General features: G+C 41.8%; 48 protein-coding genes and 1 tRNA gene (1 of these 49 running past the window's edge). 13 read left to right on the top strand and 36 right to left on the bottom strand.

Annotation, left to right across the window (positions count from 1 at the left end):
- The 4 genes from H5181_RS01760 to H5181_RS01745 all read right to left on the bottom strand — a co-directional run.
- Window positions 1-1,600 carry the 5' portion of a long-chain fatty acid--CoA ligase gene (locus H5181_RS01760; RefSeq protein ID WP_182750049.1) on the bottom strand. It extends 194 nt beyond the left edge of the window, so the window shows 1,600 of its 1,794 coding nt (coding positions 1-1,600); the start codon lies at window positions 1,598-1,600; its stop codon lies off the left edge, out of view.
- Between the two features lie 126 nt (window positions 1,601-1,726).
- Window positions 1,727-3,016, bottom strand: coding sequence for an ABC transporter permease (locus H5181_RS01755; protein ID WP_182750048.1), 1,290 nt, complete (start codon window positions 3,014-3,016; stop codon window positions 1,727-1,729).
- Window positions 3,013-3,882, bottom strand: coding sequence for an ABC transporter ATP-binding protein (locus H5181_RS01750; protein WP_182750047.1), 870 nt, complete (start codon window positions 3,880-3,882; stop codon window positions 3,013-3,015). Before H5181_RS01750 ends, H5181_RS01755 begins: the two co-directional genes overlap by 4 nt.
- A 45-nt stretch (window positions 3,883-3,927) precedes the next feature.
- A complete protein-coding gene (locus H5181_RS01745; RefSeq protein WP_011639383.1) occupies window positions 3,928-4,305 on the bottom strand; it encodes a GntR family transcriptional regulator in 378 nt (125 codons plus the stop codon).
- A 94-nt stretch (window positions 4,306-4,399) separates the two neighbouring features.
- On the opposite strand from H5181_RS01745, the gene H5181_RS01740 reads away from it, so the two are divergent.
- The 4 genes from H5181_RS01740 (at window position 4,400) to H5181_RS01725 (ending at window position 8,244) form a co-directional block, all read left to right on the top strand.
- Window positions 4,400-5,998, top strand: coding sequence for an alpha/beta hydrolase (locus H5181_RS01740; RefSeq protein ID WP_182750046.1), 1,599 nt, complete (start codon window positions 4,400-4,402; stop codon window positions 5,996-5,998).
- A gap of 2 nt (window positions 5,999-6,000) precedes the next feature.
- Window positions 6,001-6,735, top strand: a complete 735-nt coding sequence (locus H5181_RS01735; RefSeq protein WP_011639385.1) for an ATP-binding cassette domain-containing protein — start codon at window positions 6,001-6,003, stop codon at window positions 6,733-6,735.
- Complete coding sequence (locus H5181_RS01730) at window positions 6,735-7,868, top strand: ABC transporter permease (RefSeq protein WP_182750045.1); 1,134 nt, start codon at window positions 6,735-6,737, stop codon at window positions 7,866-7,868. The genes H5181_RS01735 and H5181_RS01730 overlap by 1 nt, the downstream gene beginning before the upstream one ends.
- Before the next feature lie 151 nt (window positions 7,869-8,019).
- Window positions 8,020-8,244: a hypothetical protein gene (locus H5181_RS01725; RefSeq protein WP_011639387.1), complete on the top strand. Its 225-nt coding sequence runs from the start codon at window positions 8,020-8,022 to the stop codon at window positions 8,242-8,244.
- 52 nt (window positions 8,245-8,296) lie between these two features.
- On the opposite strand, the gene H5181_RS01720 is transcribed toward H5181_RS01725, so the two are convergent.
- Both H5181_RS01720 and mog read right to left on the bottom strand, forming a co-directional pair.
- Window positions 8,297-9,859: a diguanylate cyclase gene (locus tag H5181_RS01720; RefSeq protein WP_182750044.1), complete on the bottom strand. Its 1,563-nt coding sequence runs from the start codon at window positions 9,857-9,859 to the stop codon at window positions 8,297-8,299.
- 220 nt (window positions 9,860-10,079) lie between these two features.
- Window positions 10,080-10,613: a molybdopterin adenylyltransferase gene (gene mog / locus H5181_RS01715; RefSeq protein ID WP_011639389.1), complete on the bottom strand. Its 534-nt coding sequence runs from the start codon at window positions 10,611-10,613 to the stop codon at window positions 10,080-10,082.
- A 358-nt stretch (window positions 10,614-10,971) separates the two neighbouring features.
- Here mog and H5181_RS20865 point away from each other — a divergent pair, with 358 nt between their 5' ends.
- Window positions 10,972-11,427, top strand: coding sequence for a methylation site containing protein (locus H5181_RS20865; protein ID WP_310734261.1), 456 nt, complete (start codon window positions 10,972-10,974; stop codon window positions 11,425-11,427).
- Between the two features lie 113 nt (window positions 11,428-11,540).
- Here the strand turns inward: H5181_RS20865 and H5181_RS01705 are convergent, their stop codons facing one another.
- Complete coding sequence (locus H5181_RS01705; RefSeq protein WP_182750043.1) at window positions 11,541-12,176, bottom strand: TetR/AcrR family transcriptional regulator; 636 nt, start codon at window positions 12,174-12,176, stop codon at window positions 11,541-11,543.
- Window positions 12,177-12,587: 411 nt separating this feature from the next.
- On the opposite strand from H5181_RS01705, the gene H5181_RS01700 reads away from it, so the two are divergent.
- Both H5181_RS01700 and H5181_RS01695 read left to right on the top strand, forming a co-directional pair.
- Window positions 12,588-13,820, top strand: coding sequence for an efflux RND transporter periplasmic adaptor subunit (locus H5181_RS01700; protein WP_123882361.1), 1,233 nt, complete (start codon window positions 12,588-12,590; stop codon window positions 13,818-13,820).
- Window positions 13,821-13,829: 9 nt separating this feature from the next.
- A complete protein-coding gene (locus tag H5181_RS01695; RefSeq protein WP_243638293.1) occupies window positions 13,830-16,994 on the top strand; it encodes an efflux RND transporter permease subunit in 3,165 nt (1,054 codons plus the stop codon).
- A gap of 90 nt (window positions 16,995-17,084) precedes the next feature.
- Here H5181_RS01695 and H5181_RS01690 read toward each other — a convergent pair whose 3' ends face one another.
- From H5181_RS01690 to H5181_RS01680, 3 genes are all read right to left on the bottom strand, one after another.
- On the bottom strand, window positions 17,085-18,044 hold the full coding sequence (locus H5181_RS01690; RefSeq protein WP_182750042.1) for a carbohydrate kinase: 960 nt from the start codon (window positions 18,042-18,044) through the stop codon (window positions 17,085-17,087).
- Between the two features lie 133 nt (window positions 18,045-18,177).
- Window positions 18,178-20,574, bottom strand: a complete 2,397-nt coding sequence (locus H5181_RS01685; RefSeq protein ID WP_182750041.1) for a TonB-dependent siderophore receptor — start codon at window positions 20,572-20,574, stop codon at window positions 18,178-18,180.
- 268 nt (window positions 20,575-20,842) lie between these two features.
- A complete protein-coding gene (locus H5181_RS01680; protein ID WP_182750040.1) occupies window positions 20,843-22,063 on the bottom strand; it encodes a sugar MFS transporter in 1,221 nt (406 codons plus the stop codon).
- A gap of 188 nt (window positions 22,064-22,251) precedes the next feature.
- On the opposite strand from H5181_RS01680, the gene gtfA reads away from it, so the two are divergent.
- Window positions 22,252-23,733 (top strand): sucrose phosphorylase, encoded by a 1,482-nt coding sequence (gene gtfA, locus H5181_RS01675; RefSeq protein WP_182750039.1) that lies wholly within the window; start codon window positions 22,252-22,254, stop codon window positions 23,731-23,733.
- A 130-nt stretch (window positions 23,734-23,863) separates the two neighbouring features.
- On the opposite strand, the gene H5181_RS01670 is transcribed toward gtfA, so the two are convergent.
- The 6 genes from H5181_RS01670 to H5181_RS01645 form a co-directional block, all read right to left on the bottom strand.
- The gene (locus H5181_RS01670) at window positions 23,864-24,895 is read right to left on the bottom strand and encodes a LacI family DNA-binding transcriptional regulator (RefSeq protein WP_011639398.1); all 1,032 of its coding nucleotides are present in this window, start codon (window positions 24,893-24,895) and stop codon (window positions 23,864-23,866) included.
- Window positions 24,896-25,035: 140 nt separating this feature from the next.
- Window positions 25,036-25,626 carry a C40 family peptidase gene (locus tag H5181_RS01665; protein ID WP_011639399.1) on the bottom strand — a complete coding sequence of 197 codons (591 nt, stop codon included), beginning with the start codon at window positions 25,624-25,626 and terminating at the stop codon, window positions 25,036-25,038.
- 60 nt (window positions 25,627-25,686) lie between these two features.
- Window positions 25,687-26,271 carry a TetR/AcrR family transcriptional regulator gene (locus H5181_RS01660; RefSeq protein ID WP_182750038.1) on the bottom strand — a complete coding sequence of 195 codons (585 nt, stop codon included), beginning with the start codon at window positions 26,269-26,271 and terminating at the stop codon, window positions 25,687-25,689.
- Window positions 26,272-26,654: 383 nt separating this feature from the next.
- A complete protein-coding gene (locus tag H5181_RS01655; RefSeq protein ID WP_123778202.1) occupies window positions 26,655-26,915 on the bottom strand; it encodes a hypothetical protein in 261 nt (86 codons plus the stop codon).
- Window positions 26,916-27,007: 92 nt separating this feature from the next.
- A complete protein-coding gene (locus H5181_RS01650) occupies window positions 27,008-27,559 on the bottom strand; it encodes a BON domain-containing protein (RefSeq protein ID WP_182750037.1) in 552 nt (183 codons plus the stop codon).
- Between the two features lie 390 nt (window positions 27,560-27,949).
- Window positions 27,950-28,426, bottom strand: a complete 477-nt coding sequence (locus H5181_RS01645) for a glutamyl-tRNA reductase (RefSeq protein ID WP_182750036.1) — start codon at window positions 28,424-28,426, stop codon at window positions 27,950-27,952.
- Between the two features lie 270 nt (window positions 28,427-28,696).
- On the opposite strand from H5181_RS01645, the gene H5181_RS01640 reads away from it, so the two are divergent.
- A complete protein-coding gene (locus tag H5181_RS01640; protein ID WP_182750035.1) occupies window positions 28,697-30,064 on the top strand; it encodes a sigma-54-dependent Fis family transcriptional regulator in 1,368 nt (455 codons plus the stop codon).
- Window positions 30,065-30,084: 20 nt separating this feature from the next.
- On the opposite strand, the gene H5181_RS01635 is transcribed toward H5181_RS01640, so the two are convergent.
- From H5181_RS01635 to H5181_RS01555, 17 genes are all read right to left on the bottom strand, one after another.
- Entirely contained in the window at window positions 30,085-31,737 is a 1,653-nt protein-coding gene (locus H5181_RS01635; RefSeq protein WP_182750034.1) for a diacylglycerol kinase family protein, read from the bottom strand.
- A 214-nt stretch (window positions 31,738-31,951) separates the two neighbouring features.
- Complete coding sequence (locus H5181_RS01630) at window positions 31,952-32,146, bottom strand: hypothetical protein (RefSeq protein ID WP_011639406.1); 195 nt, start codon at window positions 32,144-32,146, stop codon at window positions 31,952-31,954.
- A gap of 79 nt (window positions 32,147-32,225) precedes the next feature.
- On the bottom strand, window positions 32,226-32,402 hold the full coding sequence (locus H5181_RS01625; protein WP_101088664.1) for a DUF1328 family protein: 177 nt from the start codon (window positions 32,400-32,402) through the stop codon (window positions 32,226-32,228).
- Window positions 32,403-32,729: 327 nt separating this feature from the next.
- Window positions 32,730-33,947, bottom strand: a complete 1,218-nt coding sequence (gene arsJ / locus H5181_RS01620) for an organoarsenical effux MFS transporter ArsJ (protein WP_182750033.1) — start codon at window positions 33,945-33,947, stop codon at window positions 32,730-32,732.
- Window positions 33,948-33,952: 5 nt separating this feature from the next.
- Window positions 33,953-34,963 carry an ArsJ-associated glyceraldehyde-3-phosphate dehydrogenase gene (locus H5181_RS01615; RefSeq protein ID WP_182750032.1) on the bottom strand — a complete coding sequence of 337 codons (1,011 nt, stop codon included), beginning with the start codon at window positions 34,961-34,963 and terminating at the stop codon, window positions 33,953-33,955.
- A gap of 136 nt (window positions 34,964-35,099) precedes the next feature.
- Window positions 35,100-36,119 carry an ACR3 family arsenite efflux transporter gene (gene arsB, locus H5181_RS01610; protein WP_011639410.1) on the bottom strand — a complete coding sequence of 340 codons (1,020 nt, stop codon included), beginning with the start codon at window positions 36,117-36,119 and terminating at the stop codon, window positions 35,100-35,102.
- Window positions 36,120-36,196: 77 nt separating this feature from the next.
- Window positions 36,197-37,009: a metalloregulator ArsR/SmtB family transcription factor gene (locus H5181_RS01605; RefSeq protein WP_123778210.1), complete on the bottom strand. Its 813-nt coding sequence runs from the start codon at window positions 37,007-37,009 to the stop codon at window positions 36,197-36,199.
- 215 nt (window positions 37,010-37,224) lie between these two features.
- The gene (locus H5181_RS01600; protein ID WP_182750031.1) at window positions 37,225-39,315 is read right to left on the bottom strand and encodes an EAL domain-containing protein; all 2,091 of its coding nucleotides are present in this window, start codon (window positions 39,313-39,315) and stop codon (window positions 37,225-37,227) included.
- Window positions 39,315-41,663 (bottom strand): ATP-binding protein, encoded by a 2,349-nt coding sequence (locus tag H5181_RS01595; protein ID WP_182750030.1) that lies wholly within the window; start codon window positions 41,661-41,663, stop codon window positions 39,315-39,317. The genes H5181_RS01600 and H5181_RS01595 overlap by 1 nt, the downstream gene beginning before the upstream one ends.
- A complete protein-coding gene (locus H5181_RS01590; RefSeq protein WP_123882324.1) occupies window positions 41,660-42,199 on the bottom strand; it encodes a YfiR family protein in 540 nt (179 codons plus the stop codon). Before H5181_RS01590 ends, H5181_RS01595 begins: the two co-directional genes overlap by 4 nt.
- A gap of 10 nt (window positions 42,200-42,209) precedes the next feature.
- Window positions 42,210-44,252 (bottom strand): TonB-dependent siderophore receptor, encoded by a 2,043-nt coding sequence (locus H5181_RS01585; protein WP_182750029.1) that lies wholly within the window; start codon window positions 44,250-44,252, stop codon window positions 42,210-42,212.
- A 350-nt stretch (window positions 44,253-44,602) separates the two neighbouring features.
- Window positions 44,603-45,139 (bottom strand): YfiR family protein, encoded by a 537-nt coding sequence (locus tag H5181_RS01580; protein ID WP_182750028.1) that lies wholly within the window; start codon window positions 45,137-45,139, stop codon window positions 44,603-44,605.
- A gap of 10 nt (window positions 45,140-45,149) precedes the next feature.
- Complete coding sequence (locus tag H5181_RS01575) at window positions 45,150-47,192, bottom strand: TonB-dependent siderophore receptor (protein ID WP_182750027.1); 2,043 nt, start codon at window positions 47,190-47,192, stop codon at window positions 45,150-45,152.
- 346 nt (window positions 47,193-47,538) lie between these two features.
- Entirely contained in the window at window positions 47,539-48,720 is a 1,182-nt protein-coding gene (locus H5181_RS01570; RefSeq protein WP_182750026.1) for an NAD(P)/FAD-dependent oxidoreductase, read from the bottom strand.
- Between the two features lie 124 nt (window positions 48,721-48,844).
- On the bottom strand, window positions 48,845-49,861 hold the full coding sequence (gpsA, locus tag H5181_RS01565) for an NAD(P)H-dependent glycerol-3-phosphate dehydrogenase (RefSeq protein WP_011639423.1): 1,017 nt from the start codon (window positions 49,859-49,861) through the stop codon (window positions 48,845-48,847).
- 3 nt (window positions 49,862-49,864) lie between these two features.
- On the bottom strand, window positions 49,865-50,338 hold the full coding sequence (gene secB / locus H5181_RS01560; RefSeq protein WP_011639424.1) for a protein-export chaperone SecB: 474 nt from the start codon (window positions 50,336-50,338) through the stop codon (window positions 49,865-49,867).
- Between the two features lie 206 nt (window positions 50,339-50,544).
- Window positions 50,545-50,979 carry a rhodanese-like domain-containing protein gene (locus tag H5181_RS01555; protein ID WP_011639425.1) on the bottom strand — a complete coding sequence of 145 codons (435 nt, stop codon included), beginning with the start codon at window positions 50,977-50,979 and terminating at the stop codon, window positions 50,545-50,547.
- A 251-nt stretch (window positions 50,980-51,230) separates the two neighbouring features.
- Here H5181_RS01555 and gpmM point away from each other — a divergent pair, with 251 nt between their 5' ends.
- The 3 genes from gpmM to H5181_RS01540 all read left to right on the top strand — a co-directional run bounded on the left by gpmM (window position 51,231) and on the right by H5181_RS01540 (window position 54,866).
- Complete coding sequence (gpmM, locus tag H5181_RS01550) at window positions 51,231-52,772, top strand: 2,3-bisphosphoglycerate-independent phosphoglycerate mutase (RefSeq protein ID WP_182750025.1); 1,542 nt, start codon at window positions 51,231-51,233, stop codon at window positions 52,770-52,772.
- 10 nt (window positions 52,773-52,782) lie between these two features.
- A complete protein-coding gene (locus tag H5181_RS01545) occupies window positions 52,783-53,916 on the top strand; it encodes a murein hydrolase activator EnvC (protein WP_102036886.1) in 1,134 nt (377 codons plus the stop codon).
- Window positions 53,917-54,107: 191 nt separating this feature from the next.
- Complete coding sequence (locus tag H5181_RS01540; protein ID WP_404948479.1) at window positions 54,108-54,866, top strand: divergent polysaccharide deacetylase family protein; 759 nt, start codon at window positions 54,108-54,110, stop codon at window positions 54,864-54,866.
- On the opposite strand, the gene H5181_RS01535 is transcribed toward H5181_RS01540, so the two are convergent.
- Complete coding sequence (locus H5181_RS01535) at window positions 54,841-55,296, bottom strand: Rrf2 family transcriptional regulator (RefSeq protein ID WP_059746021.1); 456 nt, start codon at window positions 55,294-55,296, stop codon at window positions 54,841-54,843. The two genes, H5181_RS01540 and H5181_RS01535, sit on opposite strands and share 26 nt — an antisense overlap.
- A gap of 35 nt (window positions 55,297-55,331) precedes the next feature.
- The gene (locus H5181_RS01530) at window positions 55,332-55,583 is read right to left on the bottom strand and encodes a YkgJ family cysteine cluster protein (RefSeq protein WP_011639430.1); all 252 of its coding nucleotides are present in this window, start codon (window positions 55,581-55,583) and stop codon (window positions 55,332-55,334) included.
- Window positions 55,584-55,825: 242 nt separating this feature from the next.
- Between H5181_RS01530 and rihA the strand changes: the two genes are divergently transcribed.
- Window positions 55,826-56,758 (top strand): pyrimidine-specific ribonucleoside hydrolase RihA, encoded by a 933-nt coding sequence (rihA, locus tag H5181_RS01525; RefSeq protein WP_059746020.1) that lies wholly within the window; start codon window positions 55,826-55,828, stop codon window positions 56,756-56,758.
- A gap of 811 nt (window positions 56,759-57,569) precedes the next feature.
- Here rihA and H5181_RS01520 read toward each other — a convergent pair.
- Window positions 57,570-57,646 (bottom strand) — tRNA-Asp (locus H5181_RS01520).
- Between the last annotated feature and the right edge of the window lie 25 nt (window positions 57,647-57,671).

Below are 57,671 nucleotides of genomic sequence, written 5' to 3'. Positions count from 1 at the left end.
CTTGTGAGTGACGTAACAACTCAATTGGGTTTTCAACATGTATGCCTTGCGCTTTAGCCCAAGTATTTAATGCTTCAAATGCTGGCACAATTAGGGCTGATACATAATTGCGCGCATCGGCAACAATGGCGACTTGTTCGATAAACGGGCAACAAGCCACCTTACCTTCAACCCGCTGTGGTGCGATGTATTTACCGTTTGAAGTTTTCATTAACTCTTTAATGCGATCGGTAATATACAAGTTACCTTGCTCATCGATACGCCCAGCATCACCGGTTTTTAACCAACCGTCTTCAAAGGCGTCGGCGGTATCTTGGGGGCGATTGTAATAACCGCGCATCACAGTGTCGCCACGCACTAAGATTTCATCGTCTTTGCCAAGCTTGATTTGCATAGCGTCTAGTGGTTTACCGTTTGAACCTGGTACACGATTATCTAAAGTATTACAGGTTACCGTGGCGCAGGTTTCTGTCATTCCATAACCACACAACACAGGTACACTTATACTGTGAAAAAAGCTGGCCACATTAATATCGAGTGCGGCACCGCCCACGGGCATGAACTTTAACCGTCCACCCAACACTTGCTGTAACTTGCTGTAAACTAGCTTGTTAGCCAGCTTCCACTGTGTACTTAACCACAAACTTCCTGAAGCACGACCTTGGCTAACTTCAAATTGGCGTTTACCTACTCGCATCGCCCAAGCAAATAATGTTTGCCTCACTTTAGGCGCTTGGCCGACTTTATCGTGCACAGCGCTGTAAATTTTTTCTAAAAATCGCGGCACAGCACACAAGGTATGTGGTTTAACCGCAATAAGGGCTTCTTTAATTCGATTAGTGTCGCTTAAATACACATTGTGGCCGCCGCGACATAATACATACATGCTCCAACCACGCTCGAATACATGGCTAAGCGGTAAAAAGGCCAGCGACACATCACCCGCAGTAAATGGCAACTCACTGTCATGCTGTTTAATCATCGAGGCAAAATTACGGTAGTCGAGCATTACACCTTTAGGATTGCCGGTGGTGCCAGAGGTATAAATAAGCGTAAATAAGTCGTCTAAATTGCTATTGGCTAGTCTAGTATTGAGCTCATTGGTAATCAGCGGATTAAATTGCGCCGCTAATACTTGATCAAAATACACATGATTATCGGCATTAAGGGTAACGTTAGCATCAAAGACTACAATGTGTTGCACGCACTCAGCTTGGGCTGCCACTGTGCAAGCCATGTCGTATTGCTGTTGGTTACCAGCAAAAATTAATTTAGCTTGAGAGTCGTTAACAATGAATACCGCTTGCTCTATGGTGCTGGTTGGATACACCGGTACCACAACATTACGAGCCTTAAGGGCACCAATATCTGCACAGGTCCACTGTGGACAGTTTTGCGCTAAAATCACCACTTTGTCTTGCACTTGTAAGCCAAACTCAATTAACAACTGTGCGACTGAGTCTGTAACCGTATCAAATGCGCCCCACGTTACGGTATGCCAAGGTGCAGGCATATCAAAGCCTTCAAGGGCAATGCTATTGCCTAATGACTGACCTTGCTGTTGCAGGAGTCGAACTACGTGGTATTGATCTAATGACATATGATAGTGGCCTTTTAGCTTACAAGTGTTCCGCTTTTTACATTCTACCTGAAGTCGCCAAAAACCATAAGAGCTTTTGCTCTATTTTTGAGCTTACGGTCACGTTTGTCAGTTATGCTCGATGATTTACGGGGCCAAAACGCCATGTTGCCACAAACGTTTTTTACCCCAAATTAATGCGCCAACACCAACAATAATTAGCGGCACATCAATAAGCAACCATACCCATAAGCTGTCACCGTCTCGCACTGCAGCAAAGCTCAACGACACCAATATCGAATGGAGTAACACTATTAGCATTGCGGCTGTGGCTTGCAGGCTATTACGGCTTGCCGAACCCATTCCCAGCATAATCGCACAGCCCCAAAAAGTGCTTAGACCTAAATGCAGTACAAATAATCCGCCATATTGCGGGTCAATCAAGCTATTGGTAAAACCTAGCACGCTGACCATAGCCACTAGCACAGCGATGAAACGATACTGGCTGCGGTAAAATGCATCGCACAATCCACTCAAGCCGCTATAACAAGGCAATAAAAACAGCGTTTCTGCCGCGCGCCAACGCTGAATTCGGCTCCAATGAACAATGGCACAACTGATCACGGTAAATTGCACCAATAAAAATAATGCTGGTACATCAATATCAAATAGCCACGACAGCAGTATTAAACCAAGGGTGATCAACGGTAAACAAAGCAGCATCATAGTTAACACCGGGCCGATAAAAAAGTTCATCGGATGAAACAACCGCTCAACACGAGTAATCCAGGTGAATCCTTTTATGCTCGGCAGCCACATCCAGCCCATTTGCACGGCGTTGAGGTACACCACGCGCGCCTCGTTATTCCAGCTAAGTTGACGACATAAATGGATCACCCAAGACAATAGCCCAGCAACCAGTATTAACATCGTCCACGTCGGTATCGTGAGTGCGAACTTATCTGAAAATGGCACTGTTATGAATAATAAAAACGATAAATGAAAACTGTTACTGCGCCATAAACAGGCCCATACAAACAGCAAACTGACCACAATGGCTAGCAGTAGTCTGGGGATGACATCGTAAGCAGCAAAACCAATACAGACTAATAGCTGTATCAATAACATACCCACTGCGATGGACGCCGCCTGTATGAGTACGTGCTTTTGATAATTTGGTATTAGACCGGTCATCTCGGTTGCTACTAAGCGATTAAACTGCCAAGAAATTGCCGCCCCCGTAGACAGTGTTGACATGGAAAAAACGAGGCTAACAACCTCAGTTTTACCCGTGATAAAACACAAAAAACCCAACATTAGGCCTAATCCTGCGGCACCAATAAAACCGACACTGCCTAAGTCATATAACCATAACCGCAGCATGCCACGGTAAGGTTTACGCCATGCTGAAAGTTGACTGTTTTGCAACGACTTCATCGATGCAGCTCCATAAATAACTGTTCTAGGTTGAGTGATTTTTCACTCTGCACACCCGCAATATTCGATGGGTTACCTTGAGTATCCACCAGCACACTTTGTCCGGTTTGGCTCAATATTTTATAATGTGACGGTAACTGAGCGTTTTCGGCTAAGTTGAGTAATTTAACCTCTTCACGCAAGGCGTCGATTTCTTTAAACAGTATCAGTTGGCCTTTTTTAATTAAGGCAACATGACTGGCAACACGTTCTAAATCTGAGGTGATATGCGATGAAAATAACACTGCAGAACCTGAATCGAGCGCGAGATCGAACAAGTCGCTCATAAACTGACGACGGGCGATAGGGTCTAGACTGGCAACGGGTTCGTCGAGTAATAATAAGGTTGGCCGATACGCCATGGCCATTATCAATGCTAATGACTGACGTTGACCCACTGAAAGTTTCTGTACTGCTTGCGTAACATCTAAATCAAAACGTTTAAGCCAATCTTGCTCTAGTGTCATATCCCAGTTTGGATAGAAGCTGCGGTGCAATTCTAACGCTTTATCTATGGTAAAGCCTTCATAACCAAAAGGCTGTTGGGGTACGTAACCAATTCGTTCTTTTGCTTGAATAGATAAAGCGGTAGGCGATTCGCCAAGGGTTGAAATGTCGCCTTGTTCGATGCCCACAATGCCTAATGCACAACGCATTAACGTCGATTTACCCGCACCATTTTGGCCTAATAACCCGACCACCATACCTGGATAGAGTGTCATCGATAGATCGACCAACACCGCATGACCTGCTGCAGATTTGTGCTTTGCAACAAAGGTTTTGTTCACATGATTAAAGCGTAAAACGGGCTGTTGTTCGGATTCCATTTTCGACTTCCTAGATAATGTCCTTAAAAATTAGCTCAACTGTGGCTATTCTTTATTCCAAAATTGTTCCAACAATACTTGTAACTGGTCATAATCGACCCCTAGCTGCCGTGCTTGTTCAACTAATGCAGTTAATTGTGGTGCCAACAAACTGCTGCCAGAGTCATTATTGGCCGCGGTTCTGGCAGCCACGCGTGACGGCTGACCACGACGGCGCTCAACCCAACCTTGGTCGACTAGTTGCTGCATGGCACGTGATACCGTCATCGGGTTTACCGCTAAATGTTCGGCAAGTTGGCGCACCGAAGGCAGAACATCTTCAGGGTGCAATTGCCCACCGACAATTAAGCGCACGATTTGATCGTGCAACTGTCGATAGATGGGTTCACCACTGCTGGGGTTGACATTTATTAATTCTAACATTAGCCTTTAGCAACTGTATTAATTCATTGATACACTCATACACTAAGTGCTAAGGTATCATAATCGTCATGAAATGCAAAAAGGAAACGTTCCGATGATCAACAGGAAGTTTATCAACACAGTCTTAGCCAAGCGGTCAACCCGCTCTGGGTTATGCCAATCGGCAACACGTACTAGCCGATGGCTCGCGGTCGCTATTGCAATTTTACTCGCCAACAATAGTCATGCCGACACATCGCAAACCAATGTGGCAGCACCCGCTAAAACCAGTGCTTGTTACTTAGACGGTTTAGACGAGCAATTACAGTGCGGTAAAATAACTGTGCTGGAAAACCCTCAGCTACCTGACGGTAAACAAATCGACATTCATTTTGCTATTTTGCCAGCCATTAAAAACACTCACCCAAATGAAGCATTACTGGCAATCGCAGGCGGACCAGGCCAGTCAGCCATTGAAAATGCCGCTTTCTTTAATCGCATGTTGACCAAAGTTCGCCAGCAGCGCGATATTTTACTTATTGATCAACGTGGTACCGGTAAATCGAACATTTTATCTTGCGACGATGACACCACTGAATTACTCAGTATGAATGATGACGATCTCGATATCATTGCCATGACAGAAAAATGCCTAGGTCAAATTGATGCCGATGTAAGCCAATATGGTAGTAATACCGCGTTAACTGACTTCGAAGCAGTACGCGAATATTTGGGCTACCAAAAACTGCATTTATACGGTATTTCCTACGGAACACGTATGGCACAGCTTTATATGCGCCATTACCCAGAAGCCTTATTAACAGTGACACTGGATGGCGTGGTGCCGATGCAACAAAGTGTCGTGGCGATTGGTGACTCTATAGAACGTGGTTTAAATGTGTTATGGCGCGACTGTAAAAGTACTCCTGCTTGCCAGCAACAATTTCCAGACTTGGCTGACGAATATAATAAAGTCGACCAACTGCTCGCCACCGCTCCGATAAGCCAACAAGTACGTGACCCACAAACAGATGAACTCAGCGAGTTTTTACTCACCCGCGGCAAGTTTAGCGGCGCTATTAGAATGGCGATGTACATGGCAAACATCCGTGCACTTATCCCGCATGCTATTCATCAAGCGGCACAAGGTAATTACCAACCGATATTAGGTATTTACACATTAACTGCTGATAGCACAGGTATTGCGATGGGCATGCACGCATCCGTTGTGTGTGGCGAAGACATTCACCGCATTACTGATCAAATGCGTAAAGATGCAAAAGAGTCGTACATCAGCGGCAATATGCTAGAGGGGTTAGAAAAAACCTGCCAAGCCTGGCCGATTCCACAAGTGGACGACAACTTTAGTGAACCTATCCTCAGTGATATCCCCACCTTATTGTTATCTGGTGAACTCGACCCGGCAACACCACCAAACTGGGGCGCACTGGCACAAGAAAAACTAACAAAATCAAAGCACTTCATTGCACCTTATGCAACTCACGGCGTGGCAGGTCAAAGCTGTGGCAATGACCTCGTCGCCCAGTTAGTTGACCAAGGTTCAGTAAAAGACATCAACGGTGAATGCTTACAAAAAGATGTTCGTCGTAGCTTTTACCTTAATGCCAATACCGTAGAAGCACTACCGGTTATCGACACGCCCACTGACATAGAAACAACAGCACCAGCGAATACCGCTGCGGATAAGGAATAGTCATGATTACTGTTGCAAACTTAACCAAAAAAATTGGCGATGTGCAGGCCTTAGATGATTTAAGCTTTAGCGCTGAGAATGGCCAAATTACCGGTTTACTCGGCCCAAATGGTGCAGGTAAAACCACCTGTTTACGCACTTTATTTGGGTTACTTAAGCCAGACTCAGGCACAGCCACTGTTGATAACATTGATGTTGCAGTTGATCCGATTGGGGCCAAAAAGCAATTAGGCTTATTCCCCGACCCTTTTGGCTTATATGAGCGCCTAAGCCCTCGTGAATACATTAGTTTCTTTGCCGAACTCAGCGGGATGTCGCGCAAACAAGCTAAAAAAGCCACCGCTGATGTGATTGCACAATTAAAGCTGGAAGACATTTGTGATCGTCGCTGCAAAGGTTTTTCTCAAGGCCAGCGGATGAAAACGGCATTAGCACAAGCCATTGTTCATAAGCCAAGTAACATCATTTTAGACGAACCTACTCGCGGACTTGATGTGATGAGCACCCGCTTACTGCGCGACATTTTATTGCAACTCAAAGACCAAGGTCATTGTGTGCTGTTTTCAAGCCACGTGATGCAAGAAGTCGCCGCCTTGTGTGATCGCGTTATCGTGATGGCTAATGGCAAAGTGGTTGCCATCGGTAGCCCTGATGAACTGTGTCAGCAAACAGGTAAAGACTCTCTAGAAGATGCATTTATCGAACTTATCGGTACCGACGAAGGGATTGCAGCATAATGAAAATGATACTCGCAATGGTGCGCAAAGAACTCATCGACGCCGCACGAGATAAACGATCTGTTATGGCTGGTTTATATTATGCCATTGGTACGCCGCTGATTATGTGCGGCATGTTTATGGTGTTAATTGGCCAGCTGTCTAGTCCAGAAGATTTAAACATCAATATCAACAATGCCAATAACGCTCCAGATTTAGTGCGCTACTTAAGTAATAACGGCATTAACCACGGTGAAGATGAACAAGCGAATAAAATAATCTTAACCATTAGTGACGATTACGCCGCCAATATGGCCAAAGCTAAACAAGCTGAAGTGATATTAATAGCCGACAATTCAGATGAGAAGCTGCAAAAATCAATTCGTCGACTAGAGCGTCAACTGCAAGCATATAGTGCAGAAATGGGCAGCATTCGCTTAATTGCACGCGGTATTAATCCCCGGATAACTCAGCCATTAAAGGTCAATATCGAAGACAAAGCCACACCAGACTCTAAAGGTGGGATGATTTTAGGCATCGCTATTTTCACCATGATGTACTCGGTATTTATTTCCGGTATGAACCTCGCGATCGACACCAGTGCGGGTGAGCGTGAGCGTAACTCACTAGCACTATTGTTAAGCCACCCAATGAGCACCCGCCAATTGGTCATCGGTAAAATTATTGCCGTAACCTGTTTTGCTTTGCTCGGGTTAATCTTGATTTTACTGGTATCAAAAGTGGCTTACCCCTTTGTACCGTGGCAAGAAATTGGTTTTACCATCAACATTAGCCAAGACTTTATGGGCTTAATGTTCTTAGTGGGTATTCCAGTCGCCTTGATGGCCGCAACCTTACAACTATATGTATCGTTTATGGCTAAAACTTTTAAAGAGGCACAATCATACTTAACCATGGTGTTATTTGTCCCACTGGCACTGTCAATGGCAGCAAGTTACAACATCGCTCCAGACGTATTGCAGTGGTTACCCGTATCAGGCCAACAGCAAGCATTAATGGACTTTATTAAAGGTCGTGAAATACCAATGATGCAATTAATTATTTCATCTGTGACCACACTGATCATTGCCATTGCGTTGGCTGCAGGCTTAGAAAAGTCGCTTAAAAGTGAAAAAGTCGTCTTTGGTTTATAACGGTTAGCTTATAACGACGAGCCCCAGCCTTATCGAGTAGAGATAAGGCTGGGGTAATTAGCAAGAGAGATTAGCTAGCGCTTTTAATAAGAGTAAGTCAGATAAGAAAGTCAAAAATCTATTAACAAAAGAGCATTAATAAGGAGTCATTATGGAAAACGATATCGCCATTATCGCGCTGGTCTTCATTATTGTGGTTGGCACCACTGCATCTGAAATGTTTAAGTATTATATGAAGCATAAGCAGCAAACTGACACGGGCTGTGTTAGCGATCTACAAGCCCAAAACCAAGCATTGATTGAACGGGTACAAGTATTAGAGAGACTGGTAACTGACAGTGATTTTGATTTAAAGCAGCAGTTTAAACAGCTGTAGTGTTTGCGCTAAAATGCCAAATATCGAGTTAACTCATCGGTATTCGGCATATTTAGTCGCCAAACTTCGCCACTCTGACAGTATTACGCCCCGCTTGTTTAGCCAAATAAAGTTGCTCATCGGCATGTTGTAATACATCGCTAAAGTTATATTTTTCTACGTCGGCTAATTTATCGTCAACCACCACCACACCAATACTAACCGTGAGCCAGTCTCGGTCATCAATATTATTAGAGATGTGCAATTTTTCGATAGACTCACGAATATCTTCCGCAACGTTCAATATATTTTGATGATGATTATCGGCCAAAATTATGCAGAACTCCTCACCACCATATCGTGCAGCAAGCCCATCATATTGAGCCATAACCTCTAACAGAGAGGTCGCAACGGCAGTTAATGCATAATCACCTTTAAGATGACCTTGTTTATCATTAAAATACTTAAAATTATCGACATCAATCATCATCACACTAAAACCAACATTTTCTAGATGCCAGCGCGCAATAATTCGCTTTGTAAATGCTTCAAGCCCCCTACGGTTAGTTATGCCTGTGAGCGAATCTTGAACCGTTAATGTCTCTAAGTAATTTTGTTGAGCATTAAACTTAAGCAGTAATTGATTAAATGAGTAAAACACATTTTCAAGTTCATCAATAAAATGATTTGAAGCCATTTTGCTGATGAAATTATCATCTGATGAATCATTAATGCTTTTGTTAAAACGAATAAGCGGCTTGATAAGCAGTCTTGATAATGCCATCAACGAGAGAGAAACAATCAACACAATTGACAACAATATCGATATTGCCGATACCCAATCTAACTGAGGCAACGACACTTTTTTATGGTGTAAAGTCACCTGTACCACTTGGTCATCAAACGTATTACGGATTAGCCAATTGTGTGATGGCGCAATAGTTTCAATTTTATTTAAACTAAAAAACTCTTGCATGTTGTTTGTTGATGTTTGTGCATCCTCAATTGAAAACTTCACCAAAGAAAACTGACTAATATCGTTAATTAACGCTTTATCCACTAAGCGAACCATCGTTAAACTGCCAGCAATTTCACCGTGGCCAGTCGATGGTAAAATGGTGGTATTACTAAAGTAAATGAGAGCCCCGTCAAAAACGAGATAACCACTGCGGCTAGACACTGTTTGTGATGCAATTTCAGCGGCTGTGGGCAAAATAGCAAAAGATCGTGTCTTTTGCTGATGAAATAAATGAATGAGTGACGATCTGGATGATTTTAATGAGGCATCCTGATAATCCCACATCAACTGGTTATTAATGTCACTAACAAAAACAGCACCAATATTTGCAGCCTCAAAGGCATTATCAGGCATATTATTTTGAACAAAATCATCAGTCGGATTACTAATATATTCCACTAACTCATCCCAGACGGCGTAATCGTAACATAAGGTGGCTAAGCTATTTTTTGATAAAGATAATGCTGAATGCAGTAAATTATATTCTTGTTGTTGCTGATCTAACACCTCAGTTTTTATTCCAGGGAGGTAGAAAAAATAGTAAATGCTCACCAACAACATGGTTATTGTAAGTAATAGTGAAGACAACAATAAAAGCGAAAAACGTTTTAACGTCATAATGAACCAGCCCGACTGAAGATATATTGCCAGTGTAGTACTAAATATAACTCAAAGTACTTTTTACAAAGTAATCAATAATCACAAACAGAGACAGACATAAAACTCATCTATCACCAAAATAAACCTGATTATCAAACAAACACTAATCAAGAGTCGCGATGGTCATTAGCACTGTACTTGCTTGCAACAACAGCAAACAAATACAGAGCCAGCTATATTACTTCGCTTTAGGTCTAAACGGCTTAATTACCGCTTCATCACAAACTAAAAACGGCCCATCCATTAAATCGATGCAATAAGGAATTGCAGGGAATACAGCATCTAAACATTCACGGATAGACTTAGGTTTACCAGGTAGATTAACAATTAATGAGTCGGCACGTAGCCCAGCTGTTTGACGAGACAAAATCGCGGTTGGCACAAACTTTAATGATTCGGCGCGCATTAGCTCACCAAAACCAGGCATCATTCTATCGCACACCGCTTCGGTTGCTTCTGGCGTTACGTCTCGTTTTGCTGGGCCGGTTCCACCGGTAGTCACGATTAAACAGCAATCTTGATTGTCAGCTAAATCAATCAATGTGGCTTCAATAACGTCACGCTCATCGGGGATCACCTTGTAAACAGGTTCCCATTCCGAGGTTAAATACTCATTCAATACATCAATAATCGCCTTACCAGACAGATCTTCATATATGCCAGCACTGGCACGATCGCTAACGGTAACGATGCCTATTTTAGCTTTGCTCATGGTTATCTTTCCCTTATGTGGGGTAAAAGCAGTAATGCAAATATATGCCGACAATCTAACAAAAAAAGCGGCATTTACAAAATCTTAAACTGATAGGTGGATCACTGATCTAGGTTCCCGTTGATTAAGTCAAACAATGACTTCTGTCAGTGGGTTATTTATACTTGGATAATTGAGCTGAGTAATGCGGGTTAATGTTCTGGTTTCGCTGCTATTTAATATGCCCAGCGATAAACGATGAATGCCATGAGATCCGTCATAATATATGGCCTAGCAACCCGTCGGTATAGCGTAACAACATAAAGCGAGTGAGTTCTATGCATACAACCAAACAACGTGTTTCACCCTTATCGAATTAGTGGTAGTCATTATTATTTTAGGCATTTTAGCCGTAGTTGCAGCGCCTAAGTTTATTAATCTGAAAAGTGATGCGCTTATTGCCAGTTTGAAGGGATTCCAGGGAGCGTTAAAGTCAGCGAATACCTTAGTTTATTCAAAAGCGGTATTGTCGGGTCAAGAAAAGCTAGACCCCGGTTCAGTGACGGTCAACGGCACAACTATTAGTACTACTGTGGGGTACATAACCTCTCTGAGTGCAAATGTCGCGGTTGCGATTGACGGTTCTTTTGAAGTGATGACGAATGCAAATGATGCGATTACCGCAGACTGGGGACTCTATGATGTGTCAGGAGGTAACGTGTATATTTTCCCTAAGGGATATGACATTAATGGCAACTGCAGCTTGCGTTACTTTATAGATGGGACTAAGCCGGCCGATCCAATATTTTATGCCCTAACCACCACAGGCTGTTGATTGTAGAAGCTAGGCATAAATTGGTTTAATTTGCACTTGGCCGCTAACACCAACACAGAAAGATGACGCTTCCTGTTATAAAAACACTGTCAGACAGCGTCTTTTAAAGACGCTTATTTCACGCCTGAATACCCTTTGACATGTTGAGCTAAAATCCCCGTAACCGCCATTTCAGCAACATGACGTAAATCATCATGTGTCGCACCATCAGCAGCTTGGATAGACATGCCTTTAAATAATGTCACGATCAAGGTTGCTAACACTTTCGGCTGACAATCATCAGCTAATTCGCCTCTTTGTTTAGCCTCAGCAAACTGATCAATTAATTCAGATTGATGTTTAGTTTGCAGCAGATGAACCGCTTCTTTAATCCCTTCGCTTGCTTCATTGCATGACAACGCACTATTGATTAGCGCACAACCTTGCGGGTGGCTACAATCGGTGAACTGCGCCGCCGCGCCTACTAATAAAGCTCGAATAACATCGGCAATATGCTCATGTTTAAAGGCGGTATTAAATAGCGAATCTGGGCGATTTTCATAAAGCTCAATGGCTTTTAAGAACAACTGCTCTTTATTACCAAATGCAGCATATAGGCTGGGTTTTTTAATTCCCATCACCTCAGTTAATTCGCTTATAGAGGTACCTTCATAGCCATTACGCCAAAAAACATGTAGCGCTTGCTCTAATGCAAAGTCGATATCAAACCCACGAGGGCGTCCGACGCAAGCTGCTTTAGTTATTGTCATCAATAGTACCTCTTATATTAACGAATCATTATTTATCATCACGTTAACTGACTAATTTACGATAGATAATTCGTACATCTTAGCACAACGCTAAATCATAGAAAGGGTTAATAATAAGTAGATTAAGCGCTTTTTTTCATCTTTATCAAGCATTGATTAACGCTATTTCATCGTGACTCTCCACGTTATATGCCGTGAAGCTATTTCATCATGCTGATTATTAATCACCTTGTCATAATAATTTAATACCAATCGGTACAAAACTAATTGACAGTTGTATTTTAATCTATATATTACCATGCGGTACAGAACAATTTGTACCGGTTGGTATAAAAACATAGCCAAAGACAAAAGTAACGCACCCAATAGCTTGTTAAATAACGTAAATGCTATGGATTAGAGGACAGCACCATGAAGACGTTAAAATCAATTAAAATCACTTTGTTAGTAAGCCTAACGGCATTACTATTAGTGGCGTGCGGAAAGCAACCAGCACAACAAGCGAATACACCCGCAGCGCCTAAGGTGGATGTTGCCAACGTACTTTATGAACGCATTACCGAGTGGGATCAATTTACTGGACGCTTACAAGCACCAGAAAAGGTTACTTTGGTACCTCGCGTGTCAGGTTATATTGAATCGATTAACTTTAAAGAAGGCGCGCTAGTGCAAAAAGGCGATGTGTTATTTACCATCGACTCGAGTGTATTTACGGCTGAATATGAGCGTCTTAAAGCAGAATTAACCAGTGCAATATCTGCTAACCAACTTGCTGAAAATGACTATGAACGGGCCAATAAGCTGTTCCATCAAAAAGCGGTTTCAGAAGAGCTTATTGATACTCGTCGCTCTAACATGCACCAAACTGCTGCCGCAGTTGCATCAGTTAAAGCCGCGTTGACCCGCGCCCAACTTAACGTTGAATATACTCATGTTACCGCCCCAATTACGGGTCGAGTTTCATACGCAAATGAAACAGCAGGTAATTATGTCACCGCCGGACAAACGCATCTCACCAGCTTAGTGTCTACATCGCATATGTACGCTTACTTCGATATAGACGAGCGAACCTATTTAAAGTATGCCGCGTTATCGTTCGAGAACAAACGTCAAAGTCCACGGTTGGGCAATAATGCAGTGGTTATGGCACTAGCAAATGAAACCAATTTTAATCATCAGGGTGTGATCGACTTTGTCGATAATACGGTTGACCAGCAAACAGGTACTATCCGCGTTCGCGCTAATTTTGCCAACCAAGACAATCAATTATTACCCGGCTTATTTGCCCGCATCAGCATTGCGGGTAGCGAGTCATACGACAGCATTCTAATTGACGATAAAGCCATTTTCACCGACTTAAATAACAAGTTTGTTCTGGTGGTGAATGACAAAAACACCCTTGAGTATCGTAGCGTTAGCCTAGGTGAGAAGCTTCACGGTTTACGTATTATTACTGCCGGTTTATCTCCTAACGATACCATCGTGGTAAACAGTCTGCAGAAGGTACGCCCTAACGTCACTATTGAGCCAAACCTTACAGATATGGCCGATAGCGACAAATTAGAAGCATTACATCAAGCGCAACGCCTCCTCGATAACCAGCCATTGACAGCACGCGTTGCTGATGACGCAAGTCAGGGTTAAGGAAACCACATAATGTTGTCTCAATTCTTTATTAAAAGACCTATTTTTGCCGCGGTGCTGTCGCTACTGTTCTTTATTTCAGGCGCGATCGCAGTATGGCAATTACCGATTACCGAGTATCCAGAGGTCGTGCCGCCAACGGTAGTGGTGACGGCAAACTACCCAGGTGCTAACCCTAAAATCATTGCTGAAACCGTTGCATCACCGCTAGAGCAAGAGATTAACGGCGTAGAAAACATGTTGTACATGTCTTCGCAAGCCACTTCAGATGGCCGTATGACGCTAACCATCACCTTTGCGATTGGTACTGATGTTGATTTAGCTCAAACCCAAGTCCAAAGCCGGGTCGAACGAGCAAAACCTCGTTTACCAGAAGAAGTACAACGCTTAGGTATTGTCACTGAAAAATCATCACCTAGCTTAACCATGGTGGTGCATTTAACGTCACCCGACGACCGTTACGACATGTTATACCTGTCTAACTATGCGGTATTGAAAGTAAAAGATGAATTAGCTCGTATTACTGGTGTGGGTGCTGTGCGTGTGTTTGGCGCTGGCGACTACAGCATGCGAGTGTGGCTAGACCCTAATAAAGTAGCAGCAATCGGATTATCACCGAGTAATATTGTTGCCGCTATTCGTGAGCAAAACCAACAAGCCGCAGCCGGCAGTTTAGGCGCGCAACCTAGTGGAGACAGTGATTTCCAATTACTGATTAACGTTAAAGGCCGTTTATCCAACGTTGAAGAGTTCGAAGACATTATTGTTAAAGTGGGTGATCAAGGTCAGATCACTCGTTTAAAAGATGTTGCCCGGGTTGAATTAGGTGCATCGACTTACGCCCTACGCTCAATGTTAGACAATAAAGACGCGGCTGCATTACCTGTGTTCCAGGCCTCGGGTTCTAACGCGATTCAAATATCTGATGATGTCCGTTCTAAAATGGCTGAGTTGTCTAAGTCATTTCCAGAAGGCTTAACCTACGACATCGTCTACGATCCAACCGTGTTCGTGCGTGGCTCAATTAAAGCTGTAGTACAAACACTGGTTGAAGCATTATTGCTGGTTGTATTAGTGGTAGTGCTGTTTTTACAAACGTGGCGCGCATCCATTATTCCATTAGTGGCGGTTCCAGTATCACTTGTGGGTACATTCGCCTTTATGCACCTAATGGGCTTCTCACTGAATGCCTTATCACTGTTTGGCTTAGTACTCGCGATTGGTATCGTGGTCGATGATGCGATTGTAGTGGTTGAAAACGTTGAGCGAAATATCTCAGACGGATTATCGCCCGTTGCTGCCACTCAAAAGGCAATGAAAGAAGTGACCGGTCCGATTATTGCCACCACCTTGGTACTGGCGGCGGTATTTATTCCAACGGCATTTATGTCAGGCTTAACCGGGCAATTTTATAAGCAGTTCGCGTTAACCATTACCATCTCCACCTTTATTTCGGCGATTAACTCGTTAACCCTTAGCCCTGCATTATCGGCATTATTGCTTAAAGGTCATCACGAGAAAAAAGATATGCTGACCCGTGGTATGGATAAGCTGCTCGGAGGCTGGTTATTTAATCCGTTTAACCGCATGTTTGCGCGTATGTCTAACGGTTACGGCTGGTTAGTGAAGAAAATCATTCGTTTTGGTGCTGTCATTGGTATTTTGTATATCGGTTTAGTCGGCTTAACAGGCTTACAGTTTGCCAATACCCCAACAGGTTATGTGCCTGGCCAAGATAAACAATATCTTATTGCCTTTGCCCAACTACCTGATGCTGCATCATTAGATCGCACTGAAGCTATCGTGAAAGAAATGTCACGTATTGCACTAGATCAACCGGGTGTAGCCCATGCTGTAGCCTTCCCTGGTTTAAGCATTAATGGCTTTACCAATAGTACTAACAGCGCCATTTTGTTTACCCCGCTGGATGACTTTGCCGATCGCAAAGATCCATCATTATCAGCAGGTGCTATTGCTGCCGCGTTAAATCAAAAATTTGCCTCGATTAACGGCGCATTTATTGCGATTTTCCCGCCACCGCCAGTGCAAGGCTTAGGCACCATTGGTGGTTTTAGATTACAAATTCAAGATCGTGCTAATTACGGTTACGAAGAGTTGTATAAAGTGACCATGCAAGTGATGCAAAAAGCATGGGCAACGCCAGAGCTAGCGGGAGTATTTTCGAGTTATCAAGTCAATGTGCCACAACTTGACGTGAACATCGATCGCACTAAAGCCAAACAACAATCGGTGTCGTTAGACGAATTGTTCTCCACCCTGCAGGGATACATGGGTTCGGTTTACGCCAACGACTTCAACCAGTTTGGCCGTACTTATCAAGTGAACGTACAGGCAGATGAACAGTTTAGACAAACGCCTGAACAAATCGCCCAACTAAAAGTACGTAACAACCAAGGTGAAATGGTGCCTATTGGTTCATTTATTAATGTCACCAATTCATCTGGTCCAGACCGAGTCATGCATTACAACGGTTTTACCACTGCGGAATTAAATGGTGGTGCTGCACCCGGATTTAGTAGCGGTGAGGCGCAAGCTGCAATTGAAAAGATTCTAGCTGAAACCCTACCTAATGGTATGACATACGAGTGGACTGAGATCACCTACCAACAGATTTTGGCAGGTAATGCAGGCGCCTATATTTACCCATTAATTATCTTGTTAGTGTTTATGGTATTAGCCGCGCAATATGAAAGCTTAAGCTTACCAATAGCCATTATTCTGATTATCCCAATGACGCTGTTATCGGCATTAACTGGGGTGCTTATCTATGGTGGAGATAACAATATCTTTACCCAGATTGGGTTAATTGTACTGGTGGGGCTGGCAACCAAAAATGCCATTCTAATTGTTGAGTTTGCCAAAGAGTTACAAGATGATGGCATGGAACCATTGGAGGCCATACTTGAAGCCGGTCGCTTACGTTTACGGCCTATTTTAATGACCTCGATAGCCTTCATTATGGGTGTGGTACCTATGGTTTTTTCTAGCGGACCTGGTTCAGAAATGCGTCAAGCAATGGGTGTTGCAGTATTCTCTGGCATGATTGGGGTGACTATTTTTGGCCTTATATTAACGCCACTGTTTTATTATGCCCTAGCAAAACGTGGGAAAAATAAAACCGAGCTCGCCGAATCGGCCATAACACACGATTAACCACGTTATTGATTCAGTGATAACAAAAAAAGAGGTCACCTAAGGTGACCTCTTTTTTATTGCGAAATAACTCATTTACACAAATCTGATTCACGATTGCACTTGTTCCAAAACGGGCAGAGCAGGAAAAGCGCCTTTTGTCGTACACGTTATCGCACCACACTTAATCGCAAACTCGGCAGAAGTTTGAACGTTCACTCGATTAAGCAATTTTTGCACTAAAGGCCCAGGAGTAAAATATCCTTCATCACGGCCGAGTTCAAATAAAAAACCCGCAACAAAGCTATCTCCGGCGGCAGTAGTATCTATGGCAACAATTTTAGGCACCGGCAACTCAAAGGAAAACTCGGCACTGTGGCATAAAACGGACTCCGCACCATTGGTCACTAAAATTAACCTCACCCCTTGCTCAATACAGAATGCTAAATAATCGTCAAATGATACCCCACGCTCTAGAGCCAAATAGAGTGCTTCTTCTTTACTCATTTTCAACAGGTGTGTGTAACCAAAACATTGCTCCACTCGAGCTGATAGCAGCCGAGTGTCTTGCCATAGTGATAAGCGCAAATTGACATCAAAACTGACTAACGTTTGTTCTTTATGCGCTTTTTTAGCACCATAGAGACTCGCAGTGAAAATGGCCTTTTCAGTAAATGTATTTGAACAAAGATGAAAAATATCAATTTGAGACCAATCGATAGCATCAAAATCAGCTTCACGGTATAGCATGTCGGCAGTGCTTTGCCGATTAAAGCTAAACGCTCTTTCCCCTTGAGCATCTAAACTGACTAATACTGTGGCAGTAGCAGCATCTGGCACTAATGTTAAACAACTCACATCAACACCTTGTGCTGCCAATGCATCTTGCAACATCACACCATAATTATCAGCACTAATGCCACCAGCAAAAAAACTCCTGCCACCCAACTTTGCGTAACCCACGGCCACATTAGCTGGCGCGCCGCCAGGGATCGGCTCGTGCACTAAACCAGAATGTCCCACTGGCAGTAGATCAATTAATACTTCACCAAAACTCAATAATGTACTCATATAAAATGTCCAAAAAAAAGCCCATTTTCATGGGCTTGTTAACAGGGATTTCAAAAAACTAATGCAACCAATACCATTGTAAATAAGATGACTACAACTAACTTATTACAACTCAGACAATGACAATGAACGATTAAAACTCGTACTTAATTGTGGCACTGGTTGTACGACCGTTAATGGTTCTGGCACGAATAATATTGTTATCGGGTACCGAACCTTCTTCGGCTTCGGTAATACCAACAGTATCAAACAAGTTATTGACGTTAAGCGCGACTGATAACACATCGGTTAGCTGGTACGACGCAAACGCGTTCACTTGAGTGTAACCATCAAAACTTAGGTCATTGTTATCTTGAGCATAAGAATCAGTAGTACCAATCAAATTGACCCCAACAGAGCCTTTATCAAAGTTATAACGGCCCATTAGTGAGTAAATAAAATCTGCTTGGCGACGAGGAGTGTTGCCAATTACGCTGGGGTTAAGTGCATCTTTAACAATTTCAGCATCGGTCCAGGTTACGTTACCGCGGAAGTCGAAATCTCCAACGTAGTAAGCACCTTCTAGCTCAATCCCTTTGGCTTCATATTTACGGTCAAAGAATATTTGGCTCGTGGCTTCAAAATTTTGCTCTTCGGTTTCAGAGTAAAATGCTGTCGCAAATACCGACATATTATCGTAACGATACTTCACACCCACTTCGTACTGGTCTACTTCATCAACTGAGTCTTCGTCTGAAACTGAACCATCAGGGTTCACTTTACCAAACAATAAACGGTCAGCATTAGCTCGACCACCATGGCTGATACGACCAAATGCAGCTAAATCTTCAGACACTTGGTAGTTAGCACCTAATGAGTAAGATAAATATCCCCAGTCATAATTCACTAACTGTGGGTTAGCATTATCAATTGACGACACACTTAACTCAGGCTGAGAAATCACGCCATCACGGTTCATATCCACTTGTGATTGCACATTGCCAGCATAGTAACCACTGGCATCGCCAGAGTCATAGCGCACGCTACCGTCTAATGATAAATCACCGAACTTAGATGACGCTGCAATATACGGGGCTTTAATGGTGTAGTCTGAATCATAATTACGTTGGCAACAATTGCCCCAATAAGGCACGCCATAAGCGTATAAACCATTATCAGAGTAAGATGTACCATCTGCGGCAACCACATCTAAAAGTGCGGCATTATCACCTTGCACTTCCATTAAGTAAGAGTTCCACATCCACGTCATATTGATATTTTGTGTAGCTGTATAAAAACCAAAAGTGACGTTAGAATCGTCAAAAGTCTTGGTTAATTTCATGTCATTGACGATAGAGCCAAAGTCATTCATGGTCACATCAAAACTGTGCACCCGCATTGCTAGGTCACTGTCAAAGGCTTGGCCTGCTTTAGCGCCGTTAGCATAAATAAGTGTCGAACCTGCGCCACCAATACTGCTAGCAATACTTGAGCTGTTGCCCACTTCTGCTGGCATTAACGACATAAAATTACCGCTAACATCAGAGATACGGAAACGGTTTTCTACTAACCAATCGTCACCTAAATCAAATGAGGCTTCTAGTCCCACCGAGTTAACAATCGGATTCATACCATCACGCATATCACCACGACTAATATTGCCGTTAGCATCTAAGCGCAGGGTTGATAACATGTTAGCTGAATGAACCGTATCAGATTGAGCATTAAATCCAGGTATTGAGCTACCATCGGAATACATTGGCATCGGCAAATAACCAATGCTCTTATCATTTAAGTGCTTTACATATAAACGCACATAACCAGAATCAAACTCTTTGGTTAAGTTAGCTTTAATTTGGCCACCCTTGTTCGCGGTGTAACCAGGGTCACGCGGGCCATCGCCGGTGCGCACAAAGCCACCGATGTGAAAACGCATCGAGTCATTAATGCTTGTGCCATATTCAAAATCAGTACGCAAAGTATCGTAATCTAGGCCTACAGTAGATGAAATACTGCCAGCATCACTGGTACCTGTTTTACTGATAACGTTAATTATACCGCCGGGTGCATTACTGGCAGCTGTTGATGCTGAACCACCACGGATTGATTCAATAGTTTGTGTTGTAGAATCAATACGTAAGAAAATATCCGCATTACCAAATGCAATATCACCGAACTGTAAAATAGGTAAGCCATCTTCTTGAATTTGCAAGAACTTAGCTCCACCTGATGCAACAGGCAAACCGCGTACCGCAATGTTGGCGTTACCTTCACCACCAGTCGATTCAACCTTCATGCCCGGAATAATACGGAACGCTTCGGCTGATGAACGAGGTGAGCTAATGGCTAAATCTTCTGGCGACACACTGCTCACCGACACGCTCGAGTCCATTACACGTGTACCACGTGCCACACCCGTTACCGTAATGCGCTCAAGGCCAATGGCGTCTTTCTTGGTTTCCGCAGTATCTGCTTCAGCAGCCCACAAGCTCGAACTAACCATCACCGCTAGCGTACTCAATACAAATTTTTTAGATGTGCTTATTATCATTTTTATGTCCCCACATAGAGTGTATTGATGTTGTCTTATCTCCCCATAACAACATCAGTAGTATATTCATCAATCAACCTAAGCCCCAAACTAGCTCAGAGGCTAATCAAGAGACTAAATTAAAACTTTTACTTAATCGATTAAGTTACAAGTTAGCAACAAAATATTATATTGCAAGTACAATTTATGTTCGACTATTGTTAGTAAGACTAAAAAATTGACTAAGTAGATGTTTATTATATTAAATATTTCTAATAGTAAATGTTCATTATTTAGCGTCTGCGGTCAACAAATGCCCTGACGGATCACGAAGCAGATTGTAAGCTGCCAATAAGCACAACATAAATGCAAAGCCGGTTGCTAAATAAAACCCGTACTTAACATGGCCAAATATGTCGCCTACCAGTCCCATTAACAACGGACCTAATGCAGCAGAAAGTGCAGTAAAGAATAAAATAACCCCAGCAACTGAACCATGTTGATCAACCGGGAAACAACTAATCCCTTTAGAGTTTAATGTCGGATACATCATTGACATAAACAAGCCTGATAATGGCAATAAAATAACCGCCGCAGATATGCCATACATCATTGCACCTAGGTAACAAAGACTAATCGCTAGGCTGAACCAAAACATCACCTGCTGCCAACTGTATCGATTGAGGATCCAACCGCCCAAGAAACGTCCCAATGCCCGCAATGTGAAAAAGATTGTTAATGCATAGGTCGCGATTAATGCTAACTCACCTTCATAGTTTAGTAACAATGTCGGCATCCATACATAAATAGCCACTTCAGTCGCAACATAAAGCCCAATAGCTAAAGAGTAGCCTAATGCGTAAGGGTTTCTCATCATTCTAAACGTACTGGCTAGATTAATATCTTGAGTGGATGAGCGCTTAAGTTGCGGATAGTCAGCTTTATAAGCTAACCAACATAATATTAAACAAAACACCCCGGCACCAAAATACAGATATTTCCACGACACGCCTGTTATCAATAAATAACTGACAATCGCCGGACCGACCATAGCGCCCACACCGAAATAGCCTTCGACGGTGTTCATGGTGCTTGAGTGTTGTTTTGAGTTAGTTGAAATATCTCCAATTAACCCTAACGCACCCGTTTTGAACACCCCAATAGCAATACCCACTAATGCCAACAAACACAGAAAATAATAAAATGACTCACCTAATGCGAACATAAAACTTGCCAATGCAAACAGCAGCAAGCCAATTAGAATTGTTATTTTTCGGCCTAACTTATCCGCCAAAAAGCCCAAAAACAGTCCACTTAATGCGATAAATAGCATTGGCATGTAATGAAATGCGCTCGCTTGAGACATCGATAAATCAAATGTGTTAATCAGCTCAGGAATAATCACTCCCACCGCATCAGAAGTCATCGCGAACATAAAAAACATTAAATACGTTAGTATTCTTATCCTAGTGTTACCGCTATTCTCATTATCCTTCATATGGTTAACCATACTTCCCACCTTATTGTTATATGTTTTCTTTGTGGTCACACAGTCTATTTATGGCGACACATTCGTCTTCTCCCACAGAAAACGAATTCAATATTTAAACAAAGCCCTTGAATAATGTTTCATATTGGTTAAATATACAACTTAATCGATTAAGTTTTTTTTAAATACTTACTTTAAGAGTCACCAACATGAAAAATAATGTTCAGCTGATCACTTACGTAGATCGTATAGCGCACTCAGACTTAAAAGGACTCAAACAGGTTCTAGACACAGAACTGCATGATCTCTTTGGTGGCGTACATCTGTTACCTTTTTACTATCCGATTGACGGCAGCGATGCTGGCTTTGACCCTATAGACCATGCAAAAGTAGATGAACGTCTTGGTGATTGGAATGACGTAAAGCAGATTGGTCAACAATACGACATCATGGCCGACTTAATCGTTAACCACATGTCTGCAGAGTCTACCGAGTTTCAAGACGTGCTTGCCAACGGTAAAAGCTCAGTTTATTGGGATTTATTTTTAACCAAAGATAGCGTATTTCCAGACGGTTTAAGCGCAGAAAACCAAGCTAAAATTTATCGCCCACGTCCGGGGAGTTGTTTCACCACCTATCAACTCGCCGACGGTACACAAGCCGAGTTTTGGACGACTTTTACCTCAAATCAAATTGATATTAATGTGCATACCGCTGCAGGTCAGGCACATTTAAACAAGGTGCTAACGCGTTTTCATGAAAGCAAAGTCGATCTTATTCGTCTTGACGCTGCGGGTTATGCCATTAAAAAACCAGGCACTAGCTGTTTTATGATTGAAGAATCATTTGAATTTGTCGATGAGTTAGCCAAAAAAGCCAACAGCCTAGGCATGACCACCCTTGCCGAAATTCACTCGAATTACATGACCCAGCTCGATATTGCTAAGCGCGTAGACATGGTGTACGACTTTGCGCTGCCGCCATTGATTCTCCACAGCTTATTTAGCCAAGATGTCAGTGCATTAAGCCATTGGCTATCCATTGCCCCACGCAACTGTGTCACGGTATTAGACACCCATGACGGTATTGGCATTATTGACGCTGGCCCGGTCGGCAATAAAGCAGGTTTATTAACAGCTGCAGAAATTGATAACTTAGTTAATCGCATCCATAGCAATAGCAAAGGTGAAAGCCTGCAAGCAACGGGCACAGCAGCCAGCAATGTCGACCTATACCAAGTTAATTGCACCTACTACGACGCGCTTGGCCAAAATAACATTGATTATTTAATCGCTCGAAGCGTGCAGTTTTTTGCTCCCGGTATTCCGCAGGTGTATTACACCGGCTTACTGACAGTGCCTAATGCCATGGAGTTACTGAATCAAACTCAAGTAGGTCGCGATATTAACCGACCTTATCTACAGGTAAGCGACATTCAAACAGCCATGCAAAAACCGGTTGTTAAAGCGCTATGTGAGCTGATCACTCTACGCAATAAAGTCGATGCCTTTAATGGTGAGTTCACCATGACAAACCAGGCTAATCAGTTAGATCTTTGTTGGGTGCATGGCGACAGTTCAGCCAAGTTAAGCGTTAATTTTGCCACCAAAGAAGCCCATATCAACATCGTTGAATCTCAGCAATCGACTCACATTGTACTGACTGATTTACTGGCTAAACACAGCGGATAATCTACGTGTGTTTTAAGCTTAAACGTAAACAAGGCGCCTAATTAGGCGCCTTGTTGGTATCGATATGATTGTCTCGATCTGTTTGTATCGAACTGTTTGTATCAAAAATCGTCCGGTCATCAATATTGCATCAACAACTGCCACCACGTGAAAGTTCATAACCCAACACTTCAGCATGATGGGCATCAGCAATAAACATTTCTGCAGCTTTACGACCTTTTTGTTCTGAATGCTGGAACACTGTTGTCAGCGGTGGGATAGCTCGTGAGCCTTCATCAATACCATCAAAACCCACCACACGAATATCTTCAGGGATCCGCAAACCTTGTTGGATTGCCTCGCGCATTAAACTCAAGGCTATTAGGTCACTCATGCACAAAAATACATTAGGACGCGGTACACAATTAAGCGCTTCTTTGGCTGCTATAGCAGCAAAGTCGGCATTACTTTCAGGAATATTCCAAATGCGATCATCACCAAGCTTAACCCCAGTATCACCAATGGCATCCAAATAGCCTTGCAAACGCTGATGCGCTACTGAGGTATCGATTTCCATAGAATGAATATCATACACGCGGCAGGTTAAGTGAGTATCGAGCAAGCGTAATCCAAGGATTGCGACGTGATCTTGCTCAGATTGAATCGCCAATTTAGCCACTTCATAGGCACCGGCTTTATTGTCGATACTCACCGAAGCACTGCGATGAATATTAAAGTCGACTGTGACTACTTTTTTACGGATTTTTTTTAATTGCTCAGCCAATAAACGGTTGCGAGGACGACCATAACAAATAAAGCCATCGACAAAATCATTTACGCTATTCACATTGTCAGAACTGCCAGAAAACAACAGTAAATTAATTTTATGTTGCTCAAAAACGGCCGCAACACCTTTCATAAACTTACTGGCCACAGGATCTGACACCATGTATTCAATACTGTCCGATAATACCAATGCTACTGTATCAAATTTGCCACGCCTTAAAGATTGCGCGGCTTTATTGGGTCCAAAATATCCTAGCTCGTTACAGGCAGCTAGAATGTCTATACGGCGTTTTTCCGACAGCTGATCTGGACGATTAAACGCATTAGATACCGTCGCATTCGACACACCTAATTCTTTGGCAATACTTTTTAAGGTCCAATGCTTGGAGTCTGGCATAACGGGTCCGTTTACGTCGTGGTTTTAGCCTATATAGCTATACATAACATGAATGTATCGATGCAAGTCGATGAAAAAAATCAGATGTTGGCCTAGCGTTGAAGCGAAAAACCGCCCCAGCGAGTTAGACTGTTACCAAATTATAAATCGTCTTGCTGCTGAACATGCTCAACCAAGCTGGCGATCGACATATTTTGTTCAACTGTTGGTTTTTTTAAGCGTTTTGCAAACCAAAAACGAGGCTTCCAATAGATATTATTTAAACTCGAAATTTTTACCCCTTTTTTAGTCGAGGCATGTAAAAATCGGTCATTGCCCATGTAAATACCGACATGACGAACGGTTCGATTGGTTTTAAAAAAAACTAAATCGCCAGTCTGTAACTGATTACGCGGTACTTCTTTACCTAAAATACGTTGAGAGTTCACAGTACGAGGCAACTTGTCGCCAACAATATTCAGGTAGGCTAAATACACAAAACCTGAACAATCTACGCCATTTCTACTCAGGCCACCTAAACGATATGGAGTGCCTTTCCATTGGTTATGAAAACTCAATAGGTTTGACTCACTCCACTTGGGAGGTTCTGGCTTAAGCATGGGAGGAACCACCACGGGCTTAGGTGCGACAACCACAACAGGAGAAGACGCACACGCAGACAACAACAGCACTAAACAACTAAACAATAATCTTTTAGCCAATTCAACCCACTCCAAACCCCGAAAAATCATCCGAAATATAAATTCTTTGTTCGTAATACACAATCAAAATAACCGCTGCACCGCTTAGTGTTAACGAGTCATCATTTGCATGCACTGCACTAAAGCCCGTTTAGCCGCCATTTTATCGACTTTAATTTGGCAGCGTAGCATAGTTCCTTGCCAGTTTGACCAAAAAACACTCGCCAATGTTGATGCCGGTAAGTCCGCACGAATATGTCCTTGTTGTTGCCCTTGCTGAATAAGTGCACTCAATAAGGCGATCCATTGATCATAAAGCTGATTCAAGGTTTGATGCAGTAACGGCGACTGGCTACTGACCTCAACCATTAAGTTACCCATCAAGCAGCCACGCGGTTCACTGCCACTAAACAGCTCATCAATCAGTTGATGATATCCATTTAGCACAGTAGATAAATTGGCTTTAAAATTCACGCCTGGATCGATAGCGATAGGTTGAATGCGCTGCTGGAAATAATGTTCAGCCACAGCTGCAGCAAACGCTTCTTTACTGGCAAAGTAATGATAAAAAGAACCTTTAGGAATACCCACTTCGTCGAGAATTAATTTAATACCTACTGCGCTATAACCGTGTAACGCAAAAAGCTTTTCACCTACGACGCATATTGACTGTCTACTCGCTGCACTTTTATTCATTTAACCTCCATTTTTTAGTGATAGGATAAACAAGAATAGACCAGTCGGCTAATTTTAGTTACTAATAAGCTAAAACATGCGCTTTTATCATTAGATGATTCAACAAAATTGTCCCATCAAAGCTCTATTTCTGGATCAATCCATCATCTATATACGCAACCAAAATATGTTTCCGACAAAACTTAAGCTCAGTAGTGGACTTTGAAAAACCATGTTCTATCAGCACCACGGCATTAAATGCAGCGGTAACCACGCAGGCTTTTCAACATAACGTAATGACTATCGGCCAGATTTCTTATAAGCAAAAAATCTACCCAAGATGGAACAGAAAAACAGCCAATATATGGGTAAATACTGCTTGTACCACCCTGAATAAAACGGGGTTAACCACTATGGGTATTATTGGCTATCGACTCTTTCAATAACTGCATATTTTCATCACGCCGATCAGAATAGCTATTATCCATATGCTCATCGACTAGCTGTTCACAACGTTTTTGAGCTTCATATTGCTTGAGGGGATCCACTTCTTTATCAGTTTGCGCTTGGCACAATACATTGCCACAGCCAGATAGTAACAACACACTTGTCAACACTAGCCACGACATGACATTTAACAGCGGTTTTATCATATGGTTGGTCATAGAAAAGAGCATCCTTAAGTCACCACTTCACATACTTATTTTAGGCATAAAAAAACCAGCCCGAAGGCTGGTTTGAAGTATAACCGAATAAATTATCCTGTTACACGTAACTCATCGACTACATCTTTAACGTCATCGGTATTTTTAGCGATGGTTAATGCTAAATCACGTTCTGCATCGCTCGACACAGTACCTTTTAAGGTCACTACACCATGTGCAACATCAACGTTAATATCGGTGCCCGACACGTCAGCGGAGAATAGTAATCGCGTTTTCACTACGGTAGCGACTTTCGAATCGGTTAGTGATTCACCTAAATCCTTGCTGTCTTTATCATTGTGCTGCTTCATCACCGAAAGCTCATTGTTAACGTCTTTCACGCCATCTAAGCTTCTAATTAACTCTCCGGCAAGTGACTTATCAACACTGCTGTTAACTTTACCTGTTAGGGTCACGTTACCATCATGTACGTCGGTATTAATATCAAATGAATTCAGATTAGTATTTAACAAAAGTGTGGTTTCAGCTTTACCATCGATCCACGCATCTTTTGCATCATCTTGCCAATCTTGTGCTGCATTTGCACCAAATGCCATTGAACCTAACACAATGCTCATTACTACTGATAATGTGGTCTTTTTCATAAAGTTTTCCTCCGTTGTTAATCTCAAGGATTATAATGCGCGAACCATGCCAACTTTTATAACTTACTGTTAAAATTGATGATAATTTGTTTTAGTGTTTATTTTAATAAACTTTATGGACAACGATATCGGACTTTTTTACCGACACTAGGTAAATTTTTCATCGTCGCAATGGGTGTTAATGGATCTCAATGTAGATTAGCAAAATCAACCTGATCTCTCATTCAATAAACTCTCTAGATATTGAAACTATGGCTTATTCAATAGGCACAAAACCATTATGTTACCAGTCAGAAAAACACGCGCTAGCCACAAATTAACAGCACCTCGAATACTAAAAAGCGCATGACAATATTAATTATCATGCGCTTTTTTAGTGCGTGCATATGACTAGGTATGAACAACGGAGAGATTTTTCATAGTGTCACAGCTCATTTGTAACCAAGCAATACCTTCGGCAAGCTGGCTAGCAACACACTGATTTTTAGTTTTTCTAGCTGCTTGCTTTAAATGAACCAAGACTTGTTGTTCCGTTTCAACCAATACCGCTATCACTTGGGGTAACGGCTGCTGTTGTATAACTTGTTCGGCCTTAGCATAGTGGCGACGTGAGGATTGTTGATGGTAAGTTTGGCTATCTATCGGCCTTGCTTGGCTTGAACGCACCACGCTAAACAATGGTGTTAAACGATCCAGCATGCATTTTCGAATGTCGGCCATGTGGATAAAAATTCGTTTGATGTTGTAATCGTCGGTCCCCAATGTGGCTTGGACATAAAATTGTTGTCCTTCCTGGCATAAATCAATAGCCTCATGCAATAGCCATACATCGGACTCAGCCTGTTCGTCTCGAGTAAATGATTTCAATGTAAATCCTCCTGCATTCGATAATTTTACTGGCACTTTGTTGGATGGGTTGTGTAACATATACGGGTACAGCACACCTTATTAAGCAAAAACTAAACCATGAACACCCCATGTACATGGGCAAAAATTAATTAACCTTCTAATAGTTAAAGTTATTATAATTTGTCCGGGTCTGAGTTAATTACCTAATTACACGGAATGATTACTTGTGATTGTCAACACGACATCACTGGTAAACATTAGACTTAACACCACAGGGAGTGAATCGGTATGCCACGTCCAACACTTTTTTATCATCTACACCGTCGTCAAGAAGGTGAAGCACGACTCCTTGCCTTGCCGAGTTGTCAGCACTTTAATAAGATTGCTAGTTCAGTTGACCAGCCCTGGTTAGACCAACTGCACAGTAACTCGATAGATGTTGCGATCATTGAATTATCACAGTTAAGCCAACTAGAATACGCAGAGTTAACTGACAGTGCGTTAATGTCGGATATTGAGTTCATCTTCTTAAGCGAAGGTAAACCGAACCCTAACTTAGATCATTTAATGTCAAAAAGTGCTGGTTACCATTTTCGCCAGCCTTACGATGCCGATGCAATTAACGATACCTTAGAAGACTTTGCCCAAGACTTGCAGTCGCAATCGACTAAGTTAAAACAGCCCCTTTCGAGTGAACTAGACCAATACGGTTTATTGGTTGGTTCATCGCGGTCAATGCACAAGTTGTATCGTACTATTCGCAAAGTTGCCGTCACCGAAAGCAACGTACTTATTGTCGGTGAAAGCGGTGTCGGTAAAGAGCTTGTAGCCAACACGATTCATTTGGCCAGTAACCGAGTCAATCAACCGTTTATCGCCATCAACTGTGGCGCATTAAGCCCTGAATTGGTCGACAGCGAACTGTTTGGCCATGTAAAAGGCGCTTTTACCGGTGCTCATCGTGATCACCGCGGTGTGTTCGAGCAAGCTGAAGGTGGTACCTTATTTCTTGATGAAGTCACCGAAATGCCATTGGAACATCAAGTCAAATTGCTACGCGTACTCGAAAACAATGAATATCGTTCTGTTGGCTCACAACACCTTAAAAAAGCCAATGTTCGCATTGTGGCTGCAACTAATCGCGATCCAGCTGACGCTATTGATGCTGGCCGTTTTCGCGAAGATTTATACTTTCGTTTAGCGCATTTTCCTATCAACGTGCCACCATTACGCGATCGTAACGATGACATAACGGGTTTAGCCCAACACTTTCTAGCCTATCGAAATACCGCTGAAAAACTCACTAAAACCTTTTCGGATGATGCTCTTAAACTTATCCAACAACAGAAATGGTCCGGAAATGTCCGCGAATTAAAACACGCAATAGAACGTGCATATATTTTGGCAGAAGATACCATTCTACCTAGCCATATCACTGTGACACCTCTAGAACCATCAACAGAACCTTTAGCTGACGATGTACAAATACCTGCTGGCATGCGCCTAGACGAACTTGAAAAAGTTGCTATCTTTCAGGCACTTGATAAATCTATGGGCAATAAAAATGATACTGCCAAACAGCTAGGCATTAGCGTTAAAACCCTTTATAACAAACTCAGCAAGTACGAAGAGCAAACCGATTCAGACGAACCATAGCGTCATTAAACGCCCATCCATTAAACGTGTTTGCTCGCTTCTGGCACAAGCACATTTAATGACCTGGGTTTGACTTTAATACACAAATCTTCCGACTCAAATAACTCACCATCGATCACATATTGGCAAGACGAATCTGTGTTTAAGTAGATTTTTTTTGCTTGCTCATGATGAATTTGACTCTGTTGATTATCTTCACGTTCTCCAGTTAAGCCTGCAAATAGCAACTCGGTCATACTCAATAATTGTTGTGGCGATGTCTCGCTCGACTCAATCCAGGTAATATCTAACAAGCCATCGCTAATATTGGGCTCACCATTACCTAGTGCTAATAAACTGGTAAAAGGCGCAGCATTAGCAATCACTAAACTGGTGGTGTTAATCACTTGAATATCGCCACCATCAATCTGTACTCTTATCGACAACGGCTGATTTTCGTCTATCGCCTCCCACAACCCATTAAGGTAAGCCAGTTGCCCTAACGCATTTTTTTGGTCACGGTCAGCCTTTTCTATCATTTTCTGCTCAAAGCCAAGTCCCACCAGCAACAACATCAACTCATCATTACATGTAGCTGTATCAACACGTTGTGAATAACCTTGAATCAAAATATCAAGCGCTTGCGGTACCGGCACCAATTTACTGACGGCGCCAAACAAAGTATGACTTAGTGCATTGGTGGTTCCCATCGGAATAATACCTAAGAAAATATCGGTATCAACAATCACTGATGCCACCTCGTTAACCGTACCATCGCCACCACAGGCCACAATGATATCTGCGCCTTCTTGCTTGGCTTGTTCGGCTAACTGCACTGCAGACTTATCTTTGGCGGTATACAGCACTTCAAGCTGAAAGTAATCCGTCAAGGTTTGGGTAATATGCTCTGCTTCATCATGCCACTTACCACCACCAGACACCGGATTAACAATTAACCAAGCGCGTTTGTGAATATTGATTTGTTGCTGACTATGCATTTTTTCTATAGCGGCCAACTGCCATTTATTTAACCGTGCCGTTTGGCGGATACTATTGATGGATTTAAGCACATCATTAACATTACGATTTCTCTCACGGCAGACTAAATAAGCCGCTAATACCAACACCGAACGCCCCCGGCCTAGCGCGCAATGCACTACTACATTTTTACCATTACTGACTTGAGTGTGTAACCAATTAATTGCTTGATTTAATTGCGCGACGGTCGGCACACTGTGATCTAAGATAGGAATATTTAAATAGCCAATATTTTCATCCATCAAGGTCCACTCTAATGCGTCAAATTCGGCAGTAACATCCAAAATCGCATCAATTTTTTCATGCTTAAGTCGGTCAATATCACTGGGAAACAATCGGCAGGCTAAATACAACTGCTTATCTATTTTTTGGATTACGGGCACTTTGTCGTGCTTCCTTGCCCAGGCGTTATACAGCTGGCACCCCATTAAAAAGGGAACAAAACTCCAACTGATATACCAAGGAATACTGCCATCTTGGCTTTTTCGGAAAATGCCTGCGCTATTAAACCAATAAGCTGAACTCACCAGCCCCAAAGATAATGCAACCCAAGCAAAAATAACCTTAAGTAACACATAAGGAAGCGCCACACATAAGCACAAAGCCAATAATGCGCCAACAGTATAATAATATTTAATATGAATACGGGTTAGCATTGTGGTCCTCCTGTTGTAAAAAAGCAGCACATGTGTGCTGCTTAGGCTAATACTTATCATAATAACTATCTGGTTATTTCGTCGCTGTCAGTCAAACATTCCACTTCGACTTACATTGGTTTAAATGGAATGACTCTACCTATAACAATGCATTTTGAGTTGTAACACTTAACGACTTAAACAAATAAAATAGTTAATGTGATTGATACAATGCTTAACAGTCTGGATCTTCTGCTTTCATACCTTCTTTAACATCTTCACATGCATCTTCAACTGCATTACCGGCATCTTGCATCATTTCATCCACTTTCTCACCTGCGTTTTCAGCTTTGTTATCTGAACATGCTGATAAACCAGCCGTTAAAAACACCATTAAACTTGCCATTGTCAGTAATTTTAATAATTTCATATTCATCTCCTGGATGATGGTTGTAATCGAATAAACTTGTTTAAGTAACCTCAACTCTGATTAAGAGATGAGGTAAATACTATCCTCGGGGAGCTTTGCCTCTAATCGCATTGGCTACTAACGAAATCACTAGCAACACAATAAAAATAAAGAAAATAATTTTCGCGATGCCTGCTGCTGCACCTGCAATACCGGTAAACCCCAATAGACCCGCTATAACGGCTATCACTAAAAACATTAATGTCCAGCCCAACATAAAAACCTCCTTGGTGTACGGTTTACATTGTGATGTGCGTTGAATTTACGCTGACGATTGATACAAATATCTTATCTCTATCGTAAAAACGAACGATTCACACCACGACTATGTATTAGTTAAAGCCAACATCGTGCCAACTTTAACAAAACGTTATAAGACCATGATTTTTAGATATTTTAAATTTAAGGTAAGAAAATCAGTAATGAGGAAGCCATAGACGAGCAGGCAATTTTTACCGATGATACGGTAAGAGTTTCAGGTTACCACGCCACCGTAGTGAAATATCGATAAGTAAACAAAAATGCATCTAGTGGCTGTAATGGATTACCCTTTATGAGGCAACTTAAGTGAAATTAAAGCAGCAAGAGCTATAAAGCCACTGGATATCCATAAGCAGGCTTCTAAACCATAAGCTTGATACACCCAACCAGACAGTACCGTACCGATTAACCTTCCCATGGCATTGGCCATATAGTAAAAGCCCACATCCAGTGACACACCATCACTGCCGGCATAGCTAACAATTAAGTAGCTATGCAATGACGAGTTAATCGCAAACACCGCGCCAAACACTAATAAGCCGATAACGACACTTTCCAGCACATAAAAATCTGCATGTAACGCCACTGCAATCGCGGCGGGAATGAGTAGTAAGTAAGTTGCCCATGCAAATGCTGCTCGGCCACTGGGTACTTTTCCTTGTCGTTTACCGGTGAAATAAGGTGCAACGGATTGCACCACACCATAACCAATCACCCAGCTAGCCATAAAGCTGCCAACCCACCAATGATCCCAACAAAAGGTTGTGGCTAAAAATACCGGTAGTGCCACCACAAACCATACATCCCTAGCGCCAAATAAAAACATCCGCGCCGCCGAAAGGATGTTAATCGACTGACTTTTAGAAAAAATATCTTTGAATTTAGGTTTGTTTTTAGCTTTGCCCAAATCATCTTTTAAGGCCACTAAACTACATAACCATACAATGCCTAATAGTGAAGCCATTAAGATAATGGCGCCTCTAAATCCTAAGCTTGTGAGCAAGACGCCGCCTAAAAAGAAACCAATCCCTTTTAAGGCATTTTTTGAGCCAGTTAACAACGCCACCCATTGATAAAGCTTGCCTTCAGCATCTGCTGGCACTAGGGTTTTAATAGCACTTTTGGCACTCATTTTATTTAAATCTTTGGCGATACCCGACAAGGCTTGTGCCGCCATAACATAAACGACAGTCAACATTTCTGTGGATACGGTAAGCATAGCTAACGCCACTATTTGCAGGCCTAAGCCAATGTTCATGGTGTTATTTAGGCCAAGCCTTGCGCCTAACCAACCACCAACAAGATTAGTCACTACGCCAAAAATCTCATAAAACAAAAACAACATTGCAATATTTAACGGGCTGTAACCCAATTGATGGAAATACAACACCACCAGCATACGCAAAGCGCCATCGGTTAAGGTAAATGCCCAGTAATTACCAGTGATCAGTAAATACTGCTTTATCGATGGTGATAAGGAACGCAATGAATCCAGCCCCATGAAGCTTATTCCTTATCTGCTAAGCCGACTTTGCGGGCGAGCTCTGCGGTACGATTGGCATATCCCCACTCGTTGTCGTACCACACATACAGTTTAACTTGGGTGTCATTCACCACCATGGTCGACAAGGCATCGATAATGCTTGAGCGCGGGTCGGTTTTATAATCTACCGACACTAATGGACGCTCTTCATAACCCATAATGCCCTTAAGCTCACTATCAGCAGCTTGCTTCAATAACTGGTTTACTTCTTCTGCAGTCGTTCCACGAGCCACTTCAAATACACAATCGGTGAGTGACGCATTGGCTAACGGCACACGTATCGCATGACCATTTAACTTGCCTTTTAACTCAGGGAATATATGAGTAATTGCGGTAGCAGAACCAGTAGTAGTTGGTATCAAACTAATGCCACACGCACGGGCGCGACGTAAATCTTGATGCGGTGCATCTAAAATAGTTTGGGTATTGGTAATGTCATGAATCGTGGTCATTGAGCCATGCTTAATGCCAATATTCTCATGGATAACTTTTACCACTGGCGCTAAGCAGTTGGTGGTACAAGAAGCTGCGGTCACGATTGGGTGAATGGCTTTGTCGTATAAATCATCATTTACACCCATCACAATATTAAGCACGCCGTCTTCTTTTACTGGTGCAGTTACCACAACCCGTTTTACACCTTGATCTAAGTAAGCTTGTAGCAAGGCTTTGGTTTTTATCTTGCCTGAGGCTTCAATCACCACATCGCATTTTGACCAATCAGTGTCTTGGGTAGCGACATTACGGCTGCAAGGAATGGCTTTACCGTTAATAACAATAGCATCACCGTCATGTGTTGCCTCGTGGTGCCAGCGGCCATGGACTGAATCAAAGGTCATTAAATGTGCCAGCGTGGCGGCATCGCCAGCAGGATCGTTAATATGTAAAATTTCAACATCGTCCCAATCATACGCCGCACGCATGGATAAACGTCCCATACGGCCAAAACCGTTAATGCCTATTTTTATCGTCATAATGGTGTCCTAAACTTTGCTTTATGTTAAGTCTTGATTGTAAGGATTGATTATTAGTGTCAAGTATTCGGTTAAACGGTTAGTCATTTAAAGCGGTAAAATATTAGCGCTGCAATAAATTTAAAGTGCGGTCACATTAATGCTTAAACCAATGCTGTGTGCGGTTAACAATCGCCACCAGCGACAACATCACTGGCACTTCAACCAACACTCCCACTACTGTGGCGAGGGCTGCACCTGAATGTAAACCAAAAAGCGATATCGCCACGGCTACTGCAAGTTCAAAAAAGTTAGATGTGCCAATTAAACAAGCTGGTGCAGCAATATTGTGTGCCAGTTTTAACCATTTGGCCGCGATATAAGCAATGATAAAAATGCCATAAGTTTGGATAATCAACGGCACAGCAATTAAGCCTATCGTTTGTGGATCCGACACTATTACCTCGGCCTGAAATCCAAATAGCAATACCACAGTGGCCAATAAACCAATAATTGACCAAGGCTTTACGTTAGCCAGAAAGGAGTTAATAGCAACCAATCCATGGCGGCGATTAAGTAAGTAACGCGTTGTCACTCCAGCAATTAGAGGCAACAGCACATACAGTAATACCGAAATAAGCAGGGTTTCCCATGGCACCTGAATATCGCTCACCCCCAACAAAAAAGCAGTAATAGGCGCAAAGGCAAAAATCATAATCACATCATTAACCGACACTTGCACTAAGGTGTAGTTCGCATCCCCTTTGGTTAGTTGCGACCACACAAACACCATCGCGGTACAAGGGGCCACACCGAGTAAAATCATGCCTGCGATATACTCTTGGGCAGATGCAGGATCGACCAAGTCGGCAAATAGCACCTTAAAAAACAACCAACCTAAAGCTGCCATGGTGAAGGGTTTAATTAACCAATTAATGACTACTGTCAGCAATAATCCTTTGGGATTTCGGCCAACATCTTTTATGGAAGAAAAATCAATTTGTACCATCATTGGGTAAATCATCACCCAAATAAACACCGCAACCACCAAGTTAACGTGGGCGATTTCAAGGTTGGCAATAACTTGAAATACTCCGGGTTGCCATAAACCTAACAACACCCCAGCCAACATACTTAAGCCAACCCATACCGATAGAAACCGTTCAAATATTCCCATAAAAATGACTCCACACAACTAGAAAATATATAAATATCGATTAAAGCAACTTTTAAAACACACTTTAAAACAACAGCTTAACTACAAAAGCTCACTTTATTTGGCCGATTTTGCATTGTGTGTAATTGCTGTAATGACGGCATTATCAAGCCAAGGTTGTTTTCGGTGGTTTCTGCTATTACTGATTTGGCCCAGAGAGGTAAATTAGAATTGATACGATAAAACACCCATTGGCCATGTTTTCTGTCGCTTAGAATATTGGCCTTTTTCAATAAGGCTAAATTGCGCGATACTTTAGGTTGGCTCTCTTCATCAAGCGCCGCCATTAACTCGCATACACACAGCTCACCATGATAATGGGTCAACATTAAGGTTTTTAAGCGAATGTCATCGGTAAGGCATTTATAAAATGTAATGGGGTCAACTTCTTTGAATTCAGGTGCTTCGGCTTCGGGCACCAACTCAAATGGCCTTAGACCCGTAGTTTGTTGCTCCACTAACAGAAACATCGTCAGGCGGTTATTTATATCGCGTAAAGTCAAAAAAAATGGTTGCTCGCCTGCGCGATTTTTAGGATCGGGAAAGTCCCATGCCAGTTGCTTACCCGCGCCAGGATAACTACGACATTCATTATTGGCTTTATCGCATAGGGTAATAACATAATCGAAGTCTTTGCCGGCAAAAGTCTGTAGGTGCTTAGACACTAAATCACCCGCATCAATACCGAAGCGAGTAATAGCCTCAATAGTTCGAACATCGACTTGCTCTGGCGATGTCCCGGCACTAAACACATCAAATTGATCAGCCGCTTTATTGCGTAACAACGCCTCAGCCATTTGCGAACGCGCCGAATTGCCAGTACATAGAAACAACACAGTTTTCTTTTTCATAACGGATAAACAAGAAGTAAAAACATACGATCAAGTGTATATACGAAAGTTTACATATACAAGTAAAGGTACAAAAAAAACCGATTCAATATGAATTGATCGGCTTAAAGAATTAATGATATTAAAAAGTTCTTGGCGTGCTCATTTAAATCGGCCCCTTTTTACTGCCACCAATTTACGTTAATGGCCAATTTTGAGCGCCTATTACATAACAATTAAACCATTTCCGGAGGTAAGGGTTTACTATACAAATAACCTTGTAAATTAGTACATCCCATAGCCTTAAGTAACTCATGCTGCTCTATATACTCGACACCTTCAGCAATGGTACTGAGCTCTAAATTAAGTGCTAACTGCACGATTGTGCGAGCGATTGCGGCATCTTTTTGATTGCTCACAATTCCATCTACAAACGACTTATCAATTTTTAATGTATCAATGGGGAAACTCTTTAAGTAGTTTAATGAAGAGTAGCCGGTTCCAAAATCATCAATAGCTAACTTCACACCTAGTTTTTTTAACATAAATAGCAAAGCAATCGCCTCATCGACGTTACTGATGATGGCTGATTCTGTAATTTCAAGCTCAAGTAGATTTGGTGGTAAACCTGTTTCAGTCAGAGCGCTTTTAACGTGGTCTAAAATATTTGCATGGTTGAATTGCAATGCAGATAGATTGACAGCCATGCGCTGAAAATTCGCATCTGCAATATGTATCTGTTTAGCTTTGTTACAAGCTTCAAGCAAAGCCCATTCTCCAATAGGGATAATCAAGCCGCTACTTTCAGCAATCGCGAGAAAATCTATCGGAGCTAACAAGCCTCTTGTTGGATGGTTCCAACGCAATAATGCTTCGTATCCAACAATGTTGTCATTTGCTGAGTCAATTTGTGGTTGGTAATAAAGTACAAACTGATCTCCTAACCTTATAGCCTCTCGCAGTTCGACTTCAATTTTGAGCCTATCCATTAACGATTTATGCATTTCATGAGAAAAAAGTTGGTAACCATTTTTGCCGTTGTGTTTCACTTCATACATGGCAGTATCTGCATGCTGCAGTAAAATATCGCCGGTTTCACCGTCGTCGGGATAAAAAGAAATACCGATGCTGGCCGAAATAAATGTTTGTTGCCCCTGAATAACAAAGGGTTTCGAAAGCGCATCAAGCACTCGCTGAGCAATAATAGCGACATTATCAAACGCTTCTAACTCACATAAAAGTAAAGTGAATTCATCGCCGCCCAAACGAGCAAGATGTTCATTTTCATAATCAACCCGGCTGCCAACACTAAGCTCATCTGAAATACGTACAGAACTTTTTATCCGTGTCGCCGTTTCGCATAACAACTCATCGCCAGCTTTGTGTCCCAAGGTATCATTTATTCTTTTGAAATGATCTAAATCAATGAATAGTAATGCTAATTTTGTTGAGTGACGTTTGGCTGAAGCAATTGCAGAGTCTAACTGCAACAGAAATTTACGCCTGTTCGGTAGATCAGTTAACGTATCGTAAAAGGCATAATAAGCGATTTCTTGCTCTGATTTTTTGCGGCTTGAAATATCATGCAAGGTGCCATTAATTCGCGGTTCACCAAAATCATAAGTGATATCTGTTCGGTCATGTAGGGTAATAATCTCACCACTACCATGTAACACACGATATTCAATATCATAGGGTTGCCGATGCTTTAACGCTGTTTTAACCGTTAATTTTAAAAATTCACGATCATCTGGGTGGATGATTTCTAGCAATTTAGAAAACGTAATGTCTATCTCTTGAGGTTGCATTCCCAACATACGATAAACTTCATCAGAGCAGTCTAACTTATCGGATGTAAAGTCCCACTCCCATGAGCCCAGGTGAGCAATACTTTGTGCTCTGGCAAGTTTGTTTTTACTTTTGGTTAGCTCTTTGATTGTTTTATTGGCTTTAAGCACATAATGAATGCGGTGACTGAGCAACGGCCACTTAACCGGCTTGGTCATGAAATCTGTTGCACCCACATCGAAGGCTTTTTGAATGTCTTGAGGTTGATCTAATGCTGTCACCATAATAATGGCGACATTATCCCCTTCGGGTAATGAACGGATCACTGAACAGCATTCAAAGCCATTCATTTTGTCCATCGACACATCGAGCAATATTAAATCTGGTGTATGTTCGGAAAAAAGCTGTATCGCCTCTTCGCCACTGCTGGCCTCAATAATATTGCCAACAGAATGGCTTAGTGCCCGACGCATCAGAATTCGAATGACGGGATCATCATCAACGATTAATACCACATCTTGAAGTGTATTTAACGACATTAGACAAGCCTCTCTAACTTTAGCAATATTGCCTCTTTAGTTTGTTCAAACACAGGCAATAATGTGTCTGAGAGATGATTGGCATCGCTCAACTTACCACTACGTGCAAACAACTCAATTTGACTCGCTAACGTCTGAATTTTTATCGCCCCTACATTGGCCGAACTGGACTTTAGTGAGTGTGCTGATTTAAAGACTTGATCGGCATCCTTGTCTATTAACCCTTTAATAACATTACTAATCAATACTGGTGCATTTTCTAAATACAAATCCGCTATACTTTTCACCAGATCACTTGAGTCATCAGGCGAAATTTGTTGAATGTCATCAAGGGGCCCATCAACAAATACTAACGATTCCTCGCTCTGAACTTCCTCGACCACGGCAACAGGACTCTCAGACTCAAAAACCCATCTATTCATGCATTCTGATAGATTCTGACGAGTAAAAGGTTTTAACAGCGTATCTTTAGCGCCTGCGTTACGGAATAGCCTTTTTACATTCGGTTGAATGTCGGCAGTAAGTGCGATGATAGGGGTTTCATAATTAATGCAACTCTGACCTAAGTCAGTTATCGCTTGAGTTGCAACTATCCCATCAACTACCGGCATATGGTAATCCATAAAGATGAGATCAAACTTTTTCTCGCTGGCTCTGGCGATGGCTTCTTGACCATTATTTACAATTTCACATTGATGCCCTAAAGACTCTAACAAGCTTTTTACCACCAACTGATTGACCACATTATCTTCTGCAACTAACACTATAGATTGTCGGAACACTGCCTGAACATGATCATCTGGCTCAACGTCTACAGTAGCTGTTGATATTGAGTTATCTTGTGGCACAAGGGGAATGCTAAACCAAAAACGACTGCCTTCGTCTAACGTACTTTCAACACCATAACGGCCATTCATCAATACGACTAACTGTTGGCAAATAGCCAAACCTAAACCCGTTCCACCAAACTCACGGGTAATCGTACTATCAGCTTGCATAAATGGGGTGAAAATGCTCTCTAATTTTGATGCCGCAATGCCAATACCGGTATCTTTAACGGTAAAAGTAATATAAGTATCAGACGCCTCCATGTGCTCACTCACCGCTATAGAAATAGCACCTTGGCGGGTAAATTTTATCGCGTTTGAGACAAAGTTATTAATAATTTGTCGTACTCTGACAGCGTCACCCAAGTAATTTTCGTGGCTCAATGGCGATATGACCACCTCAAAATCCAGACCCTTTTTCCCTGCCGACACTTTATGTGAATGACATGTGGAGGTGACAAGATCAGGTAAATTAAAAGTTTTGATGTCTAAATCCATTTTATTGGCATCGGCTTTCGAGAAATCCAGCACTTCATTCAGCAACACCAATAATGTTTGCGCAGACTCGTTGATCATCTGTACCGTGTTAGACACTTCTTTATTTAATTTAAAAGAAGTCAGTAAATCAGAAAAACCAACAATACCATTCAGTGGCGTTCTAATCTCATGACTCATCACCGCTAAAAACTCAGACTTTGCCTGACTGGCTTTTTTGGCAATTTCAAGGGTTTGTTGCAGTTCAAACGTGCGCTCTGAAACACGATTTTCGAGTTCATGATTAATCGTTTCTAATTGCCTGCCTCGGGCATCAACCTCGCCGATCATCACATTAAAGCTGTGCGCCAGCTGAGAAAATTCATCATTCGATTTGAGGTTGACTCGTTGCGTATAGTCTTTTTTATTTGAGATATGTTCTATAACTTCCAAAAGCGTATTAAGTGGTTTGGTGAATAAAGATTGCAACCAAAACATCACCAATAAACTCGCCGTAAAAGCCAATATGCTGGCTGAAGTAACCAACACTAAATAATCATCCAGTTGCTTAGTGAGTGCGTTCATATTATCCGTAATATGTAACAAGCCCACCACCTCACCTTCAAAAAGCAAAGGGGTATATGAGTGCACTCCATCATTGTTAAATTGCGTCAGCTTTTTCTTCGAAGAAATAAGATTCAATAATTCCTGCTGGTCAATAACGCCTTGATAAACCCCATGACCTTGGTAAGCAGCAAATGGATTACCTGCAGGATCATAAATAGTCGCGTGGATGATATCTGGCTGAGCAATGAGCGCGGATAAAGTCTTTTCGGCTGACGATGGATCATTAAAAATAACCGCTGACAGACTATTGCTCGCCACAATATCACTTAGCACAGCTAAACCTTGCTCAGCTTTCTCTTTAGTCACTGCATATTGCTTAGTGATTAATGATGCTGAGATAATGACAATGACAAGAATAGCGATCGCTAGCATTGAAAAAATCAATTTTGTTCGAATTGATGCAAAATTCATTATTTTCATCGTTTAACCTCAAGTGCCAATTTCAATACTTGTGAACTGATATCCAACCCTGAAGCCTCTAACACTTTAATATTAATATTGAAAAACAATCGTTTATCTTTTTCAACGATTTCAATCATGCCTCCTTGCACCGCAAATCCCGAGATATCTGAAACCGTTAAAATAGGTTTATTATCGACAGCCAAAAACAAACGACGAGTTAAATCCCTAGAGTTAGCATCGATAAATACCACATCACACTGTTCGATTTGACTTGTTTCTGATAGCTGAATAGCCGCGATTGATTGAGTCACCAATTTTTTCTTCGCAAGCCCCATAAAACTGTCGCGATATTGATTTCCAAAGAAACATATTTTCCACGCAGATGGTGTATTAAGTCGCGATTCTGGCCACTGGGTAAATTTCGCGAAGTTATAGGTAAACGCCGCTTTTAAATCAAACGAGTCCTGGGACATAGCCATAGATGAACGCGGAAGCAGCACAAATACAACCAATAATGAATACAGTATCTGTCGACTCAAATTAGCTTTTTTCATTGTGGCGACCTTAAAAGCTTAACGTCGCTTTAACAAAGTAACTTGGTCCCACCCGATAAGGAAATTGTAAGCTTTCTCCTTCATATTCAAGGTGGGTAGGATGAAGCAAATTTTTCCCGAACACCGATAATGAGACATCCGGCGTAACCATCCAGCGTAGCCCAATATCCACACTATGGTAGCTAGGAATTGTCTTCATACTTGTGCCGTTTTGGCTTATCACGTTATTGTTATCGATAAAACGCCATACGAAGTTAACATCTATATCATCGGTAATATTCCAATCGATTATTGTTGATAACATATGCTCAGGTGCATCAGTATTCTGATTTAAACTGCCACCAAATTCGCTTTGGATAAAGCTGTAATTGGCTCTTAACTGAAGTGAGTGAGTTGCAACCCACAGCGAAGATAATTCAACCCCATAGTTATATCCATCCAAACTATTGCCAAATAAGACATATTGCGAAATATAATTAGGGAATGTACTGAAATCAATTGTACTGTCAGACTCTGACACGCTGCGCAGTTTGCCATAATCGTTATAAAATACGGTAGTATCAAAAGACCATTGGCTTGCCGGAATAAAACGATATCCTATCTCGTATGAGACCATTTCTTCGGATTCAAAATTGTCGTTACCTGACACCCATACCTTAACCAGCGGGGCCACGTCAGAAGGCGGTATATTAAGGGCATTTGCAGATATATTGTTTTCTAATCTTGATGGGGTTCGCACTGCTCGAGCAATAGAAGTCCATACGCTGTTTCTTGTATCTAACTGCCACCTAAGACGAATATTGGGTTGAACTTCAAAACCTGCATAGTCATTTTGTTCAAAACGCGAAGCCAGAGTAAGCCACAACTCGTCTTTAACTAGCATAATTTCGTCACTGATGAACGCACTCCACAAATCAGTATTTGTCGAGGAAGCCTCACTACTTTCTAGAATAGGGCTGGATCCGAGCTCATCTTGTATATAACGGTATCCTAATCCCCAAACAACATTATGATTTTGCCCAATAATTAACTGATGCTGAAAATCAACATCAAAGGTTTCACTGCTTAAACCATACAAATTTTCATCTCTGTTGGCATAATCGTAATAAGTTTGCACACTATATTCAGAGGTTGCCGATAATGCTTTGGTGTACTTTGATAACAAGTTAAAGCCATCACTTTTGACTTCGTCAGTATAATAATTTCGATATAGCGGCGCTTCTGTTGATGCAATATTAGGTGCTTGCTGCATTTTAGATGTGTAAAAGTCACTGCTTAACGTGAGACTTGTGTCTGTCTCTAGCTGAATATCAATGCGCCCACCTAATTGCAGATGCTGCCAGCTATTATCTTTGCCTGCATCGGCAAATGGTACCAGTAAGTCACTCTCAAGATCATTTAGGTCAAGCTCAAACGAATCTCTTTCATGGCCTTTCAAATATACTCTCGACGTGACCTTGTCAGACAATGTTGATCCATAACGAAAACCAGCAAAGCCTTGCTCATAATCTCCGGCACCTAGCTCTCCATAGCCTCCTAATGTGTCGGCACTGTGTTTAGTGATAATGTTAATCACACCATTAACCGCATTCGCCCCCCACAAAGCAGCACTTGGACCACGGATGACTTCGATACGCTCAATGTCAGCCATAAGCGTGTCTTGCACTTCCCAATAGACACCGGAGAATGCTGGAGAATAAAGAGTTCGGCCATCCATCAATACCAATAATTTGTTATTGTAGCGCCCATTAAAACCACGACTTCCAATGGCCCACTTTTGTGAGTCAATCTGTGCTACATGTAACCCTGGCACATCGCGAAGCGCTTGTGGAATTGAGGTCGCACCAGAGCGACGAATACTCTCGCTTGTAACAACATAAATTGCTGCTGGTGAATTGGATAGAGGCTGCTTTTGTTTTGATACAGAAGTCACTTCAACATTCATTAACTCTTGTAGACTGAGATCTAAAGAGTCAGAATCAGCGGCTATAGCTGTAGAACTCGCAGAAAAAATAAATAATGCAGAATAAAAAGTCATTTTCAGCTTTAACATTTTCAATAATTCCTTCACCAAGCCAAAGACAACAATGCCAATTTATTTTCAAAAAATTAAATCACACAAACAACTTATTCGATTAAGTTTAAAGTATGTTCAATGGTAAATCCATTAACATTTTATCAACAACCCACCAAAAATGAATCGTCAAATATCTCAATTTTGATCTTCTGTTAATTTTTGATGACATAAATATGACTATCGGCCAATCCAGTAATATCATTAGCAAGTTAACCTCTTTTGACTACCTCGAAAGGATTAAACATAATTGCTGATAGACTATTGCTCGCGATAATATCGCTAAGCATTATGTTAAACGATAAACTTCGATGACAAATTCATTACTTTCATCGCTTAACCTCAAGTGCCAATTTCAATACTTGAGAGCTGATAGTTAATCCAGATTTTGCTACCACTTGTATATTAACTTTAAAATACAATCGCTTATCTTGCTCGACGATTTCAATCATCCCGCCTTGCATTGCAAAACCTGTGATATCCGAAACCGTTAAAATAGCCTTATTATCGACAGCCACTAACAATCTATGGGTTAACTCCCTAGAGTTAGTGTCTACAAATACAACATCGCACTGATCGATTTGGCTTATTCCAGATAACTCAATGGCCATCACAGACTGAGTTCCCAGCGTTTTATCGGAAAGTCCCATGAAACTGTCGTGATATTGATTTCCGAAAAAACATATTTTCCATGCAGATGAGGTATTAAGACGCGCTTCAGGCCACTGAGTAAACTTAGCAAAGTTATAGGTTAATGCCGCTTTTAACTCGAATGCGTTCTGCGCCATAGAGACTCGCGGAAGCAAAATAGCTCCCACGACCAATAATGAATACAGTAACTGTCGACTTAAATTTGAGTTTTTCAATGTTGCTACCCTAAAAGGTCAAAGTAGCTTTAATATAATAACTTGGTCCCACACGATAAGGGAGTTGGTAACTTTCTCCTTCAAACTCAAGGTTTGCAGGAGAAAGTAAATTTTTCCCGAACGCTGATAACATGACATCAGGCTTAACCTTCCAGTGCAGTCCTAAATCAACTCCGCTATAGCTATCAATTTCCTTAGTACTAAGGTCATTGATATTCAATACGTAAGCTTCATCAATAACACGCCAAACTAGATTAAAATCAACATTATCGCTAATGCTCCAATCCATCATTGTCGATATCATATGCTCTGGGGCATCAGTATTTTGACTTTGATTGGCACCAAATTCATTTTGAGTAAAACTATAATTTACTTTGAATTGGATAGTATCAGTTGCAGCCCACTGAGATGAGAGCTCGAATCCATAGTTATATCCATCAAGATCATTACTGAATGTTAAGTATTGCGAAATGTAATTGGGAAATGTACTGAAATCTGTTGCACCGGCTGGAGCATTGCGCAATTGGTCATAATCGTTATAAAAAATTGTTGAATCAAATGACCATTTTTTAGCGGGCGTAAATCGATAACCTACCTCATACGAAATGATGACTTCAGATTTATAATCCTCGTTACCAGCCACCCATATACTAACCAAAGGTGACTGAACTGAAGGCGGTATGATTTGTGAGTTCACCGATAGATTATTTTCTATCCGCGACGGAGTTCTGATTGCGCGTGCAACAGAGACCCACAGATTATTTTTTTTATTCAACTGCCACATCAGGCGAGCATTCGGTTGAACCTCAAAGCCTGTGTAGTCATAGTGTTCGAAACGTGATGCTAACGTCAACCACAACTCATCATCAACTAACGTAATTTCATCACGAATAAATGCGCTCCACAAATTGGTTCGAGTTGATTCTGACTCGCTACTTACAATAATAGTGCTTTGGTCGAAATCATCTTGAATAAAGCGGTAACCGAGTCCCCAGATAATATTATGATTTTGTCCAACAAGTAGCTGATGCTGAAAATCAACATCAACCGTTTCACTACTAAACCCATACCAATCATCGTCTCTTTTTGCATAATCGTAGTAAGCTTGAAGGCTATATTGAGAGGTTGGCGATAACGCTTTGGTGAGTTTTGATAATAAATTAAAGCCATCGCTGTTGATGTCATTACTATTAAAGTCACGATATGACGGACCAACTAATGAAGGGTAATAAGAGGTCTGCTGCATTTCAGTGCGGTACACATCACTGCTCAACATAAGGCTTGTGCCCGTATCAAGCTCCATATCAACGCGGCCTCCCACTTGAAGATGCATCCAATCGTTGTCTTTATCAACAGTGGCTAATTGCTCCGCAAGACCGCTATCGAGATCTTGCGAATTATACTCAAGCGAGTCTCTGCTATGGCCTTTTACATACACTCTTGATGTTGCATTATCTGATAATGTGGAACCATAACGAAAACCTGCAAATCCTTGCTCATAATCTCCAGCCCCCAATTCTGCATAACCACCAGATGTATCAGCACTGTGTTTGGTAATAATATTAATCACACCGTTTACTGCATTGGCGCCCCACATTGCCGCGCTGGGCCCGCGTATAACTTCAATGCGCTCAATATCGGCCATCAGCGTATCCTGAACCTCCCAGTAGACACCTGAAAATATTGGAGAATAAAGGGTTCGGCCATCCATCAAGACCAGTAATTTGTTGTTGTAGCGCCCATTAAAACCACGGCTACTGATGGCCCACTTTTGAGAGTCAATCTGCCCGACATGCAGCCCTGGCACATCTCGAAGTACTTGCGGGATAGAAGTAGCACCAGAATTACGTATATGTTCGCTTGTGATGACATAGATTGCAGCGGGTGAATTCGATAAAGGCTGCTTTTGTTTTGATACCGAAGTCACCTCAACATTCAGCAACTCTTGCAGACTAAGATCGAAAGAGTTTGATTCATCGGCAGTAGCTGTAGATGTAGATGTAGCAAAGCATGCCAATAGCGCAGAATAAAAAATAACGTTCAACTTTAACATTTCCAACAACCCCTCACTAAGCTAACGACAATTGTGAGAGCCTGCTGATTAAAGACTCAAAAAAGTTCACAATTGATTTACATGATTAACTTACACGATTAAGTAAAAAAAGTATGTTACAGGATAAGAGATTAAGTAATTTTTGAGCGATAGATCTTGTGCAGAACAATAAAAATGCTCTTAGGATCGAAATCATCACAAAGAGTTTACCCGTAAGGGCGCTCTTTTGATCAGCTTTTCGTTTTAGCGTCGGCCTCAGTCCAGCTTGTAGAATTATTAAAAACAACGAGTTAGCCGCTACGGGTAATGAGTGCTTACGGGCAAACTTTATTGTCTCTACACACAATTAAACAACCAATCCAGCTGCGACACCAGATGACCAAGCCCATTGAAAATTAAATCCACCTAACCAACCACTTACGTCCATTACTTCACCAATAAAGTACAATCCAGAGACCTTATTAGCTTGCATGGTTTTAGATGATAATTCATTGGTGTCAACGCCGCCTAAAGTGACTTCTGCGGTGCGGTAACCTTCGGTGCCATTCATGGTAATAGACCAGTCGTTTAAGTCGTTAGCAAGTTTTTCTCGCTCGCCGTGGCCGAGTTGGTTTAATGCTTTATCGAGTTGAGACTCGTCAAATAGTGTTTCAACCAAACGCTTAGGTAACCACTGGCTTAAGGTATTGCGTAGGCTTTGCTTTGGATGATGTTTTAGTGCAAATTCAATTTTATCTAACGCGTTTTCACCCGGTAATAAATTGATAGAAATAGCTTCACCTGGTTGCCAATAATTAGAAATTTGCAGTACTGCTGGGCCTGATAGACCACGATGAGTAAACAACAAGGCCTCGCTAAATTGAGTGCCGTCTTGGGCGGTAATGGTTGTTGGCACGGCAATACCCGATAACGGCTCAAAGCGCACTTTTTGTTCGGCATGCCACGTAAATGGAACTAAACCAGCACTGGTAGATAACACAGTTAAACCAAATTGCTCTGCCAGCTTATAGCCATAAGGCGTAGCACCTAATTTGGGCATGGACAAACCGCCAGTCGCTATCACTAACGACTCGCAGCTAAAGTCGCCATTTGAGGTAGTTAAATTAAATCCTGTATCTGTTTTAATAACAGATAGCATTTCAGTACGCAGCTTTACTTTAGCGCCGGCCCATTCGCATTCAGTCATTAACATGGTGACGATTTCTTTGGCTGAGTCATTACAGAATAACTGCCCATGCTCGCGCTCATGGTATTCAATACCATGACGTTCAACCAGCTCAATAAAATCGCTTGAACGATAGCGAGCTAATGCTGATTTTACAAAGTGTGGATTGCCACAAATAAACTGGTGCGGCTCAACCTTTTGGTTGGTAAAGTTACAACGTCCGCCACCACTGATAAGAATTTTTTTGCCCGCTTGTTTGGCGTTGTCTAGCACCAATACATCACGACCTCGATAGCCCGCGGTTGCAGCACACATTAATCCTGCCGCGCCGGCGCCGATAATAATTACGTCATGATGTTTCACGTTTTACTCCACACTTTAAATGGGTTGTTTTGTATTTAATTGATAAATATTAAATGCAAAAAAGGATGCTATTTTAGCATCCTTTTTGGTATCTACTCACGGTTAACTTAGCCGCTCTGTTGCACTATTTCTTCAGTGTTTCAGATTTTTTGTCTCGACTGAGTAACTCTTTTGCTGCTTCAACGGGTGCTTTACCTTGGTATAACACTTGGTAAATTTGCTCGGTGATCGGCATTTCTACCCCTAGGCGTTTGGCTAAGGTAAACACTTCTTTAGTGTTTCGATAACCTTCGACTACTTGACCGATTTCTTCTTGGGCGGTGATCACGTCTTTGCCTTGACCTAAAGCCAAACCAAAACGACGGTTACGCGACTGATTATCGGTACAGGTTAGTACCAAGTCACCTAAACCAGCCATACCGATAAAAGTAGATGCATCGGCGCCGATAGCTTCACCTAAGCGACTCAGTTCCACTAAACCACGAGTAATGAGTGCGGTGCGTGCATTTGCACCAAAACCAATACCGTCGGACATACCTGCACCAATGGCAATCACGTTTTTAACCGCTCCGCCTAATTGTATGCCGATAAAGTCGTCATTTGCGTATACACGCAAGCGTTTTGGACTATGAAGCAATTCGACCAAGTCATGGGTAAACTGTGGGCATGTACCCGCAACCGAAATAGCGGTAGGTAAACCAGCGGCTAATTCTTTGGCAAACGTAGGCCCAGACAACACAGCGAGTGGATAATGTTCACCTAATTGCTCACGAGCAACATCTTGTAATAAACGGCCAGTTTCAGGCTCTAAGCCCTTGGTCGCCCACACAATACGTGCGTCGTCACGCAATAATGGTTTTGCTTGCTTAAGCACGTCACCAAATACATGGCTTGGTACAACAACCAAAATATTCTTGCTAGCGGCTAAGGCTTTGCCTAAATCAGCTTCGATGGATAAACAATCAGGAAACTGAATGCCAGGCAAAAAACGTTCATTACTGCGGCTTTCCGCTAACACTTGCATGCTTTTAGGATCGTGACCCCAAAGCAATGTCTTATGGCCGTTGCTGGCTAAAGAAATAGCAAGGGCGGTGCCATAAGACCCCGCCCCTAATACCGTAATTTCGGCAGCGTTATTCATAAATTATGCAGTTGCTTCTTCAGTTGCAGCAGCTTGACGCTGTTGAACGTACTGAGCAAATAGAGCATCAAAATTCACTGGAGCAAGGTTTAGTTGTGGGAAAGTACCACGGCCAACTAAGTTGCCAACTAATTCACGTGCGTATGGGAACAATACGTTAGGGCAATATGCACCTAAAGAATGGGCAAGTTGTTGCTCAGTTAAACCAACAATCGAGAAAATACCCGCTTGCTGAACTTCACATAAAAATGCAGTGTCTTCGCCATTTTTAGCGGTAACTGTCAGTGATAAAATCACTTCATATGTGTCGTCAGACAATTTGTTGCTGCGAGTATCTAAATCTAATTTTACTTCTGGGTTCCATTCTTTCTGGAAAACAGCTGGGCTGTTTGGCGTTTCAAAAGACAAATCCTTTGTATAAATACGCTGAATGTTGAACTGTGGTGCTTGTGCTTCGTTGTTTGCTACTTCAGCCATAATTTCCTACCTATCAATGTTATTTAGCTTTTCTGTGAAGCTAATTGTGTTGGGCTTTCACTCAATGCATAAAGAATTAATCTAGCATTAGTGCTATCCCGTAAAGTTGATCCAGCTCGATAAATAATAACGAACAAGATCTTGATAATAAACCGTGTTAACTCATACCCAAATTCGTTAACACTGAATACCATTAAGCAACGATATTAACGCTTGCTTTTAACGACTGGTAAATTAGCACCTTGCCATTCGCCCATGCCACCTTTAAGGTTAAACACGTTTTCAAATCCTTGTTTAGTAAGAAGTTGAGCTGCTTGGCCTGATGTCATACCTGAGTTACATACTAATATAATGGGGCTGGTTTTAAACTTTTCAAGGCTAGTGACTTGATTATTTTTAATTTCTGATAAGGTCACATTGAGTGAATCAACAATATGGCCTTTCTTAAATTCTTCTTTGCCACGCACATCAACGAGTTTGGCATCTTGCTTATTCACCATGAGTGTTAGCTCTTGATGACTGACATTCTTCACTTTTGATGTACCAGATTTAATGACACTAACAACAAGTGCTACAAACAAGCCGACCCACGCTAAGCTTAACATTGGGTTCGCTTTAAAAAATTCCATATATTCTTGCATAATTACTGATTTCTCTGACGATGACTAAGATGAGATGGCCTCGAGTATATCGTTTTGCTCGGCAGTTTTCATTAAAGAAACACCTAAAATAAACGGTTTACGCCGAGTTATTCGTGACTCGCCCCTCGTTATCAGCTGCTTTAGTTATATCTTCAAACCTATATGCCTTTTGCACACTATCGATAAGTAGTAATATTCATACAATTGAAATTTTATAACACTTCTATTTTAACTTAATAAGGTACTTGCAAATGGCTAAAAAACGTCCACTCGCATTACTTATCCTTGATGGTTGGGGTTACAGTGAAGACACGCAAGATAACGCGGTTTTTCATGCAAACACTCCTGTCTTAGATAAACTCAATGCACAATACCCTCACAGTCTTATTTCAGGTTCTGGTATTGACGTCGGATTACCCGATGGTCAAATGGGTAACTCTGAAGTTGGCCATATCAATATTGGTTCTGGCCGAATTGTTTATCAAGAACTCACCCGCATCAGTAAAGCAATTGCAGACCATGAGTTTGAACAAAACGCTGCACTTTGCGATGCTGTAGACAAAGCCATTGCCGCAAACGGTGCGGTGCACATTATGGGACTATTATCTGCCGGTGGTGTACACAGCCATGAAGAGCACATTGAAGCTATGTGCCGTATGGCTGTTGAACGCGGCGCAACGAAAGTGTATTTACATGCCTTTCTAGATGGCCGTGATACGCCACCCCGTAGCGCTAAAAATAGTTTGGTTCATTTTGATGAGCTATTTGCCTCATTAGGTCATGGCCGAACAGCATCAATTATCGGTCGATATTTTGCCATGGATCGTGATAATCGTTGGGATCGCGTATCGCAAGCCTACGAATTAATCACCGAAGCTAAAGGTAAGTTTACTTATGCTTCTGCACCAGCAGCGCTTGAAGCGGCATATGCTCGTGATGAAAACGATGAGTTTGTTGCAGCATCTGCAATTGTTGATGCACAAGGCGAAGCTGCCGTATTAAGCGATAATGATTCACTGATATTTATGAATTTCCGTGCAGATCGTGCTCGCCAAATCACTCGCACTTTCGTGAATCCAGATTTTGACGGTTTTAAACGTAATAAAACACCAAAAATCAACTTTGTGATGTTAACTGACTACGCTGCAGACATTAATGCTCCGGTAGCCTATCCATCAAGTGATTTAGTGAATACTTTAGGTGAAACCCTGCAAAACTTGGATAAAACCCAGCTGCGTATTTCAGAAACTGAAAAATATGCCCATGTGACATTCTTTTTCAATGGCGGTAAAGAAGAGCCATTCGAAGGGGAAGATCGTATTTTAATTCAGTCGCCTAAGGTCGCTACATATGATCTGCAACCTGAAATGAGCTCGACTGAATTAACCGATAAATTGGTCGCGGCGATAGAATCTACAAAATATGATGTGATCATTTGTAACTATCCAAATGGTGATATGGTCGGCCATAGCGGTAACTTTGATGCCGCAGTTAAAGCTTGTGAAGCGGTTGATGCATGTATTGGTCGTGTCGTTGAAGCATTAGCTAAAGTGGATGGCGAATGCTTGATTACTGCCGATCATGGTAATGCCGAAAAAATGAAAGATCCTTCTAACGGACAAGCATTTACAGCTCACACCAGTAACTTGGTACCGTTCGTTTATGTCGGTCGTGATGCCGTAATAAAAGATGGTGGACGCTTGAGCGATATTGCGCCAACTATGTTAACCTTAATGGGCCAAAGCATCCCGAAAGAAATGAGTGGACGCTGTATCATTGACCTTAAAGAGTAAACATTAACTCGTGATAACTCGTTTATTTATTAAAGCCAGCATTGTTGCTGGCTTTCTAATCTTTTCATTTACGGCAAATAGTGCTGATTTGTCTTCACGCCAGTCGGCTTTGAAGTCTATTCAAGCACAAATAAACCAACAACAAAATTCGCTCAAAGACACCTCAAGGCAACGCGAGAAGCTTATTGCGTTATTAAAAAGTGACGAGCAAGCGATTGCAAAAGCAGCTAAAAAAGTCAATCAATCACAAAATTCGTTGGCTGAAGTTAACGTCAAAATTAACGCTTTAGATAAACAGCAGATTGATTTAGCCAAGCTAAAAACAAGTCAGCAAGACACCTTATCAAAGCAGTTATCTAGCGCTTATTTAGCGGGTAATCATGACTACACTAAGATGATGCTTAACCAGCAAAACCCCGCCACTGTTGAGCGCATGCTGGCGTATTATCAATTTCTCAACAATGCCCGCATAAAAGCTATTCAACAACTCAAGCAAACTAGCATTGATCTTAATAAAGTTAAGCAACAGCAAGTAACAGCAAAGCAAAAACTCAATGCTTTAGTGATAGATCAAAAGCAACAAGCGCTGCAATTAACCAAAGAGCAAGGCCAACGCCAACAAACATTGACTCAACTACAAAGAACCTTATCTAGCAAAGGGGCAGAATTAGAGCAACTGCAAATAGAAGAGGCAAGTTTAAAACGTATAGTGCAACAAGCAATGCTTGCCGCAAAAGCCAATCCAACAATGGATGGATTAGTCAGTCAAAAAGCCAAATTAAAATGGCCAACTAACGGCAGAGTGAGCAAACGATTTGGTAGCAACCGCTCAGGACAAATTGTTTGGAAAGGGACAGTGCTTTCCGCACCTGAAGGACAAAATATTAATGCAGTGGCATCAGGAAAAGTTATTTATGCCGACTGGTTACGTGGTTTTGGTATGGTGTTAGTTATTGATCACGGCAAGGGTTATATGAGCCTCTACGGTCACGCCCAAACACTATTAAGACAACCTGGAGATATGGTGAAAACTGGCGAGTCGATTGCGCTTGTTGGTCGTTCTGGGGGACAAAGTGAACCAGGGCTTTATTTCGAAATTCGCAATAAAGGTAAGGCAGTCGATCCAGCCTATTATTGTCGTTAATAGCAAAACACTCACCACTGATATTTAATGGTTAAACGTATTACAGGGTATAGCGCTATGCCTTGCCAAAGAAAGCGGTAAACGGCCCGATTAATTAACACTATATCAACGACAATAACTGTGTTTATAATCACGCCATTATGTAGATATCATTGAACAATAAAACTCACACAACCAAGTAAGCTAAATTCGTGCGAAACCTACTATTACTCCTACTATGCCTATGTAGCATCATGCCCGCTACAGCGACTAAATTAGCCATTATCATTGACGATATTGGTTATCGCCTAACTGACGAAGCAGCATTGTCATTACCAAGCTCGATCACTTTATCGGTATTACCTCATACTCCACTAGGACAAAAACTGGCACAAGATGGTTATCATAAAGGTCATGAAATAATGTTACACCTGCCAATGCAAGCCTTAAATGGCAAAGCGTTAGGACCAGGAGGATTAACCAATGACATGAATGAGGCACAAATTAAACAACAGTTACAAAGCGCGTTCTCTAATATCCCGTTTGCTAAAGGGGCTAACAATCATATGGGCAGTTTACTGACTCAAATGGATGAACCAATGCTATGGGTAATGCAGAGTTTAAAACAGCAGCAGTTGTTTTTTGTTGATAGCTTTACCACTAAATACACCAAAGCAAGCAACAAAGCGATGCAGCTTGGAGTGCCATCACTGAAAAGACACATATTTTTAGATAACGACGTTAGTGAGCGTGCGCTTGAACGGCAATTCCAACAAATGATTACACAGTCGAAACAACAAGCTAAGCTGGTTGTTATTGCACATCCTTACCCAGAAACCATTCGATTTTTAAACGCTAATTTAGCTCGTTTAAACGATAATGACATCACATTAGTACCAACATCCCACTTATTTGATGACGTGAATGTGGCAGTAGCAAGTCTACCTAATCCAACTGCAACACTGAAATAGATAAGTCTGGTAGTGTAGATAAAATCTCAGATTTATTGGATACAATATCAGCTAAAGTATATTGATCAAGCACAGCCAGATAAGCCGTAACAGCCTGACCCAACACGCCTTTTAATCGACATATAGGCGTAAACCGGCAATAAGGTGATTCACAGTCAATAGGAGATAGTGAATGCTCTAAATCACGGACCAATTGTCCAATTAACACCTCATCAGCAGCTTTTGCCAATCTAAAACCACCGCTTTTACCTCTGATAGTTTGCAAATATCCCATTTTACCCAATTGATGGATAATCTTGGCTACGTGGTTTGAAGAAAGGTCAAAAACACTGGTCACTTCAGCTATTCGAAATAAACTTTCGCGTTCAGATTGCACTGCAAGATACATCAAAATGCGAATACCAAAATCTGTATATCGGGTTAATTGCATGATCTAAAATATCCAAGGTAAATAATAAGCGCAGATTAGCATGTTGAAGACTCCAAATCAGTGATCAACCATAAAGCTTGTTCATTTGTCGTGCCGCACACATCAATACTTGCACTAAACTCAGCACAAACATCTGGACGTTCTGGCTGACCAAAAATCATACAAAGATTATCAGCATTTAATTGAATACAACGCACCCCAGCAGGTTTCCCCATCGGCATGCCTGGTATTGCACTGGTGATAGAAGGCGCAATGCAGCAGGCACCACAACCCAAACGACAATCCATAACTTTACCCACTAAATAAAAAGCACTGTATTTTACAAGAATGCACTCATAACGACATGTTTAATTACACTATTAATACCGAGAATAATTGAAATAATCACCAAGCTAGGGCAAGTTATCCTAGAGCTTTTTTTCAACCACTATGCCATTGTATATTAGATCACATTTTTAGTTCTTAAGCATTAAACTCACTACAGTCATAGTGGTACATTATACCCTCTTATAGAATAAGGAAATTACCCATGAAACGTCCTGTAATTCTCGACTGTGATCCCGGTCATGATGATGCCATCTCACTTATTTTAGCACTTAGTTCAGCAAAGCTTGATGTGTTAGCTGTTACTACCAGTGCAGGCAACCAAACACCAGACAAAACGTTAAACAATGCTTTACGTGTACTAACACTATTGGGTCGTCATGATATACCCGTTGCAAGTGGCGCCCCTAAACCATTAGCTCGTGATCTGATCATTGCAGACAATGTACACGGCGAAAGTGGTCTGGATGGACCCAAATTGCCAGATCCTGCCTTTGCACCTGTAGAACAAACGGCTATTGAACTGATGGCCGATAAAGTGCGTAACAGTAAGCAGCCCGTCACACTAGTTCCAACAGGACCGTTAACAAATATTGCACTTTTTCTAGCTGCTCATCCTGAGTTACATTCAAACATAGATAGCATCGTACTGATGGGTGGAGCGGCAGGAGTAGGTAACTGGACACCTGCTGCTGAATTTAATATTTTTGTCGACCCAGAAGCCGCTGATATGGTATTCAAATCTGGCTTACCAATAGTCATGTGTGGACTAGATGTCACCCACGAAGCTCAGATAATGGATGAGGATATCGAAAGAATTAGGGCCATTAATAATCCTATCGCGCAATGTGTTGCTGAACTACTCGACTTCTTTATGATTTATCACCGCGATCCTAAATGGGGATTCACTGGTGCACCACTACATGATCCTTGCACCATTGCATGGTTACTTAATCCATCCTTGTTTACGGCAGTTGATTGTTGGGTGGGCGTTGAAACTAAAGGTGAATATACACAGGGAATGACTGTAGTTGATCGTTATCAATTAACCGATAAACCACATAATGCAAAAGTATTGTTCAATATTAACCGAACAGGTTTTGTCGACTTTATCGTAGAACGACTAAGCGATTACTAACAAACTCATGCCATGCAGATAAAAGTAACCTGCATGGCAATAACTGCGGTTAACAATTAATATCTGATTCGTTATCTGCAGTACTAATACCGAGCAAGCGTAACATTCAACTCTTTTCCTCTGCTTAAATAGTTACCAATTAATATTCCATACAGACTAGCTACAGCAATAAACAATGCCTCCTCAGCTCAGACGAGCAAGCTACTTATTATCTAAACAATCCACACCGAATAATATATAACACGCAATCTCGCGGTAATTGCTGGCCTAACTGAACTAACACTCTGCTTTTATCAGTTCACATCAATTTTGAGTAACACTCATAAATTTCATTAAGTCTCAATAGATACAAAAAAGTGTCGTTGTTAGACGAGACATTGATGTCGTGATACACAGACAATGATGATAAAAAGAATCAACCAGCCCACGCGAGACAGGTCACGTTCTGATTATAGAGTGGCTAGCATCCCCATGGCGTTGAATGGTATTCAATGCCGGGAAGTTTGTTGGTCCAACTTAAATGTCATTGTTGATTTTTACATACGAAAAAAGCCTCTGCATTTCTGCAGAGGCCTTCGTCTTAAGTTGGCGGAGCGGACGCTGATTATCATAAGAATGAACCCGCACCCAAATGCGTGACAGGCTGCCTGCAGTTTATTGGCAGTCTAATCAGCTAAGCGACGAAAAGCATGAATGCTCAAATGCCTTGAGGAACATAGGTGGGCAAGAAATACCACTCTATCTTTAATCTTTTCGTATTTTCTGATACTAAAAAGGCCTCTGCATTTCTGCAGAGGCCTTCATCTTAAGTTGGCGGAGCGGACGGGACTCGAACCCGCGACCCCCGGCGTGACAGGCCGGTATTCTAACCAACTGAACTACCGCTCCTTTAGCAAATTGCTTGCGCACGATG

The sequence above is a fragment of the Shewanella sp. SG44-2 genome, from assembly GCF_014164215.1.
In the GTDB taxonomy this organism is placed as follows: Bacteria; Pseudomonadota; Gammaproteobacteria; order Enterobacterales; family Shewanellaceae; genus Shewanella; species Shewanella frigidimarina.
The sequence above is the reverse complement of the archived record's forward strand: the minus strand, read 5'-3'. Positions and strand labels throughout refer to the sequence as shown.

Coding starts and splice junctions, on each gene's coding strand:
- H5181_RS01740 (WP_182750046.1), top strand. CDS start 4,400: ATGATCAACAGGAAGTTTATCAACACAGTCTTAGCCAAGCGGTCAACC.
- H5181_RS01605 (WP_123778210.1), bottom strand. CDS start 37,009: ATGAAAAAGAAAACTGTGTTGTTTCTATGTACTGGCAATTCGGCGCGT.
- H5181_RS01665 (WP_011639399.1), bottom strand. CDS start 25,626: ATGATTTTTCGGGGTTTGGAGTGGGTTGAATTGGCTAAAAGATTATTG.
- H5181_RS01670 (WP_011639398.1), bottom strand. CDS start 24,895: ATGCCAGACTCCAAGCATTGGACCTTAAAAAGTATTGCCAAAGAATTA.
- H5181_RS01725 (WP_011639387.1), top strand. CDS start 8,020: ATGGAAAACGATATCGCCATTATCGCGCTGGTCTTCATTATTGTGGTT.
- H5181_RS01720 (WP_182750044.1), bottom strand. CDS start 9,859: ATGACGTTAAAACGTTTTTCGCTTTTATTGTTGTCTTCACTATTACTT.
- gpmM (WP_182750025.1), top strand. CDS start 51,231: ATGGCTAAAAAACGTCCACTCGCATTACTTATCCTTGATGGTTGGGGT.
- H5181_RS01625 (WP_101088664.1), bottom strand. CDS start 32,402: ATGTTGGGCTGGACATTAATGTTTTTAGTGATAGCCGTTATAGCGGGT.
- H5181_RS01630 (WP_011639406.1), bottom strand. CDS start 32,146: ATGAAATTATTAAAATTACTGACAATGGCAAGTTTAATGGTGTTTTTA.
- H5181_RS01615 (WP_182750032.1), bottom strand. CDS start 34,963: ATGACGATAAAAATAGGCATTAACGGTTTTGGCCGTATGGGACGTTTA.
- arsJ (WP_182750033.1), bottom strand. CDS start 33,947: ATGGGGCTGGATTCATTGCGTTCCTTATCACCATCGATAAAGCAGTAT.
- H5181_RS01730 (WP_182750045.1), top strand. CDS start 6,735: ATGAAAATGATACTCGCAATGGTGCGCAAAGAACTCATCGACGCCGCA.
- H5181_RS01685 (WP_182750041.1), bottom strand. CDS start 20,574: ATGATAATAAGCACATCTAAAAAATTTGTATTGAGTACGCTAGCGGTG.
- H5181_RS01750 (WP_182750047.1), bottom strand. CDS start 3,882: ATGGAATCCGAACAACAGCCCGTTTTACGCTTTAATCATGTGAACAAA.
- H5181_RS01635 (WP_182750034.1), bottom strand. CDS start 31,737: ATGCTAACCCGTATTCATATTAAATATTATTATACTGTTGGCGCATTA.
- gpsA (WP_011639423.1), bottom strand. CDS start 49,861: ATGAATAACGCTGCCGAAATTACGGTATTAGGGGCGGGGTCTTATGGC.
- mog (WP_011639389.1), bottom strand. CDS start 10,613: ATGAGCAAAGCTAAAATAGGCATCGTTACCGTTAGCGATCGTGCCAGT.
- H5181_RS01575 (WP_182750027.1), bottom strand. CDS start 47,192: ATGTTAAAGTTGAACGTTATTTTTTATTCTGCGCTATTGGCATGCTTT.
- H5181_RS01595 (WP_182750030.1), bottom strand. CDS start 41,663: ATGAAAATAATGAATTTTGCATCAATTCGAACAAAATTGATTTTTTCA.
- H5181_RS01705 (WP_182750043.1), bottom strand. CDS start 12,176: ATGACAATAACTAAAGCAGCTTGCGTCGGACGCCCTCGTGGGTTTGAT.
- H5181_RS01650 (WP_182750037.1), bottom strand. CDS start 27,559: ATGAAAAAGACCACATTATCAGTAGTAATGAGCATTGTGTTAGGTTCA.
- H5181_RS01590 (WP_123882324.1), bottom strand. CDS start 42,199: ATGAAAAAAGCTAATTTGAGTCGACAGATACTGTATTCATTATTGGTT.
- H5181_RS01755 (WP_182750048.1), bottom strand. CDS start 3,016: ATGAAGTCGTTGCAAAACAGTCAACTTTCAGCATGGCGTAAACCTTAC.
- H5181_RS01530 (WP_011639430.1), bottom strand. CDS start 55,583: ATGGATTGTCGTTTGGGTTGTGGTGCCTGCTGCATTGCGCCTTCTATC.
- H5181_RS01640 (WP_182750035.1), top strand. CDS start 28,697: ATGCCACGTCCAACACTTTTTTATCATCTACACCGTCGTCAAGAAGGT.
- H5181_RS01735 (WP_011639385.1), top strand. CDS start 6,001: ATGATTACTGTTGCAAACTTAACCAAAAAAATTGGCGATGTGCAGGCC.
- H5181_RS01555 (WP_011639425.1), bottom strand. CDS start 50,979: ATGCAAGAATATATGGAATTTTTTAAAGCGAACCCAATGTTAAGCTTA.
- H5181_RS01655 (WP_123778202.1), bottom strand. CDS start 26,915: ATGACCAACCATATGATAAAACCGCTGTTAAATGTCATGTCGTGGCTA.
- gtfA (WP_182750039.1), top strand. CDS start 22,252: ATGAAAAATAATGTTCAGCTGATCACTTACGTAGATCGTATAGCGCAC.
- H5181_RS01585 (WP_182750029.1), bottom strand. CDS start 44,252: ATGTTAAAGCTGAAAATGACTTTTTATTCTGCATTATTTATTTTTTCT.
- H5181_RS01745 (WP_011639383.1), bottom strand. CDS start 4,305: ATGTTAGAATTAATAAATGTCAACCCCAGCAGTGGTGAACCCATCTAT.
- H5181_RS01690 (WP_182750042.1), bottom strand. CDS start 18,044: ATGAGTACATTATTGAGTTTTGGTGAAGTATTAATTGATCTACTGCCA.
- H5181_RS01660 (WP_182750038.1), bottom strand. CDS start 26,271: ATGAATAAAAGTGCAGCGAGTAGACAGTCAATATGCGTCGTAGGTGAA.
- rihA (WP_059746020.1), top strand. CDS start 55,826: ATGAAACGTCCTGTAATTCTCGACTGTGATCCCGGTCATGATGATGCC.
- H5181_RS01535 (WP_059746021.1), bottom strand. CDS start 55,296: ATGCAATTAACCCGATATACAGATTTTGGTATTCGCATTTTGATGTAT.
- arsB (WP_011639410.1), bottom strand. CDS start 36,119: ATGGGAATATTTGAACGGTTTCTATCGGTATGGGTTGGCTTAAGTATG.
- H5181_RS01600 (WP_182750031.1), bottom strand. CDS start 39,315: ATGTCGTTAAATACACTTCAAGATGTGGTATTAATCGTTGATGATGAT.
- H5181_RS01680 (WP_182750040.1), bottom strand. CDS start 22,063: ATGGTTAACCATATGAAGGATAATGAGAATAGCGGTAACACTAGGATA.
- secB (WP_011639424.1), bottom strand. CDS start 50,338: ATGGCTGAAGTAGCAAACAACGAAGCACAAGCACCACAGTTCAACATT.
- H5181_RS01700 (WP_123882361.1), top strand. CDS start 12,588: ATGAAGACGTTAAAATCAATTAAAATCACTTTGTTAGTAAGCCTAACG.